This is a genomic window from Streptomyces sp. NPDC048590 (genome assembly GCF_043199535.1).
In the GTDB taxonomy this organism is placed as follows: domain Bacteria; phylum Actinomycetota; class Actinomycetes; order Streptomycetales; family Streptomycetaceae; genus Streptomyces.
This window is the reverse complement of sequence record NZ_JBICWC010000014.1, coordinates 1-57,671: the sequence shown is the minus strand read 5'-3', so window position 1 is coordinate 57,671 and position 57,671 is coordinate 1. Positions and strand designations below refer to the sequence as shown.

At 70.2% G+C, this 57,671-nt stretch carries 47 protein-coding genes and 1 tRNA gene (1 of these 48 running past the window's edge); 18 read left to right on the top strand and 30 right to left on the bottom strand.

Annotated elements, in window-relative coordinates; translation table 11 throughout:
- Positions 1–614: the start of a diaminobutyrate--2-oxoglutarate transaminase family protein gene (locus ACGFNN_RS31940; RefSeq protein ID WP_393561168.1), read on the bottom strand. Its footprint begins 778 nt before the window's first position; only the first 614 of its 1,392 coding nucleotides appear in the window; its start codon is at positions 612–614; its stop codon lies off the left edge, out of view.
- Between the two features lie 338 nt (positions 615–952).
- Here ACGFNN_RS31940 and ACGFNN_RS31935 point away from each other — a divergent pair, with 338 nt between their 5' ends.
- The gene (locus ACGFNN_RS31935; protein WP_393561276.1) at positions 953–2,164 is read left to right on the top strand and encodes a trypsin-like serine peptidase; all 1,212 of its coding nucleotides are present in this window, start codon (positions 953–955) and stop codon (positions 2,162–2,164) included.
- Between the two features lie 109 nt (positions 2,165–2,273).
- Here the strand turns inward: ACGFNN_RS31935 and hflX are convergent, their stop codons facing one another.
- The 6 genes from hflX to miaA all read right to left on the bottom strand — a co-directional run bounded on the left by hflX (position 2,274) and on the right by miaA (position 10,186).
- Positions 2,274–3,794: a GTPase HflX gene (hflX, locus tag ACGFNN_RS31930; protein WP_362555394.1), complete on the bottom strand. Its 1,521-nt coding sequence runs from the start codon at positions 3,792–3,794 to the stop codon at positions 2,274–2,276.
- Positions 3,795–3,927: 133 nt separating this feature from the next.
- Entirely contained in the window at positions 3,928–5,412 is a 1,485-nt protein-coding gene (locus ACGFNN_RS31925) for a M1 family metallopeptidase (RefSeq protein WP_393561166.1), read from the bottom strand.
- Positions 5,413–5,491: 79 nt separating this feature from the next.
- On the bottom strand, positions 5,492–7,639 hold the full coding sequence (locus ACGFNN_RS31920) for a RelA/SpoT family protein (protein WP_393561164.1): 2,148 nt from the start codon (positions 7,637–7,639) through the stop codon (positions 5,492–5,494).
- 141 nt (positions 7,640–7,780) lie between these two features.
- Positions 7,781–8,653 (bottom strand): diaminopimelate epimerase, encoded by an 873-nt coding sequence (gene dapF, locus ACGFNN_RS31915; RefSeq protein ID WP_393561162.1) that lies wholly within the window; start codon positions 8,651–8,653, stop codon positions 7,781–7,783.
- Positions 8,654–8,702: 49 nt separating this feature from the next.
- Positions 8,703–9,140, bottom strand: a complete 438-nt coding sequence (locus tag ACGFNN_RS31910) for a hypothetical protein (protein WP_393561274.1) — start codon at positions 9,138–9,140, stop codon at positions 8,703–8,705.
- Between the two features lie 107 nt (positions 9,141–9,247).
- Positions 9,248–10,186, bottom strand: a complete 939-nt coding sequence (miaA, locus tag ACGFNN_RS31905; RefSeq protein ID WP_393561160.1) for a tRNA (adenosine(37)-N6)-dimethylallyltransferase MiaA — start codon at positions 10,184–10,186, stop codon at positions 9,248–9,250.
- A 151-nt stretch (positions 10,187–10,337) separates the two neighbouring features.
- On the opposite strand from miaA, the gene ACGFNN_RS31900 reads away from it, so the two are divergent.
- Positions 10,338–10,586 carry an antitoxin gene (locus tag ACGFNN_RS31900; protein WP_362555384.1) on the top strand — a complete coding sequence of 83 codons (249 nt, stop codon included), beginning with the start codon at positions 10,338–10,340 and terminating at the stop codon, positions 10,584–10,586.
- Positions 10,587–10,658: 72 nt separating this feature from the next.
- Here the strand turns inward: ACGFNN_RS31900 and ACGFNN_RS31895 are convergent, their stop codons facing one another.
- Positions 10,659–11,378 carry a class III extradiol dioxygenase subunit B-like domain-containing protein gene (locus ACGFNN_RS31895; protein WP_393561158.1) on the bottom strand — a complete coding sequence of 240 codons (720 nt, stop codon included), beginning with the start codon at positions 11,376–11,378 and terminating at the stop codon, positions 10,659–10,661.
- A gap of 14 nt (positions 11,379–11,392) precedes the next feature.
- Positions 11,393–12,913 carry a tRNA (N6-isopentenyl adenosine(37)-C2)-methylthiotransferase MiaB gene (gene miaB, locus ACGFNN_RS31890; protein ID WP_393561156.1) on the bottom strand — a complete coding sequence of 507 codons (1,521 nt, stop codon included), beginning with the start codon at positions 12,911–12,913 and terminating at the stop codon, positions 11,393–11,395.
- Positions 12,914–13,073: 160 nt separating this feature from the next.
- Between miaB and ACGFNN_RS31885 the strand changes: the two genes are divergently transcribed.
- Complete coding sequence (locus tag ACGFNN_RS31885) at positions 13,074–13,988, top strand: YceI family protein (RefSeq protein ID WP_393561154.1); 915 nt, start codon at positions 13,074–13,076, stop codon at positions 13,986–13,988.
- 48 nt (positions 13,989–14,036) lie between these two features.
- Entirely contained in the window at positions 14,037–15,035 is a 999-nt protein-coding gene (locus ACGFNN_RS31880) for a TAXI family TRAP transporter solute-binding subunit (RefSeq protein ID WP_393561152.1), read from the top strand.
- 19 nt (positions 15,036–15,054) lie between these two features.
- Here the strand turns inward: ACGFNN_RS31880 and ACGFNN_RS31875 are convergent, their stop codons facing one another.
- A complete protein-coding gene (locus ACGFNN_RS31875) occupies positions 15,055–16,449 on the bottom strand; it encodes an ATP-binding protein (protein WP_393561150.1) in 1,395 nt (464 codons plus the stop codon).
- Positions 16,450–16,464: 15 nt separating this feature from the next.
- Positions 16,465–17,157: a response regulator transcription factor gene (locus ACGFNN_RS31870; RefSeq protein WP_393561149.1), complete on the bottom strand. Its 693-nt coding sequence runs from the start codon at positions 17,155–17,157 to the stop codon at positions 16,465–16,467.
- Between the two features lie 373 nt (positions 17,158–17,530).
- Here ACGFNN_RS31870 and ACGFNN_RS31865 point away from each other — a divergent pair, with 373 nt between their 5' ends.
- From ACGFNN_RS31865 to ACGFNN_RS31825, 9 genes are all read left to right on the top strand, one after another.
- Complete coding sequence (locus ACGFNN_RS31865; protein ID WP_362554880.1) at positions 17,531–18,316, top strand: amino acid ABC transporter ATP-binding protein; 786 nt, start codon at positions 17,531–17,533, stop codon at positions 18,314–18,316.
- Between the two features lie 69 nt (positions 18,317–18,385).
- Complete coding sequence (locus ACGFNN_RS31860; RefSeq protein ID WP_393561146.1) at positions 18,386–19,228, top strand: glutamate ABC transporter substrate-binding protein; 843 nt, start codon at positions 18,386–18,388, stop codon at positions 19,226–19,228.
- 75 nt (positions 19,229–19,303) lie between these two features.
- On the top strand, positions 19,304–19,972 hold the full coding sequence (locus ACGFNN_RS31855; RefSeq protein ID WP_362554876.1) for an amino acid ABC transporter permease: 669 nt from the start codon (positions 19,304–19,306) through the stop codon (positions 19,970–19,972).
- Positions 19,969–20,880, top strand: a complete 912-nt coding sequence (locus ACGFNN_RS31850; protein WP_393561144.1) for an amino acid ABC transporter permease — start codon at positions 19,969–19,971, stop codon at positions 20,878–20,880. Before ACGFNN_RS31855 ends, ACGFNN_RS31850 begins: the two co-directional genes overlap by 4 nt.
- Before the next feature lie 188 nt (positions 20,881–21,068).
- A complete protein-coding gene (locus ACGFNN_RS31845) occupies positions 21,069–22,700 on the top strand; it encodes an FAD-dependent monooxygenase (RefSeq protein WP_393561142.1) in 1,632 nt (543 codons plus the stop codon).
- A gap of 32 nt (positions 22,701–22,732) precedes the next feature.
- Positions 22,733–22,819: a putative leader peptide gene (locus ACGFNN_RS31840; RefSeq protein WP_362674910.1), complete on the top strand. Its 87-nt coding sequence runs from the start codon at positions 22,733–22,735 to the stop codon at positions 22,817–22,819.
- Positions 22,820–22,883: 64 nt separating this feature from the next.
- Complete coding sequence (locus ACGFNN_RS31835; RefSeq protein WP_393561140.1) at positions 22,884–23,552, top strand: cysteine dioxygenase; 669 nt, start codon at positions 22,884–22,886, stop codon at positions 23,550–23,552.
- Positions 23,553–23,629: 77 nt separating this feature from the next.
- Entirely contained in the window at positions 23,630–23,998 is a 369-nt protein-coding gene (locus ACGFNN_RS31830; RefSeq protein WP_393561272.1) for a rhodanese-like domain-containing protein, read from the top strand.
- Between the two features lie 329 nt (positions 23,999–24,327).
- Positions 24,328–25,065 carry a hypothetical protein gene (locus ACGFNN_RS31825; protein WP_393561138.1) on the top strand — a complete coding sequence of 246 codons (738 nt, stop codon included), beginning with the start codon at positions 24,328–24,330 and terminating at the stop codon, positions 25,063–25,065.
- A 197-nt stretch (positions 25,066–25,262) separates the two neighbouring features.
- Here ACGFNN_RS31825 and recX read toward each other — a convergent pair whose 3' ends face one another.
- From recX to ACGFNN_RS31805, 4 genes are all read right to left on the bottom strand, one after another.
- Positions 25,263–25,949: a recombination regulator RecX gene (recX, locus tag ACGFNN_RS31820; protein WP_362554865.1), complete on the bottom strand. Its 687-nt coding sequence runs from the start codon at positions 25,947–25,949 to the stop codon at positions 25,263–25,265.
- Positions 25,950–25,952: 3 nt separating this feature from the next.
- Positions 25,953–27,080: a recombinase RecA gene (gene recA / locus ACGFNN_RS31815; RefSeq protein ID WP_393561136.1), complete on the bottom strand. Its 1,128-nt coding sequence runs from the start codon at positions 27,078–27,080 to the stop codon at positions 25,953–25,955.
- A 380-nt stretch (positions 27,081–27,460) separates the two neighbouring features.
- Positions 27,461–28,582 carry an AI-2E family transporter gene (locus ACGFNN_RS31810; RefSeq protein ID WP_393561270.1) on the bottom strand — a complete coding sequence of 374 codons (1,122 nt, stop codon included), beginning with the start codon at positions 28,580–28,582 and terminating at the stop codon, positions 27,461–27,463.
- A 289-nt stretch (positions 28,583–28,871) separates the two neighbouring features.
- Positions 28,872–29,066, bottom strand: a complete 195-nt coding sequence (locus tag ACGFNN_RS31805) for a DUF3046 domain-containing protein (protein WP_393561134.1) — start codon at positions 29,064–29,066, stop codon at positions 28,872–28,874.
- Positions 29,067–29,145: 79 nt separating this feature from the next.
- Here ACGFNN_RS31805 and ACGFNN_RS31800 point away from each other — a divergent pair, with 79 nt between their 5' ends.
- Positions 29,146–30,060 carry a hypothetical protein gene (locus ACGFNN_RS31800; RefSeq protein WP_393561133.1) on the top strand — a complete coding sequence of 305 codons (915 nt, stop codon included), beginning with the start codon at positions 29,146–29,148 and terminating at the stop codon, positions 30,058–30,060.
- Between the two features lie 35 nt (positions 30,061–30,095).
- Here the strand turns inward: ACGFNN_RS31800 and ACGFNN_RS31795 are convergent, their stop codons facing one another.
- The 3 genes from ACGFNN_RS31795 to ACGFNN_RS31785 are packed head-to-tail and all read right to left on the bottom strand — an operon-like array spanning position 30,096 to position 32,057.
- Positions 30,096–30,401, bottom strand: coding sequence for an AzlD domain-containing protein (locus ACGFNN_RS31795; RefSeq protein WP_393561131.1), 306 nt, complete (start codon positions 30,399–30,401; stop codon positions 30,096–30,098).
- Entirely contained in the window at positions 30,398–31,183 is a 786-nt protein-coding gene (locus tag ACGFNN_RS31790; protein WP_393561129.1) for an AzlC family ABC transporter permease, read from the bottom strand. The genes ACGFNN_RS31795 and ACGFNN_RS31790 overlap by 4 nt, the downstream gene beginning before the upstream one ends.
- 10 nt (positions 31,184–31,193) lie before the next feature.
- Entirely contained in the window at positions 31,194–32,057 is an 864-nt protein-coding gene (locus ACGFNN_RS31785) for an AraC family transcriptional regulator (RefSeq protein ID WP_393561127.1), read from the bottom strand.
- Positions 32,058–32,182: 125 nt separating this feature from the next.
- On the opposite strand from ACGFNN_RS31785, the gene ACGFNN_RS31780 reads away from it, so the two are divergent.
- Together ACGFNN_RS31780 and ACGFNN_RS31775 are read left to right on the top strand one after the other, a co-directional pair.
- Positions 32,183–36,889, top strand: coding sequence for a DEAD/DEAH box helicase (locus ACGFNN_RS31780; RefSeq protein ID WP_393561125.1), 4,707 nt, complete (start codon positions 32,183–32,185; stop codon positions 36,887–36,889).
- Positions 36,890–36,976: 87 nt separating this feature from the next.
- Positions 36,977–37,783, top strand: a complete 807-nt coding sequence (locus tag ACGFNN_RS31775) for an Fpg/Nei family DNA glycosylase (RefSeq protein WP_393561123.1) — start codon at positions 36,977–36,979, stop codon at positions 37,781–37,783.
- Positions 37,784–37,848: 65 nt separating this feature from the next.
- On the opposite strand, the gene ACGFNN_RS31770 is transcribed toward ACGFNN_RS31775, so the two are convergent.
- The 11 genes from ACGFNN_RS31770 to ACGFNN_RS31720 form a co-directional block, all read right to left on the bottom strand.
- Positions 37,849–38,061 (bottom strand): hypothetical protein, encoded by a 213-nt coding sequence (locus ACGFNN_RS31770; RefSeq protein ID WP_362554849.1) that lies wholly within the window; start codon positions 38,059–38,061, stop codon positions 37,849–37,851.
- A gap of 371 nt (positions 38,062–38,432) precedes the next feature.
- Positions 38,433–38,627, bottom strand: a complete 195-nt coding sequence (locus ACGFNN_RS31765) for a CsbD family protein (RefSeq protein WP_393561121.1) — start codon at positions 38,625–38,627, stop codon at positions 38,433–38,435.
- 76 nt (positions 38,628–38,703) lie between these two features.
- The gene (locus tag ACGFNN_RS31760) at positions 38,704–39,174 is read right to left on the bottom strand and encodes a DNA starvation/stationary phase protection protein (protein ID WP_362554845.1); all 471 of its coding nucleotides are present in this window, start codon (positions 39,172–39,174) and stop codon (positions 38,704–38,706) included.
- 222 nt (positions 39,175–39,396) lie between these two features.
- The gene (locus tag ACGFNN_RS31755) at positions 39,397–39,780 is read right to left on the bottom strand and encodes a helix-turn-helix domain-containing protein (protein WP_014153702.1); all 384 of its coding nucleotides are present in this window, start codon (positions 39,778–39,780) and stop codon (positions 39,397–39,399) included.
- A 109-nt stretch (positions 39,781–39,889) separates the two neighbouring features.
- Positions 39,890–40,402 (bottom strand): CinA family protein, encoded by a 513-nt coding sequence (locus tag ACGFNN_RS31750; RefSeq protein ID WP_393561119.1) that lies wholly within the window; start codon positions 40,400–40,402, stop codon positions 39,890–39,892.
- Positions 40,399–41,229, bottom strand: a complete 831-nt coding sequence (gene pgsA / locus ACGFNN_RS31745) for a CDP-diacylglycerol--glycerol-3-phosphate 3-phosphatidyltransferase (RefSeq protein ID WP_393561117.1) — start codon at positions 41,227–41,229, stop codon at positions 40,399–40,401. The genes ACGFNN_RS31750 and pgsA overlap by 4 nt, the downstream gene beginning before the upstream one ends.
- Positions 41,226–42,704, bottom strand: a complete 1,479-nt coding sequence (rimO, locus tag ACGFNN_RS31740) for a 30S ribosomal protein S12 methylthiotransferase RimO (protein ID WP_393561115.1) — start codon at positions 42,702–42,704, stop codon at positions 41,226–41,228. The genes pgsA and rimO overlap by 4 nt, the downstream gene beginning before the upstream one ends.
- Before the next feature lie 182 nt (positions 42,705–42,886).
- The gene (locus tag ACGFNN_RS31735; RefSeq protein WP_362554837.1) at positions 42,887–43,687 is read right to left on the bottom strand and encodes a helix-turn-helix domain-containing protein; all 801 of its coding nucleotides are present in this window, start codon (positions 43,685–43,687) and stop codon (positions 42,887–42,889) included.
- Between the two features lie 213 nt (positions 43,688–43,900).
- Positions 43,901–46,660, bottom strand: coding sequence for a DNA translocase FtsK (locus ACGFNN_RS31730; protein ID WP_393561113.1), 2,760 nt, complete (start codon positions 46,658–46,660; stop codon positions 43,901–43,903).
- 109 nt (positions 46,661–46,769) lie between these two features.
- Complete coding sequence (locus ACGFNN_RS31725; RefSeq protein ID WP_362554833.1) at positions 46,770–47,453, bottom strand: response regulator; 684 nt, start codon at positions 47,451–47,453, stop codon at positions 46,770–46,772.
- Positions 47,454–47,697: 244 nt separating this feature from the next.
- The gene (locus tag ACGFNN_RS31720) at positions 47,698–53,136 is read right to left on the bottom strand and encodes a HAMP domain-containing protein (RefSeq protein WP_393561111.1); all 5,439 of its coding nucleotides are present in this window, start codon (positions 53,134–53,136) and stop codon (positions 47,698–47,700) included.
- A gap of 402 nt (positions 53,137–53,538) precedes the next feature.
- On the opposite strand from ACGFNN_RS31720, the gene ACGFNN_RS31715 reads away from it, so the two are divergent.
- Positions 53,539–56,166 carry a SpoIIE family protein phosphatase gene (locus ACGFNN_RS31715; RefSeq protein ID WP_393561109.1) on the top strand — a complete coding sequence of 876 codons (2,628 nt, stop codon included), beginning with the start codon at positions 53,539–53,541 and terminating at the stop codon, positions 56,164–56,166.
- 312 nt (positions 56,167–56,478) lie between these two features.
- Positions 56,479–57,123: a dihydrofolate reductase family protein gene (locus tag ACGFNN_RS31710; protein WP_393561107.1), complete on the top strand. Its 645-nt coding sequence runs from the start codon at positions 56,479–56,481 to the stop codon at positions 57,121–57,123.
- Between the two features lie 98 nt (positions 57,124–57,221).
- On the opposite strand, the gene ACGFNN_RS31705 is transcribed toward ACGFNN_RS31710, so the two are convergent.
- A tRNA-Thr gene (locus ACGFNN_RS31705) sits at positions 57,222–57,294 on the bottom strand.
- Positions 57,295–57,671 lie beyond the last annotated feature (377 nt).

Genomic DNA, 57,671 nt, shown 5'->3' with positions numbered 1-57,671 from the left:
AGGAGGTGTTCGGTCCAGCGCGCGGAGAGATCCGCGCCCCGCTCGCCGCCCACGCCGAACGGGCAGCGGTAGTTCTGCGGGAACGGCAGCCGCGTCACCCGTACCTCCGGCGCGCCGCCCGACGCGCCCAGGGCTCCGGCGGTCATTCCGTGGTAGGCACCCGTGAAGGCGAGCAGTTCGCTGCGTCCGCCGGCCGCCCGGACGAGTTTGAACGCCGCCTCGACGGCGTCCGTGCCGGCAGGGCCGCAGAACTGGATCCGCGCGTCGTCGGCCAGCTCCCGCGGCAGGGTGGCGAACAGCTCGGTGGTGAAGTCGTCCTTGACCGGGGTGGCGAGGTCGAGCACGTGCAGGGGTGCCCCGGAGTCGATGACCTTCCTGATGGCCTCGAGCACCACGGGGTGGTTGTGGCCGAGCGCCAGGGTGCCCGCGCCCGACAGACAGTCCAGGTAGCGCCGGCCGTCGGCGCCCTCGATCGTCATACCGCGAGCGCGTACCGGCACGATCGGCAGGGACCGCGCATAGGTGCGGGCCGCCGATTCGCGTAGCGCCTGACGTCGCAGAATCCCCTCGTGCGCGGGGGGCGCTGCCACCGGAGCTGGTTCGGTCACGGCCACGGCTGTCGGTCCTCCTGCGATAACGGTTGCGTTGCGTCTTGGTGCTTCTTCCGAGGACGTACCGCGCCGATGAACGACGTACGGAGGTCCCCCGCACGTACCAACGACGCGGAAGGCGGGAGATCACGGGTAAATCGGAAGATCCTTGCGCAGGGGAACCGTGGACCTGCCGAGCGCCGTCCCCAAGGGCACCGGCATAGTAGGGGCCGCACGCGGGGTGGGGCCGCCTCTCCCGGAGTGTGCGCCGCGCCCCCGAAGGGCCGTGCAGCGCACGCCTGTTCCGCGGTGCGGCAACGAAGTCAGTGACGAAGTCCCAGGGGGATCACCAGATGCGACCCATGCGCCCGACCGACACCGCGCCTCGCGGGGCGGTTCTTCGCCGAACGCCCCGGGTGTTCGCCGCCACCGCTCTCGCCGCCGTCCTGGCCCTCACCGCCGCCGCGTGCGGGCCGGAGGAGGACGGGGCGGCCGGCGAACCGAGCAGCTCCGCCGAACAGTCCGCGGACGGGAAGGTCGTGATCCCGGACGATCTGAAGGACCGTCTGAAGGAGCACGGGATCGACCTCGACCAGTGGCGGAAGGGCGAGTGGAAGAACTGGGACAAGGACACCTGGCTGCGCGAGGCGAAGGACTTCGTCAACCCGATCATCGAGGACCTCTGGGACCCGGACCGGATGAGGGACGCGGACAAGCCTCCGGAGAACCCCGTCGCCCCCGACATCTCCGGTGACGAGGGCGTGACGGACCCGACGCCGGTACCGGTCAGGGCCGCGAATCTCGCGACGCCGTACCACGACAGCGCGCCCGCCTCGGGGAAGCTGCTGTTCGACGGCCCCGAGGGATCGATGGTCTGCTCCGCGACGGTGGTGCAGGACCCGGCCCACCCGGGCAAGTCCAACATGGTCTGGACGGCGGGCCACTGTGTGCACGCCGGCAAGAACGGCGGCTGGTACCGCAACATCGCCTTCGTCCCCTCGTACAACGACAGCGGCATGTCGACGGCGGAGCTGCAGAACGCCTCCAAGGAGGAGATCGCCCCGTACGGCGTGTGGTGGGGCCAGTGGGCCCAGACGTCCGACGAGTGGATCAACCAGGGTGCCGCGACCGGCGGCCAGGGCGCCCCGTACGACTTCGCCGTGCTCCAGGTCGCGCCGGAGAAGGGTTCGACGGGCAAGTCCCTGGAGGAGACCGTCGGTTCCGCGCTGCCCGTCGAGTTCAACGCTCCGGCGGTCCCCGAGATCGAGAGCATGACGGCGACCGGCTATCCGGCCGCCCCGCCCTACGACGGCCAGAAGGCCCTGCAGTGCGCCGACAAGCCGGGGCGCCTCACCGTGTTCGAGCAGCAGCCGACGATGTACCGCATCGGGTGCACGATGACCGGTGGCTCCTCCGGCGGCGGCTGGGTCGCCGAGGGACAGGACGGCAAGCCGGCCCTGGTGTCCAACACCTCGATCGGCCCGGTGACCGCGGGCTGGCTGGCAGGTCCGCGCCTGGGCAAGGAGGCCGAGGGGGTCTACGAGGCGGTCAGCAAGAAGTACGCGGGCCGGTAGGACCGCGCAGGCCCGCTCCGGGAACGGCGGTCGCCGTCCGGGGCGGGCACGACGGAGGCCGGGCTCCCCACGTGATGCGGGGAGCCCGGCCTCCGTCGTGTGCGGTCCGTCAGTGGGCGGCCGGGACGAAGACGGCGAGTTCCGCCGCGAGTTCTTCGTGGACCCGTGCCTTGAGCAGGGTGCCCTCCGGGGTGTGCTCCTCGGAGATCATCTCGCCCTCGGCGTGCACCCTCGAGACGAGTGCGCCCTGGATGTAGGGCACGAGCGCCTCGATCTCCACGGAAGGCCGCGGGAGCTCGGCGTCGATGAGCGCGAGCAGCTCGTCGATCCCGGCACCGGTCCGCGCTGACACCGCGATAGCGTGCTTCTCGGTGCGCAGCAGCCGCTGCAGCACCAGCGGGTCGGCGGCGTCCGCCTTGTTGATCACGACGACCTCGGGCACGTCGACCGCGCCGACCTCCCGGATCACCTCGCGTACGGCCGCGAGCTGCTCCTCGGGCACCGGGTGCGAGCCGTCGACCACGTGCAGGATGAGGTCGGAGTCGCCGACCTCCTCCATGGTGGAGCGGAACGCCTCGACCAGGTGGTGGGGCAGGTGCCGGACGAATCCGACGGTGTCGGCCAGGGTGTAGAGCCGGCCGCTCGGGGTCTCGGCCCGGCGCACGGTCGGGTCAAGGGTGGCGAACAGGGCGTTCTCCACGAGGACGCCCGCTCCGGTGAGCCGGTTGAGCAGCGAGGACTTGCCGGCGTTGGTGTAACCGGCGATCGCCACGGAGGGCACCTTGTTGCGCTTGCGCTCCTGCCGCTTGATCTCGCGGCCGGTCTTCATCTCCGCGATCTCCCGGCGCATCTTCGCCATCTTCTCGCGGATCCGTCGCCGGTCCGTCTCGATCTTGGTCTCACCGGGTCCACGGGTGGCCATGCCGCCACCGCCGCTGGAGCCACCGCCGCCCATCTGACGGGAGAGCGACTGACCCCAGCCGCGCAGCCGCGGCAGCATGTACTGCATCTGGGCCAGCGACACCTGCGCCTTGCCCTCACGGGACTTGGCGTGCTGGGCGAAGATGTCGAGGATCAGGGCGGTTCTGTCGACCACCTTGACCTTGACGACGTCTTCCAGATGGATGAGCTGGCCGGGGCTGAGCTCACCGTCGCAGACGACGGTGTCGGCCCCGGACTCGAGCACGATGTCACGGAGCTCCATGGCCTTGCCCGAGCCGATGTACGTGGCCGGGTCGGGCTTGTCACGCCGCTGGAACACGGCGTCGAGCACCTGGGCGCCCGCCGTCTCGGCGAGGGCCGCGAGCTCCGCGAGGGAGATCTCCGCGTCGTGGACGGTCCCCGATGTCCAGACACCGACGAGCACCACACGCTCCAGGCGCAGCTGCCGGTACTCGACCTCGGTGACGTCCTCGAGCTCGGTGGAGAGGCCCGCGACACGACGCAGTGCCGCACGCTCGGAGCGGTCGAACTGGTCGCCGTCCCGCTCTCCGTCGATCTCGTGGCTCCAGGCGACGTCCTCTTCCATCAGGGCGTCGGCCCGAAGGCTCTCGGTGCGGCTCACGGATTCGTTCTCCGGGGCGCTCTGCGCGTCCTGCGCGTCCTGGGGAAGGGAGGAAGAGGAGGTCATTGGATCCTTACGTCGATAGAAGTCCGATACGCCAGTCACAACGCGTGACCCCGCCGGAAGATTCCCCTGTACCGGGACGACCGGCCGGCCGCCGTGCCGACGGGTCGATAGTGGCATGTCCCCGCTCAGCGCGTCACTCGGGTTTCGGTGCCCGCGGCGTGTCCGGGCCCGCGGTGCGGGGTGTCTCGCTGCGCCAGTCCGGGTGCCCCGGCATCGGCGGGGTCTTCGTGGCGTACAGCCAGCCGTCGAAGAAGTCCGTCAGATCGCGTCCGGCGATCCGCGAGGCCAGCGCCGTGAAGTCCTCGGTGGTGGCCGAGGCGTCACGGTGGGTACGCACCCAGGTCCGCTCCAGGCGGTCGAAGGCCGCCTGGCCGATCTCGGCGCGCAGCGCGTACAGGATGAGCGCGCTGCCGTCGTACACCACCGGCCTGAAGAGGCTGATCTTGTGGTCGGGGGTGGGTACGTCGGGTCGTGCGGGCGGGCCTCCGGCGGCACGCCACGCGTCCGAGCGGGCATACGCCTCACGCATCCTGAGTTCGAGCGGCTTCTTCGCGTGCTCCTCGGCGTAGCGGGCCTCGTACCAGGTGGCGTGGCCCTCGTTGAGCCAGAGGTCGGACCAGGAGCGGGGGGAGACGCTGTTGCCGAACCACTGGTGGGCGAGCTCGTGCACCATGACGGAGTCGACGTACCACTCGGGATGTCCGGTCCCGAGGAACAGGGAGCGTTCGAAGAGCGACAGGGTCTGGGTCTCCAGCTCGAAGCCCGTCTCGGTGTCGGCGACGAGGAGTCCGTACGTCTCGAAGGGGTACGGCCCGACCTGCTTCTCCATCCAGGCCAGCTGCGCCGGGGTCTTCCTGAGCCAGGGCTCCAGCTTCGCGCGGTCCGCCGCGGGGACCACGTCGCGGACCGGCAGTCCGCGCGGCCCGGTCCGGTGCGGGACGGCGGAGCGGCCGATGGAGACCTGGGCCAGTTCGGTGGCCATCGGGTGCTCGGTCCGGTAGGTCCAGGTGGTCGCGGTCCCGTGCTCGCGCTTCCCGGCGGGGAGGCCGCCGGCGACGACGGTGTACGCCTTGGGCGCGGTCACCCGGAAGGTGAACCATGCCTTGTCGGACGGGTGGTCGTTGCCGGGGAAGACGCGGTGCGCGGCGTCGGCCTGGTTCGCCATGACGAGCCCGTCGGAGGTGGGCACCCAGCCCCCGTTGTCCTTGTTCCCGGAGGGATCGCTCGTGTGCCGGACGGTGATCCGCAGGGGCGCGCCGGCGGGGAGCGGGGCGGGCGGTTCGACGACGAGGTCCTCACCGGCGGTGGCGAACTCGGAGTTCAGCCCGTTGATCTTCACGGAGCTGACGGTTCCGCGGGCGAAGTCGAGGTTGATCCGGTCCAGGTGCGCGGTGGTGCGCGCGTCGATGCTGGTGACCGCGGACAGGGGCTTGGTGTTGGTGCCCTGGTAGGTGAGCGAGATGTCGTAGGCGAGGACGTCGTAGCCCGGGTTGCCGAGGTGCGGGAAGAGGCGGTCGCCGAGGCCGAGGGGTTCGGGTGCGGGCAGTGTGGCGGCGACGAGGCCGACCGACGCGGTGGCGAGCAGGGCGGCGCGCAGTCGGCGCGAGGTGAGCGGCATGGACTACGGCTACCAGCGCCCACCGGCCGCGCGGAGGTGGCGCGCGCCGCGCCACCCGAACGGGTCGCCTCGTCGGCGGTCAGCCCGCCGAGGCGGCCTGCTGGGCGCGGCTCACGTCGTACACCCCGGGTACGTCGCGCATGGCCCGCATGAGGCCGGGCAGCCCGGCGGCGTCCGGCAGCTGCAGCGTGTACGTGTGCCGGACGCGCTGTTCGCTCGGGGGCTCGACATTCGCCGAGACGATGGCCGCGTCGGCGGTCGCGATGGCCTCGGTCAGGTCCGCGAGGAGCCTGGGCCGGCCGAAGGACTCGGCGACGAGGGTGACCCGGTAGTCGGCGCTGCCGCTCAGGTCGCCCGGGTCGTTCCAGCGTGCCGCGACGGCGGTCCGGCCGGCCCCGCGCATCCGGGCCACGGCCGGGCACTCCTCGCGGTGCACGGTCACGGTGCCGCCGCGCACGGTGAACCCGAGGATGCGGTCGGGCGGGACGGGCGTGCAGCACCTGGCGAGCCTGACCGGTGCACCCGGCGTCTCGACGGCCACGCTCAGGAGCCTTCCCCCGGTCCGGCCCCGGCCGCCGGGCGGCTCCTCGGAGGGCTGGGCCTGGAGCCTCGGTGCGTCAGGTCCGCTCCTGTGGGGTCCCTGGGCACCGACGGGGTGGGCGTCGAGCCATGCCGAGATCGCGATCCGGGCCGCCGGGGTACGGGCGTGGTCGAGCCACTCGGGCGAGGGCCCGGAGGAGGCGTCCTGGGCCAGCAGCAGTTGCACCGTGTCGCCGTCGTTCAGTGGGGTGCTCAGCGTGGCGAGGCGGCCGTTGACGCGTGCGCCGATACAGCCGTGGGCCTCGTCGCCGTGCTGCGCGTAGGCGGCGTCGACGCAGCTGGCGCCCGCCGGAAGTCCGAGTGTCCCGCCGTCGGTGCGGAAGACGGTGATCTCCCGGTCCTGGGCCAGGTCGGCACGGAGTGTGGCCCAGAAGGTGTCGGAGTCCGTCGCGGACTCCTGCCAGTCCAGCAGGCGGGAGAGCCAGCCCGGCCTTGTCGGGTCCGCGCGCTCGCCGTCCGCGGGTTCGGCCTGGTTCGCGGCGGCGCTGCCGTCCTGTGCGTACGGATTGCCGAGCGCGACGACGCCGGCCTCCGCGACCTTGTGCATCCGGTGCGTCCGGATGAGGACCTCGGCGACCGCGCCTTCGTCACCGACGACGGCGGTGTGGAGGGACTGGTAGAGGTTGAACTTGGGTGCGGCGATGAAGTCCTTGAACTCGGAGATCACCGGGGTGAAACAGGTGTGGAGTTCGCCCAGGACGGCGTAGCAGTCGGCGTCCTCCCCGACCAGGACCAGGAGGCGCCCGAAGTCGGTGCCCCGCATCTCGCCGCGTTTGATCCTCACCCGGTGCACGGAGACGAAGTGCCGCGGCCGGATGAGGACCTCGGCGCTGATGCCCGCCTCCCGCAGGGTCGCCCTGACCCTGTCCGCGATGTCGGTGAGCGCGTCCTGTGCGTCATCCCAGGCGGAGATCAGCGCGCGGGTGCTCTCGTACTCCTCCGGGTGGAGGATCGCGAAGACGAGGTCCTCGAGCTCCGTCTTGAGTGCCTGCACTCCGAGGCGCTCGGCCAGCGGGATCAGGACGTCGCGGGTGACCTTGGCGATCCTGGCCTGCTTCTCGGGACGCATGACGCCGAGGGTCCGCATGTTGTGGAGCCGGTCCGCGAGCTTGATCGACATGACCCGGACGTCGTTGCCGGTGGCGACCAGCATCTTGCGGAAGGTCTCCGGCTCGGCGGCCGCGCCGTAGTCGACCTTCTCGAGCTTGGTGACGCCGTCCACGAGGTAGCAGACCTCGTCCCCGAACTCCTCGCGTACCTGATCGAGCGTCACATCGGTGTCCTCGACCGTGTCGTGGAGGAGCGAGGCCGTCAGGGTCGTGGTCTCCGCGCCGAGTTCGGCGAGGATCAGGGTCACCGCCAGCGGATGGGTGATGTAGGGCTCGCCGCTCTTGCGCATCTGGCCCCGGTGCGAGGACTCGGCGAGGACGTACGCCTTGCTGAGCACCGACAGGTCGGCGTCCGGATGGTGCGCGCGATGGGCCTCCGCGACGTGCCCGATGGCGTCGGGCAGCCGGTCACGGGAGACCGGCCCGAGCAGGGCGACACGGCCCAGCCTGCGCAGATCGATCCGTGGACGACCGCGCTTGCGAAGGGGAACACCTGGATTGGTGGCCTCTGCGCTCATGGGGGCACCTCCGGCAGCGTCGACCGGCGGTGGAGGGGTGCGGTTACACCCCCGGGCCGGTGCTTGATGCTATCGACCCCACCACGTGGCGCAGTCCGCCTCTCGCCCAGCGTGAAACGGATCACCCATTCGAGCGAAGCTCTAACCGATCATCGTTTCGAGCCAGGCCGGGTCGATGACGCCTTCGGCGACGATCACGGCAGGGCCCGTCATGTCGATCCCGCCGTCCGGGTGCTCGGTGATCACCAGCGTGCCACCGGGCAGATCCACCGTGTACGTCGCGGGGGCCCCGGTCAGCGCGGGGTCGACACCGTCCCTGCGGGCGGCGGCGACCGCCACGGCGCAGGCGCCGGTGCCGCACGAACGGGTCTCGCCGGAGCCCCGCTCGTGGACGCGCATCGCGACGTGCCCCGGTCCCCGGTCCACGACGAACTCGATGTTGACCCCGTCCGGATAGACCGACTCAGGGCTGAACGGCGGTACGGAGCGCAGCTCACCGGCGTGTGCGAGGTCCTCGACGAAGGCGACGGCGTGCGGATTGCCCATGTTCACGTTCCGGGCCGGCCAGGAGCGTCCGTCGACGGTGACCGTGACGCCGTCGCCGGGGAGCTCGGCCCGGCCCATGGAGACGGTTACTGCACCGTCCTTGGCGAGGTGCACCCGCTTGACCCCGCCCCGGGTGGCCACCGCCAGGTCCCCTTCGGAGACGTGGCCGGCACTCTGCAGGTAGCGGGCGAAGACACGCACCCCGTTGCCGCACATCTCGGCGACCGAACCGTCGGCGTTGCGGTAGTCCATGAACCACTCGGCCTCCGCGGCCATGGCCCGGGCCTCGGGGTGCGCCTCGGACCGCACCACGTGCAGCATTCCGTCACCGCCGATGCCCGCACGGCGGTCGCAGAGCCGCGCGACGACGGATGCCGGCAGGTCGAGGGCGTTGTCCGGGTCGGGAACGATCACGAAGTCGTTCTCCGTGCCGTGGCCCTTGAGGAAGCTGATCTGCGGAGTGCTCACCCAGCAACTGTACGAGGCCACGTGGGCTGCTCGTATCCCCGGGCCCCCGTCAGCGGAGCCGGGCCACCCGCCAGACGGCAAGGGCGACGAGCACGGCGCAGACGATCACGTACAGCGCGATCATCCGCCAGTCGGGGCGCTCGTCCTCACCACGGCCGGGGAGGCCGGGCCAGGTGTGGCCCACGCGGCGGGCCGCCATCATGCCCCAGCCGGCGGCGCAGCAGCTGATCAGGAGCCCCAGCATGGCGACGACGGCGCCGCCGCCGCCGAACTCGAAGGCGAGCGGGAAGGCGAACATCAGGGATCCGACGGCCGCCAGGGCCACGATCGGCGCCAGCTGCCAGATCCTCATCCGGCGTGCGGGGCGCAGCTCGACCTCGACCTCGGGAGCCACCTGCGGCTCGTCCGGCCCGTCAGGGCTCAGGCGCACCTCGTCGTGGTGCGTGATCGCTGCTTCCCGGTCTGTGTCGCGAGGGCCGGCCTCCATCGCCACGCGCCCTCCCAACTCGGACTCCACTGGTGGATCGATGCTCGATGATGGCACGCTCCCGGCTGCCGAAATGACGGCCGGAGCGTCCCGATGCCATCACGTGATCAGGCTGTAACCGCTCGTTCGACCAACGCCAGCGCCCGCTGCGGGAGTTCCTGCCGCTCCGTTTCGGCGCCGCTCAGCCATCGCACGCGCGGGTCGCGCCGGAACCACGAGTCCTGACGGCGCGCGAAGCGTTTGGTGGCGCGTACGGTCTCGGCGCGCGCCTCGTCCTCGGTGCACTCCCCCGCGAGCGCCGCGAGGACCTGCTGGTAGCCCAGCGCGCGGGAGGCCGTACGCCCCTCGCGCAGCCCCACGGCCTCCAGGGCGCGCACCTCCTCGACGAGGCCGGCCTCCCACATCCGGTCCACCCGGGTGCTGATCCGTTCGTCCAGTTCGGGCCGGCCGACGTCCACACCGATCTGGAGTGCGTCGTAGACCGCCTCGTCGCCCGGGAGGTTCGCCGTGAACGGCTTTCCCGTGATCTCGATGACCTCGAGGGCGCGGACGATACGGCGCCCGTTGCTGGGCAGGATGGCGCCGGCGGCCCCGGGATCCGCGGCGGCGAGCCGGGCGTGCAGGGCACCGGAGCCGAGCTCCGCCAGCTCCTGTTCCAGCCTGGCCCGGACCTCCGGGTCCGTCCCGGGGAATTCGAGGGCGTCGATCGCGCCCTTCACGTAGAGACCCGATCCGCCCACCAGCACAGGCGTGCGCCCCTCGGACAGCAGTCGGTCGATCTCGGCGCGCGCGAGCCGCTGGTACTCGGCCACGCTCGCGGCCTCGGTGACGTCCCAGATGTCCAGGAGGCGGTGCGGGACCCCGTCGCGTTCGGCGAGGGTCAGCTTCGCGGTTCCGATGTCCATGCCCCGGTAGAGCTGCATGGAGTCGGCGTTGATCACCTCACCGCCGAGCTGCTGGGCGAGGAACACTCCCAGATCCGATTTACCGGCGGCGGTGGGACCGACGACGGTGATGACATGGGGGGCGGGAGGTGGTCTTCTCACCGGGACAGTCTCCCAAACTCCAGGACACCCGCGGACCGGGTGAGGAGGCGCACGGTGGTTCCGCGGTGACGGACGGATACGACGAGTCACGCATGATTGACCACAGACGGGTAAAATGTGACCCACAGTCCCCCAGCACGGAAGGTGACCCATGGGTTTCCTGGACAACCTGAAGGCCAAGCTGGCCCCGGCCAAGGAGAAGGTCGGCGACCTCGCCCAGCAGCACGGGGGCAAGATCGACCAAGGACTCGACAAGGCCGCCCGCACCGTCGATCAGAAGACCAAGGGCAAGTACAGCGACAAGATCGTGTCCGGTACGCAGAAGGCCAAGGACGCGGTGGACCGTCTGGGCAACAAGGACACGGGCGGCACCCGGCCGCCGACGCCCCCCGCGTCCTGAACACGGAGGACCCGTACGTCTGAGGGTCGGAGAGCGATCCGCTCTCCGACCCTCAGACGTACGGGCGGGGGTTCACGACCACGTGGCGACGGTGTAGCCGACGCCGTACGGGGCGTCCTCGTACAGCAGCCGCCCATCCAGTCCCGCGGTACGGGCCGCACCGGCGAGCACCTGCCAGGGGGCCCGTCCCGCCGCCTTGAGTTCGTGTGCCAGGGACGCGTCCAGGGCGCCGAGCGCGGCCACGTCCGCCCCGCCGAGCGCACGGGCGGCCGCGGCGTCGAAGCCGGTGGCACGCTCGTCGAGGTAGCCGGGCGCCTTGACCGTGCGGCAGGCGCTGCCGTCCCCCATGACGAGCATGGCGACCCGCTCGGCCCGGGACGAAAGTCCGGCCCCGCCGGCGATGCAGTCCTCCGTGGGGAGCGTCTCCTCCACACCGAGCCCTTCGACCGGTGCCCCCTGCCACCGGACGCGCTCCAGCAGCCACGCGGCGACAGCGAGGGACGGCGGGAGCGGGCGCGCCGGTGCGTCCGCATCGGCGGCGGGCTCCCCCAGCCGCACCGTCGTCCCCACTCCGAAGCCGGCGAATGAGCCGACGGATCCCGGGGCGTACACCCCCGCCTCACCGGGCCCGGTGGGTCCGGTCACGACGAGCAGCTCCGGCTGTGCGGCAGCGAGTACGGCGAGGGCGTCGAGGCAGGCGTTCCTGGCGGCGTCCAGTTCGGGACCGGCTCCTGCGGCCACCTCGGGGACCAGCAGCGGCGGGCAGGGGCAGACGGCGGCGGCGACAAGCATGCCGGTCAGCGTACTCAGTCGCAGCCGCACCCCGGGGTGGCGGCCACGGGCAGGGGCGCGGGCGCGCCGATGCCGGGCAGGCCGAGCATGACGCCCGCGGGCCGGTCGGCGGGGGCGGCGTTGCGCTTCTCCCAGGCGTCGCCCGACCGGGTACGGCGGACGCCGAGCGGTGCGCCCTCGGCGAGCAGGTGGTGCGGCGCGGCGTAGCTGATCTCCACGGTGACCACGTCTCCGGGACGTACGTCCTCGGACGGCTTGGTGAAGTGGACCAGCCGGTTGTCGGGGGCGCGGCCGGAGAGCCGGTGGGTGGCGCCGTCCTTGCGTCCCTCGCCCTCGGCGACCATCACGTCGAGGGTGCGGCCGACCTGCTTCTTGTTCTCCTCCCAGGAGATCTCCTCCTGGAGGGCCGACAGGCGCATGTAGCGCTCCTGCACGACCTCCTTGGGGATCTGGCCCTCCATGTCCGCGGCGGGGGTGCCGGGCCGCTTGGAGTACTGGAAGGTGAAGGCGTTCGCGAAGCGGGCCTCGCGCACGGCGTGCATGGTCTGCTCGAAGTCCTCCTCGGTCTCCCCCGGGAAGCCGACGATGATGTCGGTCGAGATCGCGGCGTCCGGCATGGCGGCGCGCACCTTCTCGATGATTCCGAGGAAGCGCTCCTGGCGGTAGGAGCGGCGCATGGCCTTCAGGATGGTGTCGGATCCCGACTGCATCGGCATGTGGAGCTGTGGCATCACGTTGGGGGTCTCGGCCATGGCGGCGATCACGTCGTCGGTGAAGTCGCGCGGGTGCGGCGAGGTGAAGCGGACGCGCTCCAGGCCCTCGATCGTGCCGCAGGCGCGCAGCAGCTTGGAGAAGGCCTCGCGGTCGCCGATGTCGGAGCCGTAGGCGTTCACGTTCTGGCCGAGCAGGGTGATCTCGCTGACGCCCTCGGCGACGAGGGCCTCGATCTCGGCGAGGATGTCGCCGGTCCGGCGGTCCTTCTCCTTGCCGCGCAGTGCGGGCACGATGCAGAAGGTGCAGGTGTTGTTGCAGCCCACGGAGATCGACACCCACGCGGCGTAGGCGGACTCCCGGCGGGTCGGCAGGGTCGAGGGGAAGGCCTCCAGGGACTCGGCGATCTCGACCTGCGCCTCCTCCTGGACCCGGGCGCGCTCCAGGAGGACCGGCAGCTTGCCGATGTTGTGCGTCCCGAAGACGACGTCGACCCAGGGAGCGCGCTTCACGATGGTGTCGCGGTCCTTCTGCGCGAGGCAGCCGCCGACGGCGATCTGCATGCCGGGGCGCTTCGTCTTCATGGGAGCGAGGCGGCCGAGGTTGCCGTAGAGCTTGTTGTCGGCGTTCTCGCGGACGGCGCAGGTGTTGAAGACGACGACGTCGGCGTCACCGTCGGAGCCCTCGGGTGCCCTCACGTATCCGGCGCCTTCCAGCAGACCCGACAGGCGCTCGGAGTCGTGGACGTTCATCTGGCACCCGTAGGTGCGTACTTCGTAGCTCTTCTGGACGTCCACTGCATCGCTCCGGTTGCCGCTGGTCATGGAACAAGGGTAGGCGGTGGCCGGGGTGCGGCCGTACGGCGGAGCGGCCGGGGGGCGTGCGGGGAGGCGACGGGGGCCGGGGACAGGGTCCCGGGCCCGGTGAACACGGCGTTCCGGCCGGTTTCTATGCTGATCGTTCCACGCTCGAAAGGTGCATGTGATGGTCCTCTCTCTCCTCCGCGGCAGGCGATCCAGGACGGCCTCCGACGGCGGCGCGAGATTCGCCCTCCCCGTCCCCGACGGTGCCGGAACGGTCACCTGCGAGGTCGTCGACCCCATGGGCCAGCCGCTCGGCGGCGCGGAGATCAAGGTCACCGCACAGGAGTCGGCGCGGACGGTGGCCAGGGGGACCACGGACCTCTTCGGGCTGTTCGTCGCGGCGCTGCCTCCGGGTGACTACCGACTGCTGATGACGGCGGAAGGCATGCAGCCGGCCAGCTGGACCTTCGAGATCGCGGCGGGCGAGACGCTGTCGATGGGCCGGGTGCAGCTGGACGTCGCGCGACAGCTGGAGCCTCCGACGCCCGGCACCTGGCTCTTCGACCCGCCGCACACCGCGATCCGGTTCATCGCCAAGCACGTCGGCATGGCCAACGTCCACGGGCGCTTCACCTCGTTCGAGGGCGGGGTCCGGGTGGCTCCGTCGGTCGAGGACTCCCAGGTCGAGATACGCATCGACGCGTCGAGCATCGACACCGGGAACAAGACCAGGGACAACCATCTGCGCTCGGCGGACTTCCTCGACGTGGAGAACTTCCCGTACCTGCACTTCGCCAGCAGGCGCTTCATCAACCGGGGCGGGAACAACTGGACCGTCCAGGGAGGGCTGACGATGCACGGCGTCAGCCGCTCCGTCTCGCTGGACACGCACTACCTGGGCGCGGTCAACGGCGGTTACGGCGAGGAACTGCGGTGCGCGGCGCGGGCCACCGCCGAGCTGCACCGCGAGGACTACACGCTGAACTGGCGCAACATGCTGGCCCGGGGCATCGCCATCGTCGGGCCCACGATCCAGCTGGAGCTCGACATCCAGACGATGTTCCAGGGCCCCGACACCCCCACACCGCCGGAGTAGCGGCCACCGCCCTGGCCTCCGGGGGCACGGAAATGGCAGTATCGCGCCATGCTGCACGCACTGTCCGGATTCGGCCGACGACGCACCCTGCAGGGGGGCGCCGCCGCCGCCGTCGTGCTCGGACTGCTGCTGTGGTGGGTCCTCCCCATCGGCGAGGAGGAGCCGAGCGGCTCGCTCACCTTCTCCACCGGTGTGCGCAGCGGTGTCTACCAGCGTTACGGGCAGCGGCTCGAGGGAGCGCTGGCCAAGGACATGCCCCAGGTGTCGATACAGCTGCGGAACAGCGAGGGTTCGCAGCAGAACATCGAGCGGGTGGCGACGGGGAAGGCCGACTTCACGATCGCCACGGCCGACGCGGTCGCCACCTACCTGCAGGGCGAGAAGCCGGGCTTCGAGCGCCTGCGGGGCTGCGTCCGGCTTTACGACGACTACGTGCAGCTGATCGTGCCCCGGGACTCCCGTATCAGGACGGTCGCCGATCTGCGCGGGGCACGGGTCGGCGTCGGGCAGTCGGGTTCGGGGGTCCTCCTGGTCGCGGACCGGCTGATGCGGGCGGCGGGCCTCGACCCGGCGTCGGACATCACCCCGGTGCACGCCGGGATCGACACGATGCCGCAGCGGCTGACCGATGGCGGTCTGGACGCCTTCTTCTGGTCCGGCGGGCTGCCGACCGCGGCCGTGGAGAACCTCTCGGAGAAGTTCGCGATCCGCCTGGTGCCGCTGGAGGACCCGCTGATCACCGAGCTCCAGGCGGTCGGCGGATCGACCCGCTACTACCGCTCGGCGGTGATGCCGGCGGACGCCTACCCCGGCGCCCAGCAAGGCATCTCCGTGCAGACGGTCGCGGTCTCCAACATGCTGATCACCACGGACCGGATGGACCCGCTGACGACCGAGGCGTTCACCCGGACCGTCATCGACAGCCGGGACCGGATCGGCCGGGAGGTGCACTCGGCCCAGCTGGTGGACCTGCGCACGGCGATCTACACAGATCCGCTGCCTCTGCACGAAGGGGCCAAGCGCTACTACCGCTCGGCCAAGCCCTGACGTTCCGGCCTCGTCGCCCTCAGTTCTGCGGGGCGTTGCGCGGCACGGTGACGGTGACCTTCAGCCCGTGCGGCTCATGGGCGGCGTAGCCGATCGATCCGCCGCCCGCCGAGAGCAGTGCCCGGGATATGGAGAGGCCGAGTCCGGATCCCTTGACGTTCTGGTGCCGGCCGCTGCGCCAGAACCGGTCGCCGACGCGTTCCATCTCCTGCTCCGTGAGGCCCGGCCCCCGGTCCGCGACCACGACCATGGCCCCCGTACCGTCGGCCCCGGCCGCGACCCGGACCTCCTCGCCCTCCGGGGTGAACTTGAGGGCGTTGTCGATCACCGCGTCCAGGGCGCTGGACAGGGCGATGGGGTCCGCCCAGCCGGTCACCGCGGGCGATCCGTCCAGGGTGAGCCGTACGCCCTTCTCCTCGGCCAGCGGGCGCCAGGAGGCGACCCGTTCCGCCGTGAGCGCGGCGATGTCCGTGAGCCGGAGATCGGCTGCCGTGTGCTCGGCGAGCGCGAGGTCGAGGAGGTCGTCGAGCACCTGGGCGAGCCGCTTGCCCTCGGTCCGTACCGAGGCGATCTCCTCGTTGCCCTCGGGGAGTTCGAGCGCGAGGAGCTCGATCCGGAGCAGCAGCGCGGCCAGCGGGTTGCGCAGTTGGTGCGAGGCGTCGGCGACGAACGCCCGCTGCTGCTCCAGCACGTCCTCGACGTTGTCCGCCATCTCGTTGAAGGACCGGGCCAGGCGCCGGAGTTCCGGTGGGCCGCCGGAGGCGACGACCCGCGACCTCATACGGCCGCTCGCTATGTCGTGGGTGGCCGCGTCCAGTACGCGTACGGGCCTGAGCACCCACCCGGTGAGACGGAACGCCGCGCCCACCGCCACCAGCATGGCCACGGCCTCTCCCAGCGCAATGAGCAGCCAGCCGCGCAGGGTCCGGGAGCGCATGGCACCGGTGGGCGAGTCGGTCACGACGACGGCGACCACGTCCCCGTCCCGTACGACCGGGGAGGCGACCACGATCCGGCCGTCCTGCCAGGGCCAGACCTGGGGCGGGTCGTGGGACCGGCGGCCGAGGAGCGCCTCCTGGAAGGCGGCCCGGCCCTCCCCGTCGACGGGCAGGGCCCAGGACGCGGGAGCCTTGGCCAGAGCCACGTCGTCCCGGTAGAAGACTCCGGCCTTGATCCCGTACACGGAGTCGTAGGCCTCGAGCTCGGTCTGCAGGGTCCGCTGGCGCTCGTCGGTGCTGATGGCGGTCTCGCTGACGAACTGCGCCAGCGCGCCGAAGCGGGCGGTGTCGTCGATCCGGTCGACGACGACCTTCTGCTGTTCGGCGGCGGCCACCCGCACGGCGAGCGGGAAGCCGAGGGCGAGCAGGACGGCCGCCATCAGGACGATGAGCAGGGGGAGCAGGCGGGTGCGCACGGGTGATGTACGTCCTCAGCCCGCCGGGGACACGAGCCGGTACCCGACGCCCCGGACGGTTTCGATCAGGGCGGGAAGAGCCAGCTTGGAGCGGAGCGAGGCGACGTGGACCTCCAGCGTGCGGCCGGTCCCCTCCCAACTGGTCCGCCAGACCTCGCTGATGATCTGCTCCCGGCGGAAGACGACTCCGGGGCGCTGCGCGAGGAGGGCCAGCAGGTCGAACTCCTTGCGGGTGAGCTGGACCTCCTGACCTTCCACGCTGACCCGGCGGGTGGGGAGCTCGATGCGTACGGGACCGAGCAGCAGCGCCGCGAGCGGGGTCTGGCCGGTGTCCTCGCCTGCGGTCCTACGCCGGGCCACGGCGTGGATGCGGGCCAGGAGTTCGCCGGTGTCGTACGGCTTCACGACGTAGTCGTCGGCGCCGAGGTTCAGACCGTGGATGCGCGAGCGGACGTCGGACCGGGCAGTCACCATGATCACCGGGATCGCGGAACGCTTCCGGATCTTGCCGCACACCTCGTAGCCGTCCTGGTCGGGGAGCCCGAGGTCCAGGAGGACGACCCCGAAGGGCTCCTTCTCGGCCGGCAGCAGCGCCTGGAGGGCCTCCTCGCCGTTGCGGGCGTGCACGACCTGGAAACCGTGCCGGGAGAGCACGGCGGAGAGCGCGGCGGCGACGTGATCGTCGTCCTCCACCAGCAACAGCCGCATGTCCCCTCCTGTTCTCCGCTCGACGTGTCCAAGACCCGGGATTCTCCGGAGCCGGCCTCCGGGGCAGCCGGAACTTTCCGTGACGACGGACAGACGCCCCACCCCGTGAACCTTCGCGTAGGCGACGATTCACGCCATCCTGCACCAGAGCATCCACCCCGATGACAGGTGTGCCAGTCAAGGCCCTCCCCGTTACCAGAGGATTTCCGTTACCCACCCGGTACGGCGATCCACCCGTCGTGACGTCCAGTTCACGCGGTGTGTCCGGTTGAAGCCGGATCGTTATGCTCAATTTCCGCTCAGATGTAATGACGTTGGTAGCACTGCGTCACTAGGGTCCTTCCCTAACCGAGGAGGACGGAGCAAGAAGCCGATGAGCGGAGTTTCAGTGACCAAGGCCGCCGAGGATGCCGCGCCCGCGGGCGACGACCTTGTCGTACTGAGCAACGTCAACAAGCACTTCGGCGCGCTGCATGTGCTCCAGGACATCGACCTGACCATCGCCCGTGGCGAGGTCGTCGTAGTCATCGGGCCCTCCGGGTCCGGGAAGTCCACGCTGTGCCGCACGATCAACCGCTTGGAGACGATCGACTCGGGCGCGATCTCGATCGACGGCAAGCCGCTGCCCGAGGAGGGCAAGGAGCTGGCCAGACTGCGCGCCGATGTCGGCATGGTCTTCCAGTCGTTCAATCTCTTCGCACACAAGACGGTGCTCGAGAACGTGATGCTGGGCCAGCTCAAGGTCCGCAGGACGGAGAAGAAGCTCGCCGAGGAGAAGGCGCGGGCGCTGCTCGACCGGGTGGGCGTCGCGACGCAGGCCGACAAGTACCCCGCCCAGCTCTCCGGCGGCCAGCAGCAGCGTGTGGCGATCGCCCGGGCGCTGGCCATGGACCCCAAGGTCATGCTCTTCGACGAGCCGACCTCGGCGCTCGACCCGGAGATGATCAACGAGGTGCTGGAGGTCATGCAGCAGCTCGCCCGGGAGGGCATGACGATGGTCGTCGTCACCCACGAGATGGGCTTCGCGCGCTCGGCGGCCAACCGCGTCGTCTTCATGGCCGACGGCAAGATCGTCGAAGAGGCCACGCCGGACCAGTTCTTCAGCAACCCGCGCAGTGACCGGGCCAAGGACTTCCTGTCGAAGATCCTTCACCACTGATGGAGCCCTCAGCACCCGGCTTCCGTACACGCTGATCACTCACATCGCGTCAAACTAGGGAATTTCACCATGCAGCTTCGTAAGGTCACCGCCGCCTCGGCCGCCGTGCTCGCGCTCGCCCTCACCGCCACCGCCTGTGGTTCCGACGACAAGGACGACGCGTCCGGTTCGGGCGGCGGCAAGAAGATCACCATCGGGATCAAGATCGACCAGCCGGGTATCGGTCTGAAGACCCCGGACGGCAAGTTCACCGGCTTCGACGTCGATGTCGCCACGTACATCGCCAAGGAGCTGGGCTACGACGCCAAGGACATCGAGTTCAAGGAGACGAAGAGCGCCGACCGCGAGACCGCGATCTCCCGCGGTGACGTCAAGTTCATCGCCGCCTCCTACTCGATCAACGACGAGCGTCTGCAGAAGGTCGACTTCGCCGGTCCGTACCTCCTCGCCCACCAGGACATCCTGGTCCGCGCGAACGACGAAACGATCAAGTCGCCCGAGGACCTGAACAACAAGAACCTCTGCTCGGTCACCGGCTCGACCTCCGCGCAGAACGTCCACGACAAGCTCGCCCCGAAGGCCCAGCTCCAGGAGTACGGCGGCTACTCCGAGTGCCTGACCGGCCTCGAGAACAAGGCCGTGGACGCGCTGACCACGGACGACAGCATCCTGGCCGGCTACGCCTCGCAGGACGCCAACAAGGGGAAGTTCAAGCTGGCCGGCTTCAAGATGACCAACGAGAACTACGGCATCGGTCTGAAGAAGGGCGACGCCGACCTCAAGAAGAAGATCAACGACGCGCTGACCAAGATGGTCTCGGACGGTTCGTGGCAGAAGGCGGTCGACGCCAACTTCGGCCCCGCCGGCTACAAGAACGAGCCCGCCCCGAAGATCGGCAACGTCGTCAAGTGAAGCAGGGCTGACCGGGCGCGCCGCCACTGAACGGCGGCGCGCCGTGCCCTCCTACACGCGGAAGCACGGGAGATCGTGTTCGACTTTCTTGATGGTTACGACCTGCTGGGGGCCTTCTGGGTCACGGTGAAGCTCACCGTGTTCTCCGCCCTCGGCTCCCTCATATGGGGAACGCTGCTGGCCGGCATGAGGGTCAGCCCGGTCCCCCTGATGCGCGGTTTCGCGACCGCCTACGTGAACGTGGTCCGCAACATTCCGCTGACCGTGATCATCGTCTTCGCCTCGCTGGGCCTCTTCCAGACCCTCCAGATCACGCTCGGGGGCGGAGGCGACTTCAAGGTCATCAACTTCCGGCTCGCGGTGCTCGCCTTCGTCGTCTACACCGCGTCGTTCGTGTGCGAGGCCCTGCGTTCAGGCATCAACACGGTGCCGGTCGGCCAGGCCGAGGCGGCCCGGGCACTCGGGCTCAGCTTCACCCAGGTCCTGCGACTGATCGTGCTCCCTCAGGCGTTCCGGTCCGTGGTCAACCCGCTGTCCAACGTGCTCATCGCGCTGACGAAGAACACCACGGTCGCAGCGGCGATCGGGGTCGCGGAAGCCTCGTACCTGATGAAGGAAATGATCGAGAACGAGGCCCAGCTGCTGCTGATCGCGGGTGTGTTCATCCTCGGCTTCATCATCCTGACCCTGCCGACCGGCCTCATCCTCGGCTGGGTCGCCAAGAAGGTGGCGGTGAAGCGATGAGTTCCGTCCTCTACGACGCGCAGGGGCCCCGAGCCAAGCGGCGCAACATCCTGTACACCGTGCTGTTCGTGCTGGCCGCCGCGGCGGTGCTGTGGTGGGTGTACGACGGCCTCGCGGAGAAGAACCAGCTCGACTGGGTCAAGTGGGAGCCCTTCTTCACCGGCACCCAGGCCTATGAGACGTACATCTGGCCGGGCTTCCAGAACACGATCAAGGCGGCGTTCTTCGCCCTGATCATCGCTCTGCCGCTGGGTGCACTGTTCGGTATCGGGCGGCTCTCGGACCACCGCTGGATGCGCGTACCGAGCGGCGTGGTCGTGGAGTTCTTCCGCGCCATCCCCGTACTGCTCCTGATGGTCATCGCCAATCAGGCGTACTCCGAGTACGCCGATTTCGACCCGGACACCCGTGTGCTGTACGCCGTGGTGACGGGCCTGGTGCTCTACAACGCCTCGGTCCTCGCCGAGATCGTGCGGGCCGGCATCGCTTCGCTGCCGAACGGGCAGACGGACGCGGCCAAGGCCATCGGCATGCGCAAGGGTCAGACGATGGTCCACGTGCTGCTGCCGCAGGCGGTCACCGCCATGCTTCCGGCCATCGTCAGCCAACTCGTGGTGATCGTGAAGGACACCGCCCTCGGCGGCGCGGTGCTCAGCTTCCCCGAGCTGCTCGCCTCGGTCCGACCCATGTCCGCGAACTACGGCTCGAACACCATCGCGTGTTTCACGATCGTCGCGGTGATCTACCTCGCCCTGAACTTCGCCCTGACCTCTCTCGCAAGCTGGCTCGAGGGCCGACTGCGGCGCGGCAAGAAGAGCACCGGCGCGGTGGTCGGCGCCGCACCCGGTGGCGGCCACGAGATCATCGAGGCGCCTGTGACGAAAACCGGTGGCACTGACCAGACCTGACGCCTGGTAGGCACTGTCTCCGAACGGGGGCGCGGCGAGCACGCCGCGCCCCCCGCCACGTTCCCGGGTCACTTGACGCACGCACCCACAGTGGGTTGCATACGTTCTGTGATCCCGCCCCGAACGACCCCTGCCGCTGCCTCCCTCTTCCCCTGGACATCGACGACCGGCGCCGGAGGGATCACCCCGTGGACCCGGTGATCGTCGTCGGGTCGGGTCCGGTCGGGCTGGCCCTGTCCCTCGCCCTGGCGGCCCAGGACGTTCCCTCCGTGCTCCTCGACGAGGGCCCGGGCAAGGACGAGCCCCGCCCTGCGCGGACCGTCGTGCTGCGCGAGGACACCGCGGAACTCGTGGCACGGCTCGGTTTCCCGTCGGTTCACGAGGTGGGCCTGCGCTGGACCGGCTGGCGGTCGGTGCGGCGCAAGCAGTTGGTGCGGGCCGTCCCGCTGGGCGAGCGGGAGGGAGCCGTACAGCTCCCCGCCCCCGTCCATCTGCCCCAGCACACACTGGCGGGAGGGCTGAGGGCCGCTGCCGCCGCTCACGATCTCGTCACCATGGTGCCGTTCAGCAGGATCGACACCCTCGAGCAGGATCCGCACGGGGTCACCGTGCACACCAGGGGCCCCGGATCGACCTGGTGGCGCGGGAGTTACCTGGTGGGCTGCGACGGCGCACGGTCCACCGTGCGCAAGCTCCTGGACATCCGGTTCCCCGGCCGTACGGCGGTGGAACGCCATGCCGTCGCCGCCCTCCGTGCCGAACTGCCCTGGCCGGGGGAGGCCGTACTGCACCGCTCCCCGCCCTGGCGCTCCGGAGGAGCCGAAGTCACCGCACGCCCGCTGCCCGACGGGGTCTGGCGGCTGGACTGGCTCCTTCCGCCGCGCGGTGAACTCGTCACCCCCGACGCCCTGATCACCCGGATCCGGGACACCCTGGAGGGCTGGTGCGGCGAGACCCCGGCCTACGACCTCCTGGACACGGGCGTGTACACCCTGCACCACCGCCTGGCCCGGCGCTGGCGCTCCGAGCGGGCCTTCCTGGCGGGGGACGCCGCCCATCTGCTGGGCGCACTCGGCACCCAAGGGCTGGACGAAGGACTGAGGGACGCGGAGAACCTGGCCTGGAAACTGGCCCATGCCTGGCACCAAGGTGGCTCCGAGCAGCTGCTGGACAGTTACCAGGCCGAGCGCAGGGCGGCGGTGGCGTCCCGTCTGCGCGCAGCGGACCAGTCTCTGCCGATACTGCGGGGCGGAGCCGGCCTCCGGGCTCTCGTTCCCGGCAGCGCACGCGGTCACGACACCCTGCTCGCCGACGGGCACCTGGGCTGCGGTCCGCTGGGCGCACCGCCGTCCTACGCGCACTCCCCCCTTTCACCCCCTTCCACCGAGGCGCACACCGCCGTGGGCACGCTCCCCGGCGCGCCGGTCGCCGACGTACGGGTGACCGCGACCGACGGGGAGACCTCACGGCTGCGCGACCGGCTGGACCGGGGGCACCTGCTCGTGGTCCTCGTCGCGCCGGGGACCGGGGTGTGGGACCGGCGGCACTGGCTGACCGCAGGGGTCATGCCGCGCCTCGTCGACGCGGTCGACGCCCTCCCCGCCCAGGCCGAACTGCTGGTGACCGAGAGCTACCCCGGGGCAACGGCCCACACGGTGCTGCTGGTCAGGCCGGACGGTCATCTGGTTGCAGCCTTCAGCGGGGTACGTCCCACGGAGCTCTACGCGGCGGCCGACGCGGCGCGCGGGGGCGCGGACACGGCACAGAACGACGGCGCACGCGCCACCGAGAGCTCCGACAGAACCGCGGACGTCAATTGACCCTCACAGGAGTGCGTGGTGTACTCCAGATCATGACCGACACCGATGTGCGCCTGTGGCGGAGGGTCCATATGGACCTCGTCCGTTACGCGGGCTGCGTGTGTCGCCCGTCCAGCTGAATCGCCTCCCCCGGCACGCCGTGCTCTTCCGCGCGCGGTCGTGCCTCCACGCGAACTTCTCTGGATGGTCCCGGTGTCTTCTGTCTCCTCTCCCGCCACACCCACGTCTGCGTCCGCCGTGACGGCTACGGCTCCCGCTCCCCCGCCCGGTGGTTCCGCCGCCGCGGACGAGTTCCTGCCGGCGTCGGACACGCCCGCTTCCGTGTCCGCTGCCGATGGGATCACCGACGGCGGAGCCCCCACCCCCACCACCGCCGAACTGCTGGACTTCGTCCGCAGGACTGCGCAGGACAGCGCCTTGGTCGCCTCGCTCCCCCTCGATCCCGAAGGCCGTACCTGGATCCGGCTCGAAGGCCCGGGCGGCAGTGAGGCATGGCTGATCGGCTGGCCGCCCGGTACCGGCACCGGCTGGCACGACCATGCCGAGTCGACGGGGGCGTTCACCGTCGCAGCGGGGACGCTGCGGGAACACTCGCTCGCCGCCCGGCTTCCGACGGACGGCTGGAAGACACTCGAACTCAGCGAGGGCATCGACCGGACCCGGCATCTGGAAACCGGCCAGGGCAGGGCCTTCGGGCGTCATCACGTGCACGAGGTGCTGAACGAGTCGGCCGAGGAGCACGCCGTCTCGGTGCACGCCTACTACCCGCCCCTGCCTCAGATCCGGCGCTACAGCCGCAACGGGGCCGTGCTCCGCCTGGAGCAGACCGAGCGACCGGAGGACTGGCAGTGAGCGACGGCACCGGATTCAGCGCTCGGCCCACGGTCCGGCCGACGGATCCTGATCCCACGGACCACGAGCCCACTGGCATCGACGAACTCCTCGAACGGGTACGGGCCGGCTACGAGCGGATCGGCCCCCAGGATGCCTCCGCAGCCGCGGCCGCGGGCGCGTTGCTGGTCGACATCCGCTACGCGGCGCTGCGGGAGGCTGACGGCCTGATCCCGGGTGCCCTGGTCATCGAACGCAACGAGCTGGAGTGGCGGCTCGATCCTCGGGGCAGCCACCGCGCTCCACAGGCGACGGGGCACGATCTGCGCATCGTGGTGATCTGCAACGAGGGATACGCCTCCAGCCTCGCCGTCGCCTCGCTGCGCCAGCTGGGGCTGCACCGGGCCACGGACCTGACCGGCGGATTCCAGGCTTGGCGCGAGGCAGGGCTCCCGGTCATCACCTGATCCGGGACCGATCCCGGGGGCATGCCGACGGTCCGGCCCGGGGTGCCGCCCCGGGGCCCAGGGTCCGCACGCTCGGTCCGAGGTGCGGCCTGGGGCCCCGGGGACCTGCCTGTGTTCAGCGCGCTCAGCCCGGCCCGGCCAGGTGTCCGGCCTGTGGAGGCTGTCCTTCACCGGCCGGACCGGGGCGCCCCCACACCGGACAGCGGCGCCCCGCAGCCCCGAATGGCACACACGCACACCCGAACGCTGCTCCCAGGTGGAGCGATCCCCATGCGCGACGGACATTCGCCTCATCACCGAGGACCGGAATGTACGGAGATGCCGCGCCGATGGAAACAGCCCCGCTCACCCCGGACCAGCTCGACTCACAGGCCGCCCGGCTACACGACTCGGACGCCTGGCAGCACATCGTCGCGGGCTGGCCCCGCACCGCGCAGAAGCCCGCGGCGCAGGCGTCGACACCGTTGGCCCACGTGCCCGTGGAGACCCCACCGGAGGAGGGACAACCGGACGGAAACCGCCCGCACAGCAAGGAGCGGGGCCGCCGGCACCAGGACGGCGAGCAGCTGGACTTGGCACCGGCCGCCCACCCGTCCGACTGGCGTGAGCTGCTGTCCGTACCCGTGGAGCAGCTGATCTCGGAGTCCCTCGAAGCCACGCCCGCACGGCTTCCTCGCGAGCGCCCCTTGCCCGGTCGCTTCGGCGCCGTACTCCCGGAGCGCCTGCACATGTGGCGGCGGATCGGGCAGCCCGACGTGCGGCCCTCGGTTCATCTCGGCTACGCGCGACTGATCCTGACCGAGTGGGGCTGGCAGAACACCCCGTACCGCCTGCGTAACACCCGGGGTGCGCGTTGCGTCTGCGGGGCCATGCTGACCGCCCACCGGCTGGGTTACGGCTCGCTGGAGACCGTGGACCGCGCCGGTGCCTGGATCATGACCGAACTGCGCTCCCAGGGCTGGCCCGACCTCATCGGCCCGTGGAACCGGCATCCCGGACGCACCGCCGAGGACGCCCTGGGCCTGCTCGACGCCACGATCCGGCGGGCCTCGATGGCAGGGCACTGATCCCGAACCAACGATCCCGAAGGCTGCTCGGGCCTTCGCGGCCTGCGGCAGTTTCCCCCTCCGTCACTGCCCCGGACCTGACCCGCGCGAGACCGCTCCCCTCCCCCGCTCGACTGCCGCGGCTACCTACCGCAGCCCACATCGGCCGGAGGGCGTGAGGAAACACCGATGTACCGACCGGGTTCGGCGGCAAGCGGTCAGAAGGGCTCGTCCAGCCCGTCCAGGTCCTCCCCCTCGGCCTCGATCGCCTGGCGCACCACACGCAGGGCCATCCCCTCCCCGTAGCCCTTGCGCGCGAGCATGCCCGCCAGGCGGCGCAGACGCTTGTCGCGGTCCAGCCCACGGGTGGAGCGGAGCTTTCGCGCGACGAGCTCCCTGGCTGTCTCCTCCTCCTGCTCCGGGTCGAGCTGCCCGACCGCCTCGTCGATCAGCGCCGAATCGACGCCCTTGGTACGCAGCTCCCGCACGAGGGCTCGACGAGCCAGCCCTCTGCCGTGGTGACGGGACTCGACCCAGGCATCGGCGAACGCCGCGTCGTTGATCAGCCCCACGTCCTCGAAGCGAGACAGCACTTCTTCCGCCGCCTCATCCGGGATCTCCCGCTTGCGCAGCGCATCAGCCAGCTGCTTCCGGGTACGCGGAGTGCCCGTCAGCAGCCTCAGGCAGATGTTGCGCGCCTGTTCGACCGGATCTCGCGGTTCCCCCTTCTCGGCCCTCGACGAGGAGGGGGAACCGCTGCTTCTGGAGCGGGAGCGCCGACCAGCTCCCTCGCCGAACCCGGCCCCCCGACCGGGCTCCGTGAGGCCGCCGAACGACTCCGCCGCTGATTCAGAGCCGGGATCCGCACCGGTGTCGGCGCCCGGCCACTCCGTGCGACGCGTCACGGCCTAGCTCTTCGCCGCCGCTGCCTTGGTCGCCTTCGCCTTGGTGGCCGGGGCGGGTACGGACTTCGCCGCCCCTTCCGCCGGAGCGGCACCGGCTGCCTCATCGGCGGCGGGTTCGGCGGCGGCGTCCTCCGGACGGACCCCCACACCGAGCTTGGTGAGGATCTTCTTCTCGATCTCGTTGGCGAGATCGGGGTTGTCCTTGAGGAAGTTGCGGGCGTTCTCCTTGCCCTGGCCCAGCTGATCGCCCTCGTACGTGTACCAGGCGCCGGCCTTGCGGACGAAGCCGTGCTCCACGCCCATGTCGATCAGACCGCCCTCGCGGCTGATGCCCTGGCCGTAGAGGATGTCGAACTCCGCCTGCTTGAACGGCGGGGCGACCTTGTTCTTGACGACCTTGACGCGGGTGCGGTTACCGACCGCGTCCGTGCCGTCCTTGAGGGTCTCGATACGGCGGATGTCGAGGCGCACCGAGGCGTAGAACTTCAGCGCCCGGCCACCGGTCGTGGTCTCCGGCGAGCCGAACATGACGCCGATCTTCTCGCGGAGCTGGTTGATGAAGATCGCGGTGGTCTTCGACTGGTTGAGCGCGCTGGTGATCTTACGGAGCGCCTGGCTCATCAGGCGGGCCTGCAGACCCACGTGCGAGTCACCCATCTCGCCCTCGATCTCCGCACGGGGCACCAGGGCCGCCACGGAGTCGATGACGATCAGGTCCAGCGCGCCGGAGCGGACGAGCATGTCCACGATCTCCAGTGCCTGCTCACCGTTGTCCGGCTGCGAGAGGATCAGGTTGTCGATGTCGACGCCGAGCTTCTTCGCGTACTCCGGGTCGAGGGCGTGCTCCGCGTCGATGAACGCGACCGAGCCGCCGAGCCGCTGCGCGTTCGCCACCGCGTGCAGGGTCAGCGTCGTCTTACCGGAGGACTCCGGGCCGTACACCTCCACCACACGGCCGCGGGGCAGACCGCCGACGCCGAGCGCGACGTCGAGCGCCGTGGACCCGGTCGGGATCACCTCCACGGGTTCGTTCGGCCGCTCGCCGAGGCGCATCACCGCACCCTTGCCGAATTGCCGTTCAATCTGTGCGAGCGCGGCGTCGAGCGCCTTCTCGCGGTCGGTTCCTGCCATGGGTTCCACCCGATTTGCTTGAGTCGATCGCTTCACGTCACAGACGCTAACCCCTGCCACTGACAATGGGCCTCGACGTCCTCCCGGCCTGTGGACAACTCCACGGCCGGCACCGGAAAACCCGGCCGGAATTCCATGAGAATGGATGTTCGATTTTGGTGTCAAGCGAACCACGCCGGGTCGACACCATCGAGCCTAAGGGCTGTCCCACCATGCCGGCGGGACAGCTCTCAGCCCCGGGAGAGCGGTCCCCGGCTCGCGAGCGGCGAGCCCCGCCGGACCCGCGCCCCGTCACCTGCCACGTGTGGCGGGACGGCGAAGTACGCCCGAGCCGCCCGACGGGCCCGTACCGCCTCGGCCTTCCCCGAGAGGCCCTCACGTCACCCGCGGCGGCGCCTCCGGACGGTACGGAGGATCCTCGGCAGCACCGGTTCACCGCGGTGCCACCGGTGGCCGCCGTGCACCCTGGGGTCGTCGGTCACGTCGTAGCGCTTGACGTACGCGCCGAGGAACGCCTGGAGCGTCGCCACCGCCGGGATCGCGATCAACGCACCGACGGCGCCCATCAGCGCCGTGCCGGCGACGACCGAACCGAAGGCGACCGCGGGGTGGATGTCCACCGTCTTGGACGTCAGCTTGGGCTGCAGGACGTAGTTCTCGAACTGCTGGTAGACCACGACGAAACCGAGTACCCACAACGCGTACCAGGGGTCGACGGTGAAGGCGATCAGCATCGGCAGCGCACCGGCGAGATACGTGCCGATCGTGGGGATGAACTGCGAGACGAGGCCCACCCAGACGGCGAGGGCCGGGGCGTAGGGCACCCCGAGGACCACCAGCAGGACGTAGTGCGCGGCCCCGGAGATCAGCGCCATGAGCCCGCGCGAGTAGATGTATCCGCCGGTCTTGTCCACCGCGATCTCCCAGGCGCGCAGCACCTCGGTCTGCCGCGAGGGCGGCAGCACGGAGCACAGCGCCCTGCGCAGGCGGGGGCCGTCGGCCGCGAAGTAGAAGGAGAACAGGAAGATCGTCAGCAGCCGGAAGAGTCCGCCGAGGACGGTCGTGGACACATCGAGCACACCTGTCGCACTGTTCTGCACGTACCTCTGGAGCCAGTCGGAGTGGAGCAGGCTGTCCTGCACCTCCACACGGGAGAGTTCCGTGTGGAAGGTGTCGTTGACCCAGCTGATCACCGAATCGAGGTACTTGGGAAATTCCTCGACCATGTCGACGATCTGGCCGGCGAGCATCGAGCCGAGCAGTACGACGAATCCGGCCCCGAAGACCAGCACGGCGAGGAAGACGAGGAAGGTGGCGAGTCCCCGGCGCATCCCGCGGCCGGCCATGCGGCTCACGGCGGGCTCGATGGCCAGCGCCAGGAAGAAGGCGATGAGGACGTTGGTCAGCAGCCCGACGAGCTGGTCGAAGGCCCAGCTGCCCAGCTGGAAGCACCCGTAGAGGGCCAGCGCCAGGACCATCGCCCGCGGCAGCCACCCGGGCATGCGGACAGGTCCGGTGCCGGGCGGCGGATTCGGCGGTGCGGCCGGCGGGACGGGCGGCGAGGAGGGCGGCTGCGTCTGGGCGGTCTCGTCTGTCGGTGCCACGGGACAAGTCTCGCTCACGCGATGGCGGCCGGTCTCCAGGCCCTGCTGCCGGCGGCGAGGACGAAGGTGTCTCCGGTGGGTGCGGGACCGGTCTCAGCTCGTCCCGGCAGGTAGAGGACCGGTCTCAGCCCTTAACCGTCGGTACGGGACCGGCCTCGGCGCTTCTCCGCCGGGTACGGGACCATGCTCAGCGCTTCTCCGGGGGGATGCCGACCGCCGCGCAGACTCCGCGCCACACGTCCTTGGTCTCCCAGCCCGCGGCCAGGGCCTCGTTCACCGTACGCCCGCCGAGCTCGGACATCACATGATCGCGCGCGAAGGAGTCGGCGTACGCCACGCCGAAGTGCTCGGCCATCCGTTCCCAGAAAATCGTCAACCGCATGCCCTCAGTATCCCGCTCCTGAGAGTGCAGCCGGGCCCGGAGAGCCCTGCCGAGGGGTGTTCCCCTCTACGGTCGGTCCATGGCTGGAACCGGAGCACATCCCCTCGCCCGCGCTGAGCAGTTCATCTGGCTCACCGCACGCGTCCTCGAGCAACGGCGGTTCGCCCATCTCTTCCTGGGCGGAGATGCGGAGAGCGTCGAGACCGCCCTGAGCGCCTACCGCAACGAGGACGGGGGTTACGGTCACGCACTCGAACCGGATCTCCGCGGTCCGGTGAGCCAGCCGCTGCACACCGCGCACGCGCTGAGCGTTCTCGATTCGATCGGCCGCTGCGGTGGCCTGCGGGTGGAGCGGATCTGCCGCTATCTGACGGACGTGTCGACGAAGGAAGGCGCCCTGCCGGCGCTCCATCCCTCGCAGCGGGGCTATCCGGCGGCCCCGTTCATCCCCGTCGTCGACGACCCGCCCGCCGATCTGCTGGCGACGGGCCCCGTGGTGGGGACGCTGCACCGCAACCAGGTGTGGCATGCCTGGCTCTTCCGCGCCACCGACTTCTGCTGGGCGGTCGTCGAAGGACTGGAGCAGTCACATCCCTACGAGATCGAGGCGGCGGTCGCCTTCCTGGACGGCGTCCCGGACCGCGCACGTGCGGAATCGGCCGCCGAGCGGCTGGGCCTGCTGGTGCGTGAGCAACGGCTGGTGGTGCTGGATCCGGCCCGCCGGGACGACTTCCCGGTGGCACCCGGCTACGCACCGGGTGAACACCATTTCCCTTACGACTACGCCCGCACCCCTGGTTCTCTCGCCCGGCGCTGGTTCAGCGACGGGGAAGTGCGGGACTCCCTCGATCATCTGGCGGCCGAGCAGCAGGAGGACGGCGGCTGGCCGGTCAACTGGCGGCAGTGGGCTCCCGGAACCGCGCTGGAAGGACGGCCCATCGTGACCCTACGGGCGTTGCGGACCCTCAGGGCCTACGGACGTCCACTGCACTGACCCGCCCGGAAGGTGCACGGCCACGCGCGGCTCGCTCAGAACAGGGCCCGCGTGAGTGCGGTGACGACGACGGCCGCGCCGACGACCACCAGGAACGGGGCCCGCAGGACGAGCGCGATAGCCGCCGCGCCGAGACCCGCCGCTCGGGCGTCGAGCACCAGGTGCTGTGCGTCGCCGAAGGTCTGCTGCGCGGTGAGTGCCGCCAGCAGCGCCACGGGCAGGAGCGCCGCCATCCGCTGCACGAGGGGACGTTCCAGGGCTCCCGCGGGAACCAGCAGGCCGAGGAGTTTGGCGAGATAGCAGCCGACAGTGGTGAGCCCGATCGCGATCCAGATGTTCATCGGCCCTCCCCGGGCTCGTTCTCGGTGACGGTGCTGTTCGTGGTGCCCGTGCCGTGGCCGCTCTTCCCGGAACGGCCACGCAGGAAGAGGACCACCGGGGCGGCCAGCGCGGAGACCAGTACGGGCGCTCCCGCCGGGAGGACCGGCAGAAGGCCCAGGACCAGCAGGACGGCGAGTCCCGCGGTGACACGTTCGGTGGTGGTCCTCAGCATCGGCGCGAGCAGCGCGAGGAACACCGCGGGGCTGGCCGCGTCCAGTCCCCAGGCGTCGGTGTCGCCCAGGGCCTCGGCCCCCAGCGCTCCGACCAACGTCGTCAGGTTCCAGAGGGTGTAGAGGGTGAGACCGGTGACGGTGAACCCGATGCGCGCGGCCCTGCGGGTCGGCTGCGGCAGGGTGACGGCGGTCGTCTCGTCGATGACCCACTGGGCGGCGAGGGGGCGCAGCGCACGCGGCAGCGCGAGGAGCTGGGAGAGCCGCAGTCCGTAGAAGGCGTTACGGATCCCGAGGAAGAAGGCACCTGCCGCCGCGGTGTACGGGTTTCCGCCGGCGGCGAGGGCTCCCACGAGCGCGAACTGCGACGCGCCGGTGAAGACGAGGAGGCTCAGGGCGCAGGTCTGGAGGAGGGTGAGTCCGGCGCCGGCGCTGGTCACGCCGAACGCGAAGCCGGAGAGCCCCACGGCTATGCCCACGCCGAGTGCGTCCCGGACGACCGCGGCGTCCGGCTTCTCCGTGGCCGCGTCCGGGGCGGCCGTGCTCTGAGGGGGTGCTGTCTGTTCTGCCACGCCCGGAAGGTTACGGGGAGGCATTCCCGCTGGTCTTGTACGTTCCTGCGCGCTCACGCCGGTACGCGCCGGGAGGCACCCCGACGATCCGGGTGAAGTGGCGGTTGAGGTGAGGCTGGTCGGTGAAGCCCACCGCGATCGCGGCCTCGGCCGGTGTGGTGCCGGCGTCGAGCAGGCGGCGCGCACGCCGTACCCGGGCATCGGTCAGCCAGGTGTGCGGGGGCATCCCGTACTGGTTCCGGAAGGCGCGCAGCAGGGCGAAGGGGCTGGTGCCGAGCTCGGAAGCGAGCGCTTCGAGGGTCGGCGGACGTTCCATCCGCTCCTCCAGAACAGCTCGGGCGCGTGCGGCGTCCCGGGCTCCGGCGGACCGTGGTGCCCTCGCCGGCATGGTCCCGCCGTGGCGGTCGAGCAGCTGGGCGACCATGACGCGCAGGACACTGTCCGCGGCCAGGGGGTTGCCCTCCTCCGCCGCCCGGTGGACCTCGGTGATGAGCCGTGCGGCGCGGGGGTCGCTGACCCCGGTCTCGGTGAAGGCGGCCGTTCCCCGCGCACTCGACATCTCCGCCGCTACGTCGTTGACGACCTGCGCCGAGGGGTAGAGCGTGTTGTAGACCCATCCCTCGGGTGTTCCGGCGCGCGCGGTGTGCGGGACCTCCGGGTTGATCATGAGGACGGTGCCGGGCCCCGCGCGCACGGTGCCGTCGGGGACGCCCACCTCCTCGACGCCGCTGGTGATCGCGGCGAGGACATAGCCCTCGTGGCTGTGCCGGGGGAAGGTGTGGCGGACGTACCGGGCGCTGAGCAGATCGACACCGGGCAGCTCGGCGTGCTGCCAGTGCCGCGCCCACTCCGTGTCCCTGCCCTTCTCCGCCATATGCGCATTCTCGCAGGTCCGGGCCGTGGACGACTGCGGGGACGAGCGGCCGCGCCGTGAGCGGAGGGGCCGACGGCGGTCACGTCCAGCGGCTGTTGTCAGTGGCGGGGTGCACGATGGGGGGCATGGCCGGTTCCGCACTCGATTCGTTCTCGCCCGCGACCCGCGGCTGGTTCACCTCCGCCTTCGACGCGCCCACCGCGGCGCAGGAGGGTGCCTGGCGGGCCATCGGTGAGGGATCGGACGTGCTGGTCGTCGCGCCGACGGGGTCGGGCAAGACCCTCGCCGCGTTCCTGGCCTCCCTGGACCGGCTGGCGGCCGCCCCGCCGCCCGCCGAGGCGAAGAAGCGCTGCCGGGTGCTGTACGTGTCCCCGATGAAGGCACTCGCCGTGGACGTCGAGCGGAACCTGCGTTCTCCGCTCACGGGAATCCGTCAGGAGTCGGTGCGTCTCGGCCTTCCCGAGCCGGAGGTGCGGGTGGCCATCCGTTCCGGTGACACCCCCGCGGCCGAGCGCCGTTCGATGGCGACCAGGCCGCCGGACATCCTGATCACCACCCCTGAATCCCTGTTCCTGATGCTCACGTCCTCGGCCAGGGACGCGCTGGCCGGGATCGAGACGGTGATCGTCGACGAGGTGCACGCCGTCGCGGGGACGAAACGCGGCGCGCACATGGCGGTGTCCCTGGAGCGCCTGGACGAGTTGCTCCCGCGGCCGGCGCGCCGGATCGGTCTGTCGGCGACGGTCCGCCCGGTCGACGAGGTCGCCCGGTTCCTGTCGCCGCAGCGCAAGGTGGAGATCGTCCAGCCCCCGTCGGCCAAGGAGTTCGATCTCTCGGTCGTGGTCCCGGTCGAGGATCTGGGCGAACTGAGCGGCTCACCGGCTACGGGCGACGAGGGCGGGCAGGCCGAGAAGCCGTCGATCTGGCCCCACGTGGAGGAGCGGATCGCCGATCTCGTCCAGTCGCACCGCTCCACCATCGTCTTCGCCAACTCCAGGCGTCTCGCGGAGCGTCTGTGCAACCGGCTCAACGAGATCGCCCACGAGCGGGCTCTGGAAGCGGCGGCCGGAGAAGGTGGCGAGGCCGGGGAGAGCCTGCCGGAGGCGCACTCCCCCGCCGAGGTCATGGCGCAGTCCGGCGCCGCGAAGGGGGCGCCCGCCGTGCTCGCCCGCGCCCACCACGGCTCGGTGTCCAAGGAGCAGCGTTCGCAGGTCGAGGAGGACCTCAAGGCCGGGAGGCTGCCCGCCGTGGTCGCCACCTCCAGCCTGGAGCTGGGCATCGACATGGGTGCGGTCGACCTGGTGATCCAGGTCGAGTCACCCCCGTCCGTCGCCTCTGGGCTGCAGCGGGTGGGCCGGGCCGGCCACCAGGTCGGCGCCGTGTCCACCGGTGTGGTCTTCCCCAAGTACCGCGGTGATCTGGTGCAGGCGGCGGTGGTGACCGAGCGGATGCGGGACGGCGCCATCGAGGCCCTGCGGATCCCGTCCAATCCGCTCGACGTGCTGGCCCAGCAGATCGTCGCGACGGTCGCGCTCGACAGCCGGCAGGCCGACGACCTGCTCGCCCTGGCCCGCCGGGCGGCCCCGTTCGCCTCGCTGCCCGAGTCCGCGTTCACCTCCGTGCTCGACATGCTCGCCGGACGCTACCCGTCCGACGCCTTCGCCGAGTTGCGCCCCCGAGTGGTGTGGGACCGCGTCACCGGCACGGTCACGGGCCGCCCGGGCGCCCAGCGCCTCGCCGTTACCTCGGGCGGCACCATTCCCGACCGCGGGCTCTTCGGCGTCTTCCTGGCCGGTGCCGACCCGAAGAAGGGCGGCGGACGCGTCGGTGAACTGGACGAGGAGATGGTCTACGAGTCCCGCGTCGGCGATGTGTTCACCCTGGGCACCACCTCCTGGCGGATCGAGGACATCACCAGGGACCGGGTCCTGGTCTCCCCCGCGCCCGGAGTCCCGGGCAGACTGCCGTTCTGGAAGGGCGACCAGCTGGGCCGCCCGCTGGAGCTGGGCCGCGCACTCGGCGCGTTCCTCCGGGAGGTCGGCGCCCTCTCCGACGAGGACGCCAGGCTGCGGTTGCTGGCTGCCGGGCTGGACGGCTGGGCCGCGGACAACGTCCTGTCCTACCTCGACGAACAGCGCCGCGCCTGCGGTCATGTCCCCGACGACCGGACGGTGCTCGTCGAGCGGTTCCGTGACGAGCTCGGCGACTGGCGGATCGTGGTGCACTCGCCCTTCGGCGCCCAGGTGCACGCCCCTTGGGCGCTCGCCCTGTCCGCCCGGATCGGCGAGCGGTACGGCGTGGACGCACAGGTCATGCACGCGGACGACGGCATCGTCCTGCGGCTGCCCGACGCCGATCTGATGGGTCTCGACCTCCTCGACTTCGATCCCGCGCAGACCGATCAGGCCGGCGCGAGCGCCGGTTCCGCGCGCACCGGTCCCGGTTCTCCCGCCTCGGGCCCCGACGGCGACCAGCCGCCGGTGAGTGCCACGGATGTGGTGTTCGACCAGGGGGAGATCAGCGATCTGGTCACCGAACAGGTGGGCGGCTCGGCTCTGTTCGCCTCCCGTTTCCGTGAGTGCGCCGCGCGCGCCCTGCTGTTGCCCCGGCGCAGTCCGGGCAAGCGCACACCGCTGTGGCAGCAGCGTCAGCGCGCGTCCCAGCTGCTGCAGGTGGCCTCCGAGTTCGGCTCTTTCCCGATCGTCCTGGAAGCGGTCCGCGAATGCCTCCAGGACGTGTTCGACGTCCCGGGCCTCACGGAGCTGATGGGCGATCTGGAGTCGCGCCGGGTCCGCCTGGTGGAGGTGACCACGCCCGAGCCCTCACCGTTCGCCCGCTCCCTCCTCTTCGGTTACGTCGCGCAGTTCCTGTACGAAGGTGACTCGCCCCTCGCCGAACGGCGCGCCGCCGCGCTCTCCCTCGACTCCCATCTCCTGGCGGAGCTGCTCGGCAGGGCGGAGCTGCGCGAGCTGCTCGACGCGGATGTCCTGGGTGAGCTTGAGCGTGAGCTGCAGTGGCTGACCGACGACAGGAAGATCAAGGACACCGAGGGGGTCGCCGATCTCCTGCGCGTCCTCGGGCCGCTCACCACCGCCGAACTGGCGGAGCGTGGAGCGGAGTCCGGATGGGCGCAGGAGCTGGAGGCGTCGAGACGCGCCATCCAGGTACGCCTCGGCGGAGCCCCGCACTGGGCGGCGGTCGAGGACTCGGGCAGGCTGCGCGACGCACTCGGCACGGCGCTTCCGGTGGGTGTCCCCGAGGCGTTCACCGAGCCGGTCAAGGATCCGCTCGGAGACCTCCTCGCCCGGTACGCCCGTACACACGGCCCGTTCACCAGCGCGCAGGCGGCGGACCGCTTCGGCCTGGGGACAGCCGTGACCGACGGGGCACTCCAGCGCCTCGCCGCGTCGGGCCGTGTCGTCCAGGGTGAGTTCCACCCTGCGGGCATCGGCCAGGAATGGTGCGACTCGACGGTTCTGCGGCGGCTGCGCCGCCGTTCGCTGGCCGCGCTCCGCGAGGAGCTGGAGCCGGTGGCCCCCTCCGCCCTGGCCGGCTTCCTCCCCCAGTGGCAGCACCTCGGCGACAACAGCCTGCGCGGAATCGACGGACTGGCCCGTGCCGTCGAGCAGTTGCAGGGCGCTCCCGTCCCAGCGTCCGCGCTGGAGAAACTGATCCTGCCGAGCCGCGTCATGGGCTACTCCCCGGCGATGCTCGACGAACTGACGACCACCGGGGAGATCGTCTGGGCCGGAGCCGGGGCCCTGCCGGGCAAGGACGGCTGGCTCTCCGTCTACCCGGCCGACAGCGCGCCCCTGCTCCTTCCGCCTCCCCACCCGCTGGAGACGACCGCACTGCACGACTCGGTGCTGACGATCCTCTCCGGCGGTTACGGCCTCTTCTTCCGGCAGATCGCCGACCAGGTCCGCGCGACCACGCACCCGGACTGCACCGAACCCCAACTGGCGGACGCCATCTGGGACCTCGTGTGGTCCGGACGCCTCACCAACGACACGCTCGCTCCGCTGCGGGCACTCCTCGGATCGGGCCGCACGGCCGGGTCCACCGCTCACCGGGCCAGGCGCTCAGTCCCGCGCGGACGCTACGGCTCGCTGACGGGATCCGCACGGCCCGCCTCCCGTACGGGTCCGCCCACGGTGTCGGGGCGATGGTCGCTGTTGCCTCCGGCCGAGCCCGAGCCGACCCATCGCGCGCACGCCCTGGCGCGCACGCTCCTCGACCGCCACGGGGTGGTGACCCGCGGCGCGGTTCAGGCCGAGGGCGTCGAGGGCGGGTTCTCCGCGATCTACCGTGTACTCGCCGCGTTCGAGGACAGCGGTCAGGCGCGGCGTGGGTATGTGGTGGAAGGCCTGGGGGCGGCCCAGTTCGCCATGGACGGAGCCGTGGACCGTCTCAGGGCCGCCGCCACCGCACGGGACCGCGCCGCCCCGGGCTCCGCTCCCCGCGCCCTCGTCCTCGCCGCCGCCGATCCCGCCAACGCGTACGGCGCGGCCCTCTCGTGGCCCGAGTCGCCGGACGGGGCGGGCCACAAACCGGGCCGGAAGGCGGGCTCCCTGGTCGTCCTCGTGGACGGTGAGCTGACGCTGTACATGGAGCGGGGCGGCAAGTCCCTGCTCTCCTGGTCCACGGATCCCGACGACCCGGCGCTCAGGGCCGCCGCCGAGGCACTCGCTTCGGCAGCCCGCGCGGGGAGGCTCGGCACGGTCACCGTGGAGCGCACCAACGGCGCCTCCGCCCTCGCCTCGCCGCTGGGCCGCACCCTGGAAGCGGCGGGCTTCCTCGCCACGCCCCGCGGTCTGCGGCTGCGTGCCTGAGGCCCGGCTCCCGACAGGTACGCGTTCGGACACGGACCGGGGTGTGGGCGCGGGTCACCGACGGTGCTGTGCGCGCATCATGGAGGCATGCCCGAAGGCGACACGGTCCTGCAGACGGCGCGGCGTCTCGACACCGCGCTGTCGGGTCGGGTCCTGACCGCCTTCGACCTGCGGGTTCCGCGCTTCGCCACCGCCGATCTGACGGGCAGCCTCGTCCTGGACGTCACGGCGCGCGGCAAGCATCTGCTCACGCGGTTCGAGGGCGGACTCACCCTTCACAGTCATCTGCGCATGGAGGGGGCCTGGCGCGTGTACGGCCCTGGTGAGCGCCCCCGGGGAGGGCCGGCCCATCAGATCCGTGCCGTGCTCGGAAACTCGGAGCGGACCGCCGTCGGCTACCGCCTGCCCGTGGTCGAGCTTCTCCGCACCGAGGACGAGGACCAAGCGGTAGGTCATCTCGGCCCCGATCTCCTGGGGGCTGACTGGGATCCGGACACCGCTCTGCGCAACCTTCTGGCCGATCCGGGACGCCGGATCGCAGATGCCCTTCTGGACCAGCGGAATCTCGCCGGTATCGGCAACGTCTACATGTGCGAACTCTGCTTCATGGCCCGTGCGACACCTTGGCTGCCGTTGGGCGAGCTGGCGCCGCCGGTCCCCGCACTCCTGGTCAGCACGGCCAAGCAACTTCTCGAGGCCAACCGCGACCGTCCGATGCGGACGACCACCGGGGCGACGCCCGCTCTGGCAAGGAGCCGGTCGAGGGAGCGTCTCTTCGTCTACGGACGTGCGGGCCGCCCGTGCATGCGTTGCGGGACCCTCATCCGTGTGGCGGAGCGGGACGATCGGCCCACCTACTGGTGCCCTGGGTGCCAGTCCGGCCCCACAGGCTGAGGGCGACGGGGCAGGTACCGCCGTCCGGATCCCGGCACGACGCCACTTCCCCTCCGGAGGTGGAGCTACGGGGATATGTCCCTGCGGTCCGGCTCCTCGGCCGGCCTCTCCGGCTTCGCGACCGCGGCCACGTGGACCGGAAGGAGGCTCAACCCCCACCCCCCGGCCACGACCGCGCCTTCTATCAGCCCGGCGCGCTCCGGCTCGACGAGGAGCCTGAGCACCGCCCACCACCACACACCGCCGAGGGCGAACGCCGGCACCCATCGCCGCACCATGGCTGCCTCCTCCGGCCGACGCTAGTACGGCACGATCGCCCGACGGGAGGGCGTACCGATGCGTGACCGGCGTGCGTCACGCTGATGGAACGACTGTGCGCGCCCTCTCCTGGGCCGTTGTCGAGAAGGGTGGTTCCCGGCCCTCTCCCGCAGTTTCCCCCGGGTCGGCGCCCACTGCATCCGGGGCCGTGCCTCCCCCGCCCCGGGACAGACCCCCTGGCCCAGGGCAGGATCGGGAGACCGATGGCCTGAGCACACGTGTGTCCCCGGGCGTTCGCCCGGGGACACACGTGGCTGGATCGAGGCGGCTGAGGCACGTTTCGAAGTGGCGTCGTCCGCCTGTGGGGCGGACGGGACCTCCGAAACACGCCTCAGTGCTTGTCCTTGTCCGTCAGGGAGTCCTTGATGCCCTTGGCGCGCTCACCGGCCCCGCCCAGAGCCTCCTCGGCCTTGGCCTTGGTCTGGTCGGTCTTGCCCTCGGACTCCTTGCGGCGGTCGCCCGTGAGCTTGCCGGTGGCCTCCTTGGCCTTGCCCTTGAGCTTGTCCATGGCCTTGTCGTCGCTCATGCCGCACTCCTCACTCTCCGACCGGCACCGCCGGTCGCCGTTTCACGGTCCTCGTCGCAGGTCAGGCGCTCGAAGGTCAGGCGCTCTCGGCCTGGAACATCCACGCGTGCTTCTCGAGATCGGCCGTCAGCGCGATCAGGATGTCCTGGCTGACGGGGTCCGGGTCCGCGGTCGCCTCGATCCGCTCCCGCATTCGGTCGATGACCACCCGCAGGGCGTCGACCAGTACCCGTACCGCGTCCACGTCCTTGATCCAGCCGTCGGGCACCAGGTCGATGGCCGTGGTCTTCGCGAGGGTCTTGGACCGTCCGTCGGGGTTGACTCCGACCGCCGAAGCCCGTTCCGCGACCGTGTCCGAGTGCTGCCGCGCCGTGTCGACGACCTCGTCGAGCTGCAGATGCACGGACCGGAAGCGGGGACCGACGACGTTCCAGTGGACCTGCTTGGCGACCAGGGAAAGGTCCACCAGATCCACCAGGGCGCCCTGCAGTGCGTCACCCACGACCTTCCGGTCGCCCTCGGTCAGCGCACTCTTGACGACAGACATGCAATTCTCCGTTCGGATAGCTGCTGGCTATGGGGCCTACCACCCGTCCACGATTGCACAAAAGATGCAAAACGGTCATTCGGATGGGCTCCCTCCAGGAGAGCCTTCAACCGGCCTCACGATGCGCCTGCCCTGCAACGCGCTCCGCACACTCCAGGCACACAAAAGTCCCGGCCGGCCCACGAGGGCCGACCGGGACTCCGTACAGCACGAACCATGCGGTCAGGCAGCGACCACATCCACAGCTTCCGCGGGCGCCTTGATGGTCACCCGTCCTGTCGGCACGCCGGCGACCGACGCGACGGAGACGGAGTTCAGCATCGGACGTACTGGTACAGGCACCGCATCACTGGCTGCCGCCGACTCGGCCAGCTCAGCCAGGGACAGTTCATCGCTCACTTCACGCATGAGCTCGGACATCCGTACGTCCAGCGCGTCGCAAATGGCGGAGAGCAGCTCGGAGGATGCCTCCTTCTGCCCCCGCTCCACCTCGGAGAGATAGCCGAGCGAGACTCGGGCGGACGAGGAGACTTCGCGCAGAGTACGGCCTTGGCGCTGGCGCTGCCGACGCAGCACGTCACCAAGCAGGCGACGGAGCAGAATCATCGGTGGCTCCCTCCTCGGACCGCGTAGCCGCATCCTTCACGCCCCACCGTACCGCCTCGCGCTGCGGCCGTGCGGGGAGCGATGTCGTGTTCACTCAGGGCTGTAAACATCAATTCCCCCCGTTGTGTTCCGTATCCTGTGCCCTCGCATTTTCGCCGAGTTCGCCGGAGAGCAGCTCGAGCAGGCCCCGCACACTCTCCTTACGGATGTCCGCCCGACCGCCGTTCAACCTCAGCTCGGCGACTTTCTCCGTACCGCCCGGTCCGGCCACGGCGATGAAGACCGTGCCCACAGGCTTTCCGTCCTGGGCTCCGGGACCCGCCACCCCTGTCGTCGCGATCCCCCAGTCCGCGGAGAGGACGCGGCGCACGCCGGTGGCCATGGCCTGTGCGACCTCGGGATCCACGGCTCCGCGCTCGGCCAGGAGCGTGCCGTCCACGCCCAGGACATCGCGCTTGAGCGGCGTGGCATAGGCCGTGACGGACCCACGGAACACCTGTGAGGCCCCGGGCACGGAGGTGAGCTCCGCGGCGACCAGACCTCCGGTGAGGGACTCGGCGACGGCGAGCGTCTCCCCGCGCCCCTGAAGCCGCAGCAGCACCTGGGCCGCCCCGGACGTCACCGTTCGGCCTCCGCCGTCCCCCGGCCCCCGGCGACGCCCCCGCCGATCTGTCCGCCCAGCGGCTCCACGACCGGCTCCACGCGGTCCGCGCGCTCACCGTCCACGGACTCCGCGACGCATGCGCCCCCGGTGGCTCCCTCGGTGTCCGCTGCCGCCGCCACCGCCTCCAGCGCGGCGGCCCGCTCGGCGGCCAGCCCACGCCGGCGCAGGACGACAGCCTGGCGCACGTAGTCGAGGCCTGTGACGACCGTCAGCACGACGGCGGCCATCATCACCCAGAAGCGCATCGTGGCCAGCGGGCCGGTCAGCGCGAGGACGTACATGCCCACGGCGATGCCCTGGGCGAGTGTCTTCAGCTTGCCGCCTCGGCTGGCCGGGATCACCGAGTGCCGGATGACCCAGAAGCGCATCAGCGTGATGCCGAGCTCCCGGAAGAGGATCACACCGGTGATCCACCACGGCAGGTCACCGAGCGCGGACAGGCAGATCAGTGCCGCACCCATGATCGCCTTGTCCGCTATCGGATCGGCGATCTTCCCGAAGTCGGTGACGAGGTTGTAGGTGCGCGCGAGATGTCCGTCGAAGACGTCCGTGATCATCGCGACGGCGAACGCGGCCCAGGCGAACGACCGCCAGACCGGGTCGTAGCCGCCGCCGTGCAGCAGCAGCAGGACGAAGACCGGCACCAGGACCAGCCGCACCATGGTGAGGATGTTCGCGATGTTCCAGAGGCCGGCCTGGTTGACGGCGGCCGCACCCAGCTTGCCGCCGCGGGGCGCCGGCGTCGCGCCGGTGCCGCCTGCCGCGGATGCCGGGGCTCCCGTCATCTGGCTGCCTCCGCGAGCTCGTGGTGTTCGGCCACGAGGTCCACTCCCTCGGTGCCCACTGCCTTCGCTTCGACCATACGGCCCGGAACGAGCCCTTCGCGTGTGGTGAAGACGACCTGGCCGTCCGTTTCCGGTGCCTGGTGCGCCGCTCTGCCCACCGCGACGGGGCCGTCCTCGTCGGACTCGACCGATTCGACGAGGACCTGCAGCGTCTCGCCGACCCGCTCCTCCGCCCGCTGGGAGGTCAGCTCCTCGGCGAGCTGCGAGATGTGGGCGAGACGCTCCGCGATGACGTCGGCGTCCAGCTTGTTCTCGTAGCCCACGGCCTCCGTGCCCTCCTCGTCGGAGTACCCGAAGACGCCGATGGCGTCCAGACGCGCTCCGGTGAGGAAGCGTTCCAGCTCCGCGAGGTCCGCCTCCGTCTCACCGGGGAAGCCCACGATGAAGTTGGAGCGCGCACCGGCCTGCGGCGCCTTGCTCCGGATGGTGTCCAGCAGCTCGAGGAAACGGTCCGTGTCCCCGAACCGCCTCATGGCCCGCAGGACGCCGGGAGCCGAGTGCTGGAAGGAGAGGTCGAAGTACGGCGCGACCTTGGGCGTCGAGGTGAGTACGTCGATCAGCCCCGGCCGCATCTCGGCGGGCTGCAGATAGCTGACGCGGATGCGCTCGATCCCGTCGACGTCGGCGAGCTCGGGGAGCAGGGTCTCCAGGAGCCGGATGTCCCCGAGGTCCTTCCCGTAGGAGGTGTTGTTCTCGGAGACCAGCATGACCTCCTTGACGCCCTGCTCGGCGAGCCAGCGCGTCTCCTGGAGGACGTCGGACGGGCGCCTGGAGATGAAGGAGCCGCGGAAGGACGGAATGGCGCAGAAGGAGCAGCGCCGGTCGCAGCCGGAGGCGAGCTTCACCGAGGCGACCGGGCTGGTCCCGAGCCTGCGGCGCAGTGGCGCCCGGGGCCCCGACAGGGGCGCGATCCCTTCCGGCAGGTCCGCGGGGGCCGGAGCGGCCTCCTGGGCGTGCCCGGGCAGCGAGACCGCGGCGTCCTGCCGCTCGGCCGGGCTGATCGGCAGCAGCTTGCGCCGGTCGCGGGGCGTGTGGGAGGCGTGGACGCCTCCGCTGAGGATGGTCTGCAGACGGTCGGAGATGTCGGCGTAGTCGTCGAATCCAAGGACGCCGTCCGCTTCCGGCAGCGCCTCGGCGAGGTCCTTGCCGTAGCGCTCGGCCATGCAGCCGACGGCCACGACGGCCTGGGTTCTGCCGTGGTCCTTCAGATCATTGGCTTCGAGCAGGGCGTCGACGGAGTCCTTCTTGGCGGCCTCCACGAACCCACAGGTGTTGACGACGGCGACATCCGCGTCCGTGGCGTTCTCGACGAGCTCCCAGCCGTCCGCTGCCAAGCGGCCTGCGAGCTCCTCCGAGTCCACCTCGTTACGGGCGCATCCGAGAGTGACAAGGGCGACGGTACGGCGTTCGGGCATGGACTCAAGACTACTTTGTCCCGGCACCGCCGCTGCCGTGCAGGGTTCACCGCTACGGGGAGTGACCGAACAGCGGGTGAAACGGAGGTGAAGGCGACCCGCACGAAGACGGCGAGTGCCCGGCAGGACTGCCGGGCACTCGCCGTACGAGGAGAGGGGTGGGCGGAACGGGGCCGTCCGGGTCAGCCGACCTCGGGGTCACCCTTGGTGTACGAAAGCCGCTCGACCTGACCGGGCTCGAACTCGTCGTCGACCTTCTTGCCGTTCACGAAGAGGTCGATCGCCCCGGCGTCGCCGAGGACTAGATCGACACGCTCCTTGTCCTGGAAGGTCTTGGAGTCACCTTCGTTCAGCAGCCCGTCGAAGAGCAGCCGTCCGCTGTGGTCCTTGGCCGAGATCCAGCTCTTGCCCTCGGTGGCGCTCAGCCTCACCGTCACCTTGTCCCGGGGAGCCGCGGCGATGGCGCTCTCGGAGGGTGCGGGCTTGGGGTCGGCCGGCTTGGTGGGGGTGGGTGTGGGGGTGGTCTTGTCAGGTGTCGAGCCCTCGGCGACCTGCGCCGAACCCGACCCCTCGTCGTCGCCGCTGAAGAGCGTGAAGCCCACGAACCCGACGACGGCCACGATCGCCGCGACCATGGCCGCGGTCCAGTTGGGCCGACGGGGTTCCGAGCGGATCCGCTCGGCCTCGAACAGCGGCGCCGCGGGGGTGGGCGCCGGACGGCCGCCGTGCTCGGCGTCGAATTCCTCGATCAGTGGATCGGGGTCGAGCCGGACGGCGCGGGCGAGCATACGGATGTGGCCGCGTGCGTAGACGTCGCCGCCGCAGCGGGAGAAGTCGTCCTCCTCGATCGCGTGCACGATGGGGATGCGCACCCGGGTGGAGCTGCTGACTTCCTCGACCGTCAGACCTGCGGCGATACGAGCCTGCTGAAGCGCGCGACCGATCGAAGGCCGGTCGTCTTCGGGGGAGTTGCCGATGGACACGGGGGCGCCTTTCGAGCGTGAGCCACCTGCTGGATGTTCAGTCTAGGGGTGGTACGAAAGGGTGGGGCAACCGGGAGCGACGACTTTGTACGCCATCGGGTTCGCCGGACAGCCCCTCGGGCAGGACGGAGGACGGAGAGCAAGACGGAGCATCCCGCTGCTCCTCCTTTCAACTTGACGTACGGCCGGGCGAAACGGTTGCCCGCAAAACTCCTACGAAGCGGTTTCCCCACGAATGACGGCCAACACACCGTCCAGTTCGTCCGGCTTCACCATGACATCGCGCGCCTTGGATCCCTCGCTGGGACCCACGATGTTGCGGGACTCCATCAGGTCCATCAGCCGTCCGGCCTTGGCGAAGCCCACCCGGAGCTTGCGCTGGAGCATCGAGGTGGACCCGAACTGGGTGGAGACGACGAGCTCGGCCGCCTGGCAGAGCAGGTCGAGGTCGTCGCCGATGTCCTCGTCGATCTCCTTCTTCTGCTTGGTGCCGACCACCACGTCCTCGCGGAAGACGGGGGCCATCTGGTCCTTGCAGTGCTGGACGACGGCCGCGACCTCGTCCTCGGTGACGAAGGCCCCCTGCATCCGGGTCGGCTTGTTCGCCCCCATCGGCAGGAACAGTCCGTCACCCTTACCGATGAGCTTCTCGGCGCCGGGCTGGTCGAGGATCACCCGGCTGTCGGCGAGCGAGGACGTCGCGAAGGCGAGCCGGGAGGGCACGTTGGCCTTGATCAGACCGGTCACCACGTCGACGGAGGGCCGCTGCGTGGCCAGCACCAGGTGGATGCCCGCCGCGCGCGCCAGCTGGGTGATGCGGACGATGGAGTCCTCGACGTCGCGCGGGGCCACCATCATGAGGTCCGCCAGCTCGTCGACGATGACCAGCAGATACGGGTAGGGCGAGAGCTCACGTTCGCTGCCCTCTGGCGCCTTCGCCTTGCCGTTTCGCACCGCGTGGTTGAAGTCGTCGATGTGCCGGTAGCCGTAGGCCGCGAGGTCGTCGTAGCGCAGGTCCATCTCGCGCACGACCCACTGGAGCGCCTCGGCGGCCTTCTTCGGGTTGGTGATGATGGGCGTGATCAGGTGAGGGATGCCCTCGTACGCGGTGAGCTCCACCCGCTTGGGGTCGACGAGCACCATGCGTACGTCCTCGGGGGTCGCCCGCACCATGATCGAGGTGATCAGGCAGTTGATGCAGGAGGACTTGCCGGAGCCGGTCGCACCGGCGACCAGGACGTGCGGCATCTTCGCGAGATTGGCCATCTCGTAGCCGCCCTCGACGTTCTTGCCCAGCGCGACGAGCATGGGGTGGTCGTCCTCGGCCGCGTCCGCGAGGCGCAGGACGTCGCCGAGATTGACCATCTCCCGGTCTGAGTTGGGAATCTCGATGCCGACAGCGGACTTGCCGGGGATCGGCGAGATGATCCGGACGTCCGGGCTCGCCACCGCGTAGGCGATGTTCTTCGTCAGGGCGGTGATCCGCTCGACCTTCACGGCGGGACCGAGTTCGACCTCGTACCGGGTCACCGTCGGACCGCGCGTGAAGCCGGTGACCCGCGCGTCGACCTTGAACTCGGTGAAGACGTTGGTGAGCGAGGCGACCACCGCGTCGTTGGCGGCGCTGCGCGTCTTTCCCGGGCCGCCCCGCTCCAGAAGGTCCAGCGAGGGCAGCGAGTAGGTGATGTCGCCGGAGAGCTGGAGCTGCTCGGCCCGGGCGGGCAGGGACTGCGACGGCTCCGGGGCGGGCTTCGTCAGGTCCGGCACGCCACCGGTCCCGGAGTCCTTGTCCTGACCCGCGCCGCCCGGCCGGGTCTTCTCCGCCGACCTGGCTCCGGGTACCGGTGTGCCGGTCCGCTCGCGCTCGGCGGAGACGCCCTGGGTCAGGTCTGCCACGACCGGCGAAGGAGGCATGCCGTTGAGCACCGCGCCGTCCAGCGCCGCCGCGGCTGCCGCTGCCACGTCGACGGCGTCCATGGTGCGGTTCATGGCCGGCTGGGCGGACGGCCTGCGGGGGCGCCGCCGCTTGGCCAGTGCCTCGCCCTCGGCCTGGTCCGGGTCGTAGGCGTCGTCCGCGTCGGACCGGCGTCCCGGGGTGCGCCGCGCACGCTCGGGCAGCGCTTCGCGCCACTGCTCGTCGTACCGCTCGTCGTCCTCCCCCAGCTCGTCACCCGGTTCGTGGGCGGGGTCGACGATGCCGAGTCTCACCCCGAGCTGGCGCAGCCTGCGGGGGATGGCGTTGACGGGGGTGGCGGTGACGACGAGGAGTCCGAAGACCGTCAGCAGCAGGAGCAGCGGGACGGCGAGCACCTCGCCCATGGCGAACACGAGGGGCTGGGACGCCGCCCAGCCGATGAGCCCTCCGGCGTCCTGCAGCGCGGCGGTTCCGTCGTCCCTGCCGGGTGAACCGCAGGCGATGTGGACCTGTCCGAGCACCCCGACGACGAGGGCGGAGAGCCCGATGACGATCCGGCCGTTGGCCTCGGGCTTCTCCGGATAGAGGATGAGCCGTACGGCAACGGCGCCCAGCAGTATCGGGACAAGGAGGTCGAGCCGGCCGAAGGCCCCGGTCACGAGCATCTCCACGAGGTCCCCGACAGGACCCTTCAGACGCGACCAGGTACCGGCGGCGACGACGAGCGCGAGACCGAGCAGCAGCAGGGCGAGCCCGTCCTTGCGGTGTGCCGGGTCAAGTCCCTTCGCACCGCGCCCTATGGAGCGGAAGACCGCCCCCACCCCGTGGGCGGTGCCCAGCCAGACGGCACGCACCAGCCGGTACACGCCCCCCGTGGGGGACGGTGCGGGCTTCTTCACCGCCGCCTTCTTGGCGGGCGCCTTCTTCACGGGCACGGTCTTCTTCGCCGCCGCCTTCTTGGCGGGCGCGGCTTTCTTGGCAGGTCCCTGGGTACGGCCGGCGCGCTTGGCGGTGCCCGCCGCACCCAGGGAACCCTTGCCGGACGTACGTGAGGCCATGTGACTGAGGTTACCGGTGCCGACGCCGGTGGACACGTGTGCCTACGGCTTCACCCGTCCGTGTCGCCCTTGCAGGGGCGCAGAACTGACGCCCCCTCAGCAGCGGTGGTCAGCCCTGGGAGGGAAGAGCGGCGGCGGAGCCGCCCGCACCGGGCTCCAGTGCGTCGAGTGCGCGACGCAGGCCCGTCAGCTTTCTTTCGAGATGGGCAGCGGTGGCCACGGCCGCCGCGTCCGCCGACTCGTCGTCCAACTGCTTGGAGAGGGCCTCAGCCTGCTCCTCCACGGCGGCGAGCCGCGCCGAGAGCTCGGCGAGCAGCCCGGCAGGTTCCTTCTCCTCGGCACCGTGGTGGACACCGCCGCCTTCGAGCTGGAGCCGCAGGAGCGCCGCCTGTTCGCGGAGCTGGCAGTTCTTCATGTACAGCTCGACGAAGACCGAGACCTTGGCGCGCAGCACCCAGGGGTCGAACGGCTTCGAGATGTAGTCCACGGCGCCGGCCGCATAACCCCGGAAGGTGTGGTGCGGGCCGTGGTTGATCGCGGTCAGGAAGATGATCGGGATGTCCCGTGTCCGCTCCCGCCGCTTGATGTGCGCGGCAGTCTCGAATCCATCCATACCGGGCATCTGTACGTCCAGCAGAATGACCGCGAAATCGTCCGTGAGCAGCGCCTTGAGCGCTTCCTCCCCTGACGATGCCCGGACCAGTGTCTGATCGAGCGCAGAGAGGATGGCCTCCAGCGCCAGCAGATTCTCCGGCCGGTCATCGACCAGGAGGATCTTGGCCTTCTGCACCATGGCCCGTCCTCCTCGCCCCGGAATCGCACCGGGTGCCGCCCCAGGGGACGACTCCCTTACGCCGTCCGTCCTTGTGCCGGTCATGGTAGCCGCACCCCGCCCATCACCACACCCTGTCACCGCGATGTCACTGTGCACAGAGCGAAAACGTGGCCGAAGACCAGAAGGTTCCCCGGAATCCGCTCGGTCACACCCGCACGGTGACAACCGGCGGGCCGATTCCGGAGATCACCTCCGTGGCCGGTCACTCTCCGCTCATCCACTTCTCCATCACGGACAGCAGGTGGTCGGAATCGACCGGCTTGGTCACGTAGTCGGAAGCCCCGCAGTCGATCGCCTTCTCGCGGTCGCCCTTCATCGCCTTGGCCGTCAGCGCGACGATCGGCAGCCCGGCGAACTGCGGCATCCGGCGGATCGCCGTCGTCGTCGCGTAACCGTCCATCTCGGGCATCATGATGTCCATCAGCACGATCGTCACATCGTCGTGCTGTTCGAGTACTTCGATGCCCTCGCGCCCGTTCTCCGCGTACAGCACGGACAGGCCGTGCTGTTCCAGCACGCTGGTGAGGGCGAACACGTTGCGGATGTCGTCGTCGACGATCAGCACCTTCTCCCCCTGGAAGCGGAACGTCCTGCGGGGCTCCGGCTCTTCCTGGGCGCTCTGCACCCACTCCTCCGGCGCCGCGGAGGGAGCAGCCTCGGCCTGGCCGCCGTTGGGCAGCGCAGGACGCCCCGCACCCCCTCCGAGCGCCTTGCGCCGGCGCCTGAACACACCCGCGGAGCCCGCGGGGTCGCCCAGGGGCAGCTGCGCCGCACTGTCCTGCGGGGCCTCCAGGTGGAGGGCTCCCTCACCGGAAGCGCCGTGCGCCTCGATGGGGCCGGCCCCCGCCTGCGGATACCCCTGAGGCGGCAACTCACTGGCGTGCAGCGGCAGATACAGCGTGAAGGTCGAGCCACGTCCAGGTTCGCTCGCGGCGTGGATCTCACCGCCCAGCAGCCGTGCGATCTCCCGGCTGATGGAGAGGCCGAGACCCGTCCCGCCGTACTTGCGGCTGGTCGTTCCGTCGGCCTGCTTGAACGCCTCGAAGATCACCAGCATCTTGCTGGAGGCGATGCCGATCCCGGTGTCCGTCACGGAGAACGCGATCAGGTCGCCGTCCGCGTCACGCAGCGAGCCCGCCTCCAGCAGGTGTTCCCTGATGGAGTTCGGCACATCGGCTCCGGCCGGCCTGATCACCAGCTCCACGGCGCCGCTATCGGTGAACTTCACCGCGTTGGACAGGAGGTTGCGCAGTACCTGAAGCAGCCTCTGCTCGTCCGTGTGCAGCGTGGCGGGGAGCTCGGGCGACACCCGTACGGAGAAGTCGAGCCCCTTCTCCGCCGTCAGCGGCCGGAACGTCGCCTCCACGTAGTCGACCAGCTGGACCAGGGCGATCCGGGTGGGGCTGACGTCCATCTTGCCCGCCTCGACCTTGGACAGGTCGAGGATGTCGTTGATCAGCTGGAGCAGGTCGGACCCCGCTCCGTGGATCGTCTCGGCGAACTCCACCTGCTTCGGCGAGAGGTTCCCCTCGGCGTTGTCCGCGAGCAGCTTGGCCAGGATGAGCAGGGAGTTGAGCGGGGTGCGCAACTCGTGCGACATGTTGGCCAGGAACTCGGACTTGTACCGCATGGAGACGGCGAGCTGTTCGGCTCGCTCCTCGAGGACCTGACGCGCCTCCTCGATCTCGGTGTTCTTGACCTCGATGTCGCGGTTCTGCTGAGCCAGCAGCTCGGCCTTCTCCTCCAGTTCGGCGTTGGACGCCTGGAGGGCCTTCTGCCGGTTCTCCAGCTCCTGGGAACGGTCCCGGAGCTGCTCGGTGAGCTCCTGGGACTGTTCGAGGAGCTTCTCCGTCTTCGTGTTCACGCTGATGGTGTTGACGCTCGTGGCGATCATCTCGGCAAGCTGGTTGAGGAAGTCCCGCTGGATGTGCGTGAACGGCTGGAACGAGGCGAGTTCGATGACCCCGAGCACCTGGCCCTCGAAGACCACCGGCAGCACGATCACATGGGCGGGCGGCGCCTCGCCCAGGCCCGAGGAGATCTTCAGGTACCCCGGCGGAACGTTGTCCACCTGGATCGTCCGCTTCTCCTCGGCGGCGGTGCCGATGAGGGTCTCGCCCGGCCTGAAGGACGTCGGCATGGAGCCCGCCGAATAGCCGTAACTGCCGCGCATCCGCAGCTCGTACGAGTTCTCCTTGCCGGTGTCGGACCCGACCTCGTCCCCGTCCCCGGTGGACATGGCGAGGAAGAACGCCCCATGCTGCGCGGAGACGACCGGGGTGAGTTCGCTCATGATCAGCGAGGCGACGTCGTCGAGGTCGCGGCGGCCCTGCATCAGGCCGGAGATCCGGGCGAGGTTCCCCTTGAGCCAGTCCTGTTCCTTGTTGGCGAGTGTGGTGTCGCGCAGGTTGGCGATCATCGTGTTGATGTTGTCCTGGAGGACCTGGATCTCGCCGGCCGCGTCCACGTCGATCTTGAGGTTCAGATCGCCGCGCGTCACCGCGGTGGCCACGGCCGCGATGGCGCGCACCTGCCGGGTCAGGTTGCCGGCCATCTCGTTCACCGACTCGGTGAGGTCGCGCCAGGTGCCGTCGACGTCCCGGACGCGGGCCTGACCGCCCAACTGCCCCTCGGTACCCACCTCGCGGGCGACGCGGGTCACCTGCTCGGCGAAGGAGGAGAGCTGGTCGACCATCGTGTTGATGGTGTTCTTCAGCTCCAGGATCTCACCGCGCGCGTCGATGTCGATCTTCTTCGTGAGATCGCCCTTCGCGATGGCGGTGGTGACCGCGGCGATCTGCCGCACCTGCCCGGTCAGGTTGGACGCCATCGAGTTCACCGACTCGGTGAGGTCCTTCCACGTCCCCGAGACACCCGGCACACGAGCCTGGCCTCCCAGCGCCCCCTCGGTGCCCACCTCACGCGCCACGCGCGTGACCTCGTCGGCGAACGAGGAGAGCGTCGTCACCATCGTGTTGACGGTGTCGGCGAGTTCGGCGACCTCGCCGCGTGCCTCGACTGTGACCTTCTTCGTCAGATCGCCGTTGGCGACGGCGGACGAGACCCGGGAGATGTTCCGCACCTGGCTGGTGAGGTTGTTGGCCATCAGGTTGACGTTCTCGCTGAGGTCCTTCCAGATGCCCGTCGCACCCCGCACCCGGGCCTGGCCGCCGAGGATGCCCTCGGTACCCACCTCGCGGGCGACCCTCGTCACCTCGTCGCCGAAGTTCATCAGCTGGTCGACCATCGTGTTGACGGTCGTGACCAGTTCGAGGATCTCGCCCTTGGCGTCGACGGTGATCTTCTTGGAGAGATCGCCCTTGGCGACCGCGGTGGTGACCTCGGCGATGTTGCGGACCTGGAGGGTCAGGTTGTTCGCCATGCCGTTGACGGACTGGGTCAGGTCCTTCCAGGTGCCGGATACGCCCTGCACCTCGGCCTGGCCGCCGAGGATGCCCTCCGTACCCACCTCACGGGCGACCCTCGTCACCTGCTCGGCGAAGTTGGACAGCTGGTCGACCATCGTGTTGAGGGTGTTCTTCAGCTCCAGGATCTCGCCCCGGGCGTCCACGTCGATCTTCTGCGACAGGTCACCGCGGGCCACCGCCGTGGCGACCTGCGCGATGTTGCGGACCTGGGCGGTGAGGTTCCCGGCCATGCCGTTCACGGAGTCCGTCAGGTCGCGCCACACGCCCGCGACACCGGGTACCTGGGCCTGACCGCCCAGACGGCCGTCCGTGCCCACCTCTCGGGCGACGCGGGTCACCTGGTCGGCGAAGGCAGAGAGCTGGTCGACCATCGTGTTGATGGTGTTCTTCAGCTCCAGGATCTCGCCCCGGGCGTCCACGTCGATCTTCTGCGACAGGTCACCCCGCGCCACCGCCGTCGTCACCTGGGCGATCTGACGCACCTGGGAGGTGAGGTTCCCGGCCATGAAATTGACGGAGTCGGTGAGCTCCTTCCACGTCCCGGACACACCGTCGACGCGTGCCTGGCCTCCCAGGCGGCCCTCCGTGCCCACGTCTCGCGCCATCCGCGTCACCTGGTCGGCGAAGTTGGACAGCTGGGCCACCATCGTGTTGACGGTGTTCTTCAGCTCCAGCATCTCGCCGGCCACGTCGACGGTGACCTTCTGCGACAGATCGCCGTTGGCGACGGCCGTGGTCACCTGCGCGATGTCGCGCACCTGACCGGTGAGGTTGCGGAAGGCGGTGTTCACCGAGTCGGTGAGGTCCTTCCACGTGCCGGCGGCCCCCGGTACCTCCGCCTGACCGCCGAGACGTCCCTCGACACCGACCTCGCGGGCGACGCGGGTCACCTCGGAACCGAAGGCCTGGAGCTGGTCCACCATCGTGTTGACGGTGTTCTTCAGCTCCAGCATCTCGCCGGCCACGTCGACGGTGACCTTCTGGGTCATGTCACCACTGGCCACGGCCGTGGTCACCTGCGCGATGTCACGCACCTGGGTCGTCAGGTTCCTGAAGACCGTGTTCACCGAGTCGGTGAGGTCCTTCCACGTACCCGCGGCCCCCGGCACCTGGGCCTGCCCGCCCAGCAGGCCCTCTCCACCGACCTCGCTCGCCACACGGGTCACCTCGTCGGCGAACGTACGCAGCGTCTCGGTCATCTGGTTGATCGTCTCGGCGAGCTGGGCGACCTCGCCCCGCGCGCTCACGGTGACCTTCTGGGACAGGTCTCCGTTGGCCACCGCGGTCGTCACCTCGGCGATCCCTCTCACCTGTGAGGTGAGGTTCCCGGCCATCGTGTTGACGGAGTCGGTCAGGTCCTTCCAGACCCCGGCCACCCCGGGAACCGTGGCCTGCCCGCCGAGTTCGCCCTCGGTGCCGACCTCACGGGCGACCCGGGTCACCTCCGACGAGAAGGACGACAGCTGGTCGACCATCGTGTTGACGGTGTTCTTCAGCTGGAGCATCTCGCCGGCCACATGGACGGTGACCTTGCGTGACAGATCGCCCTTGGCCACGGCGGTGGTGACGAGGGCGATGTCCCGTACCTGAGCGGTGAGCCGGTAGGCCATGGTGTTGACGGAGTCGGTCAGGTCCTTCCAGGACCCGGACATCCCGCGCACCTGGGCCTGCCCGCCCAGTTTGCCCTCGGTACCCACCTCGACGGCGACGCGTGTCACCTGCTCGGTGAAGGCCGACAGCTGGTCGACGAGGTTGTTGACCGTGCGCGCCACCTTCAGGAACTCACCGCGCAGCGGGCGTACGGTCTCGTCCGCGGCGTGGGTGCGCAGCTCCATCCGCTGCTCGAGATCACCATCGGCGACCGCGGAGAGTACTCGTCCGACCTCGGACACCGGCCGTGCCAGGTCGTCGACGAGCTCGTTGGAGGCGTCGATCGCCGCCGCCCAGGAGCCCTCACAGGCTCCGGTCTCCAGCCGTTCGGTGAGCTTCCCCTCCCGCCCGACCACGCGGCGCACCCGGGCGAGCTCGCCCGTCAGGTGGAGATTGCGGTCGGCCACCTCGTTGAAGACGGCGGCGATCTCCGTGAGCACGCCGTCACCGGAGACGGTGAGCCGCCTGCGGAAGTTTCCGTCACGCATCGCCACGAGGCCCGAGAGCAGTCTGTTCAGAGCTGCCGCGTCGACCTCGACGGTTCCATTGCGCTGCTTTTTCACGGACTGCCCGCCTTTTGTGCGCGTTCCTGAACCCCGCGCCGCCACGCCAGACTCCACCGTGTCCCTCCCGCCGGGGTTGACCGTATCGCTCGGCCGTTGTCGGAAGCTTGCCCACTTCCACTTTGGCTCACCGCCACAGGACACCGTCTTCGGGTGACTATGCGGTCGTCAAATCGTTGAAACGTACCAGGCCGGAACGGGAGAGCGAGGAAGGTCTCATGGTCAGCCCATTTCCCTCACCGGGAGACCCATAGTTGTGCGCCGGGCGCACAACCGCTGCCCGCGCAACGTACCCAACTCCGCCCTCGTGTACCCGGGACTCCCGGCGAGCGTCTAGCCTGGCAGGGCGAATCGAAGCGGCGAAATACGGGCACAGGACTCGGGGAAGCGACGAGACACCAAATGGGGAGTGCTGTGATCACCGCGCGCGCGGCTGCCACCTTCGATCCGGTCGGACGCTCGGTCGCGACCGCCCGCGCATTCGTCCGCGACACCCTTCAGGGGTGGGGTTACACGGATGTGGTTGACGACGCCGTCGTTCTGACCAGTGAGCTCGTGACCAACGCGGTCGTACACGCCGGTACGGCGGCGGACGTACTGTGCCTGCGCACCGAGGACGGCGTGCGCGTCGAGGTCTCCGACCACTACCCGGAGCGGGAGATCCCGCTGCAGAGTTCCGGTCTGGACTTCGGCAGTCCCGACCGTGAGGGCGGGCGGGGCCTGCTCCTCTGTGCGGCGCTCGCCGCCCGCTGGGGCGTCGAGTACACGCCCACGCACAAGCACGTCTGGTTCCAGCTGGACCTTCCCGAACGCCCGGTGGGTATCCGCTCGGCGAGCCCGGTACTGCCCACGTCCCTCCTGCCGGTGGCGGAGCAGCGGGTCCGGGTGGCCGTGGTGCAGATCGACGGCTCCGGCTCCGTCGCGGCCTGGAACGACGACGCCTCCTTCCTCTTCGGTTACGCCGCGGAGGAGGTCGACGGCAAGCAACTGACCGATTTCGTCGCGTGGCCCCACACTCCGGGCACCAGCACCGGGATCGCCGACGCCCTGCAACTCTCCCGCTGGGAGGGCAGCTACGGCATCCGCGGCGCGGACGGCAGGGTCATCCCGGTGTACGCGTCCCACCTGAGGGTTCGCGACGCGGACGGCGAGCCTTCGACCGTCTGCCTCCTCGTGCGCGACTACGAGCGTGCCGTGCTCCAGACGCCGGTGCGCGCCCCGGTCTCCGACGCCTCGGCCGAGAACCGCAGCTCGGACCCGTTCGAGATCTTCATCGGGTCCCCGGCCCCGGACGACCTTGACGGTCTGCTGCAGCGCACGGTGGAGCGTGCCCGCGACATGCTCGATGCGGACGCGGCTTTCCTGCTCCTGGCCACCGATGACGAGACCGAGCTCGAGGTCCGGGCGACGACCGGCCTGCCCTCCGCCCGCCAGCGGTTCGCACGGGTGCCGGTCGAGGCCGGCACGGGCCGCTACCAGTCAGCCCGCATGCCCGCAGTCCACGAGGACCTCACCGTGGTGCCGGGGGCGGTGCCGCTGCTGGTGGACACCGGGATGCGTTCCGTCGTCACCGTCCCGCTGAAGGTCGAGGGACGCCTCACCGGTTCCCTCGGAGTCGCCGCCGAGTCGGCCGGCCGGTACTCCAACGAGGAGGCCCTGCGTCTCCAGTTCTCGGCCGACCGCATCGCCCTGGCCGTCGAGTCGGCCAGGCTCGGCGAGCTGGAGCGGCTGCGGCGCGGTTCGCTCTCCTTCCTCGTCGAGGCGTCGGACCTGCTGGCCGGCACCCTGGACCGGGACCAGACCCTGGCGCTGATGGCGCAGATGACCGTCCCCACGCTGGCCACCTGGTGCGCCGTCTACACCATCGCGGACCAGTCGTCGGAGCCGTATCTCTCCTACGTCCTCCATGAGGACGAGGAGCGCATCGACGGCCTGAAGGCCCTGCTCTCCTCCATCGACCCCCCGGAACCCGTTCCCGCCCCTGGTGCCCGCATCTGGCCCGCACCCGCGGAGGCCGGTCACCGGGCCGCCCTGAGCATCTCCAAGCGCACGCTCGGCAGCGACGTACCCCTGAGCATGGGGACCGCCGCCCGCACCACTCTGGCCACCGCGGCCGCCGTGGGCGGTGAGACCGTGGTCCTGCCCCTGGTGGCGAGAAACCGTGTGATCGGCATGCTCACACTCGGGAAGCCGTCCGACGAACACTTTCGCCAGGAGATTCTGGAGCTCGCCGAGGACCTGTCCCGGCGGGCGGCCCTCGCCCTCGACAACGCCCGCCTCTACTCGGAGCGCATGGCGATCAGCCAGTCGCTCCAGCGGAGCCTGCTGCCGCCCGGCCTGCCCGACGTACCCAATGTCGAGATCGAGGTCATCTACCGCGCGGCGGGCGAGGGCAACGAGGTCGGTGGCGACTTCTACGACGTCTTCCCGATCCGCGACGGCGCCTACGGCTTCGCCATCGGAGATGTCTGCGGCACGGGCCCGGAGGCGGCGGCCGTCACCGGGCTCGCCCGGCACGCACTGCGGCTTCTCGCCCGCGAGGGCTTCGGAGGCCCGGCGGTGCTGGAACGCCTCAACGCGGCGATCCTGGACGAGGGTGCGCGCAGCCGCTTCCTCACCCTGCTCTACGGGGAGCTCTGGCCCCAGGAGGACGGCAGCGCCCTTCTGAAGGTGGTCTGTGCGGGGCACCCTCTCCCCCTGCGCCTGCGGCAGGACGGTTCGGTGGAGCCGGCGGCCGAACCGCAGCCTCTGCTCGGCGTGATCGAGGACCTGGAGCTGTACGAGCAGGAACTCACACTGGAGCCCGGAGACGTGCTGCTGTGCGTGACCGACGGCGTGACCGAACGCCGCGAGGGTGCCCGCATGCTCGGGGACGACGGTCTGGCCGATGTCCTCGCCGTCTGCACGGGGTTGACGGCCGGAGCGGTCGCGGGGCGCATCCTGCGCGCCGTCGAACGGTTCGCGGCCGAACCGGCGTCCGACGACATGGCCATCCTGGCCATGCGCGTACCGGAGCCGCACAACGTCTGACGGCTGTCCGGCCGCGGTGCTCCGCCGGCCCGAATCCGTCTCGTAACCGGCAGGTGTGACGTGAGATCGGTCGGCGCTCGATGCTGAGCTCGCGCCGACCGACCTCACGTCCGACGCGACTACCGCCCCGTCCCCCGGCCCCTTCCTCCTCCTGACGGGCTGTGCGGGCGTCCTGTGCCCGCGTGCCGATGTCGGGGCGGACTCGGAGCAGGTGGAGGTCGATGATGGTGCGGTCACCCGGCACCGGCCGCAGCGATGAGTTCGTCCGGCCCGGGGAGTCCCATCTGTGTTTGTCGGTACCAGGAGGACCACATGACCCAGCTGTTGAGAGTCCAGAACTTCACCGTCTCGAGCGACGGCGTCGGCGCCGGCGAGGAGCAGACCCTGGAGAGGCCGTTCGGCCACGTCGATCCAGGGGCCCTGTTCTCGTGGGCGACCGCCACCGCCAGCTTCCCCGGGCGCGCGAACCAAGGTGGCAGCCGGGGCCTCGACGACTACCTGACCCGGGACTTCTCGCACAACATCGGCGCCGAGATCATGGGCCGTAACAAGTTCGGTCCTCAGCGCGGGCCCTGGGCCGACGAGGAGTGGCAGGGCTGGTGGGGCGAGGAGCCTCCGTTCCACACCCCGGTCTTCGTGATGACGCACCACGCGCGTCCTTCGTTCACCCTGTCCGACACCACCTTCCACTTCGTGGGCGGTGAACCGGCTGAGATCCTCGCGCAGGCTCGTGAAGCGGCCGACGGCAAGGACGTCCGGCTCGGCGGTGGGGTCGGCACCATCCGCCAGTTCCTGGACGCCGACCTGATCGACACCCTTCATGTCGCCGTCTCACCCATGAAGGTGGGCTCCGGCCTGCGGCTCTGGGAGTCGCCGGAGGAACTTCGCGACCGGTTCCACCTGGATGTCGTGCCCAGTTCCAGCGGGGTGGTCCACCACCTCTTCTGGCGAAAGTGATCCGCTGCAGGGGCGTGAGTCGGTGAACTCGCCCGCATAGCTCAGGAACCCGCACAACAGGAAAGGCCCCCGCCTGTGGCGGGGGCCTTTCTCTACCGAGCCCCAATGCGGAATCGAACCGCAGACCTTCTCCTTACCATGGAGACGCTCTACCGACTGAGCTATTGGGGCCTTGCTGCCCTGCGGCAACGAGCTAAAGCATACCCCGAAAGAAGGGGTACTCAAAACCATCCTGACGAGGCATCGGCCGACGCGCACCCAGGACTCCTCGTGACGCCGTAAGGAGTGTGCCCTCAAGAACGCCTCATGGCCTGCCTGCGGGCTTCGCCGCAGTGGGAGAGGGCCTCGTCGGCCGGCCCTCAGGTCCTCCTGGACCGCGCACAGGCTCCGCCTCTCCCGGCCGTCGAAGGACGCCCGGTCGACCGCGGCTCGTGGGGCGTGCCTCGAAAGGTGCCCGGAACGCAGAAAAGCCCCGTGCCACAAGGGCACGGGGCTTTCCCGGAATAATTGTTCGGCGGCGTCCTACTCTCCCACAGGGTCCCCCCTGC

Excerpts from the sequence above, each read along its gene's own strand:
- ACGFNN_RS31935 (WP_393561276.1), top strand. The coding sequence starts at position 953 with ATGCGCCCGACCGACACCGCGCCTCGCGGGGCGGTTCTTCGCCGAACG.
- hflX (WP_362555394.1), bottom strand. The coding sequence starts at position 3,794 with ATGACCTCCTCTTCCTCCCTTCCCCAGGACGCGCAGGACGCGCAGAGC.
- ACGFNN_RS31925 (WP_393561166.1), bottom strand. The coding sequence starts at position 5,412 with ATGCCGCTCACCTCGCGCCGACTGCGCGCCGCCCTGCTCGCCACCGCG.
- ACGFNN_RS31920 (WP_393561164.1), bottom strand. The coding sequence starts at position 7,639 with ATGAGCGCAGAGGCCACCAATCCAGGTGTTCCCCTTCGCAAGCGCGGT.
- ACGFNN_RS31910 (WP_393561274.1), bottom strand. The coding sequence starts at position 9,140 with ATGGAGGCCGGCCCTCGCGACACAGACCGGGAAGCAGCGATCACGCAC.
- ACGFNN_RS31900 (WP_362555384.1), top strand. The coding sequence starts at position 10,338 with ATGGGTTTCCTGGACAACCTGAAGGCCAAGCTGGCCCCGGCCAAGGAG.
- ACGFNN_RS31895 (WP_393561158.1), bottom strand. The coding sequence starts at position 11,378 with ATGCTTGTCGCCGCCGCCGTCTGCCCCTGCCCGCCGCTGCTGGTCCCC.
- miaB (WP_393561156.1), bottom strand. The coding sequence starts at position 12,913 with ATGACCAGCGGCAACCGGAGCGATGCAGTGGACGTCCAGAAGAGCTAC.
- ACGFNN_RS31885 (WP_393561154.1), top strand. The coding sequence starts at position 13,074 with ATGGTCCTCTCTCTCCTCCGCGGCAGGCGATCCAGGACGGCCTCCGAC.
- ACGFNN_RS31880 (WP_393561152.1), top strand. The coding sequence starts at position 14,037 with ATGCTGCACGCACTGTCCGGATTCGGCCGACGACGCACCCTGCAGGGG.
- ACGFNN_RS31870 (WP_393561149.1), bottom strand. The coding sequence starts at position 17,157 with ATGCGGCTGTTGCTGGTGGAGGACGACGATCACGTCGCCGCCGCGCTC.
- ACGFNN_RS31865 (WP_362554880.1), top strand. The coding sequence starts at position 17,531 with ATGAGCGGAGTTTCAGTGACCAAGGCCGCCGAGGATGCCGCGCCCGCG.
- ACGFNN_RS31860 (WP_393561146.1), top strand. The coding sequence starts at position 18,386 with ATGCAGCTTCGTAAGGTCACCGCCGCCTCGGCCGCCGTGCTCGCGCTC.
- ACGFNN_RS31850 (WP_393561144.1), top strand. The coding sequence starts at position 19,969 with ATGAGTTCCGTCCTCTACGACGCGCAGGGGCCCCGAGCCAAGCGGCGC.
- ACGFNN_RS31840 (WP_362674910.1), top strand. The coding sequence starts at position 22,733 with ATGACCGACACCGATGTGCGCCTGTGGCGGAGGGTCCATATGGACCTC.
- ACGFNN_RS31835 (WP_393561140.1), top strand. The coding sequence starts at position 22,884 with ATGGTCCCGGTGTCTTCTGTCTCCTCTCCCGCCACACCCACGTCTGCG.
- ACGFNN_RS31825 (WP_393561138.1), top strand. The coding sequence starts at position 24,328 with ATGGAAACAGCCCCGCTCACCCCGGACCAGCTCGACTCACAGGCCGCC.
- recA (WP_393561136.1), bottom strand. The coding sequence starts at position 27,080 with ATGGCAGGAACCGACCGCGAGAAGGCGCTCGACGCCGCGCTCGCACAG.
- ACGFNN_RS31810 (WP_393561270.1), bottom strand. The coding sequence starts at position 28,582 with ATGCCCGGGTGGCTGCCGCGGGCGATGGTCCTGGCGCTGGCCCTCTAC.
- ACGFNN_RS31805 (WP_393561134.1), bottom strand. The coding sequence starts at position 29,066 with ATGCGGTTGACGATTTTCTGGGAACGGATGGCCGAGCACTTCGGCGTG.
- ACGFNN_RS31800 (WP_393561133.1), top strand. The coding sequence starts at position 29,146 with ATGGCTGGAACCGGAGCACATCCCCTCGCCCGCGCTGAGCAGTTCATC.
- ACGFNN_RS31795 (WP_393561131.1), bottom strand. The coding sequence starts at position 30,401 with ATGAACATCTGGATCGCGATCGGGCTCACCACTGTCGGCTGCTATCTC.
- ACGFNN_RS31785 (WP_393561127.1), bottom strand. The coding sequence starts at position 32,057 with ATGGCGGAGAAGGGCAGGGACACGGAGTGGGCGCGGCACTGGCAGCAC.
- ACGFNN_RS31780 (WP_393561125.1), top strand. The coding sequence starts at position 32,183 with ATGGCCGGTTCCGCACTCGATTCGTTCTCGCCCGCGACCCGCGGCTGG.
- ACGFNN_RS31775 (WP_393561123.1), top strand. The coding sequence starts at position 36,977 with ATGCCCGAAGGCGACACGGTCCTGCAGACGGCGCGGCGTCTCGACACC.
- ACGFNN_RS31770 (WP_362554849.1), bottom strand. The coding sequence starts at position 38,061 with ATGGTGCGGCGATGGGTGCCGGCGTTCGCCCTCGGCGGTGTGTGGTGG.
- ACGFNN_RS31765 (WP_393561121.1), bottom strand. The coding sequence starts at position 38,627 with ATGAGCGACGACAAGGCCATGGACAAGCTCAAGGGCAAGGCCAAGGAG.
- ACGFNN_RS31760 (WP_362554845.1), bottom strand. The coding sequence starts at position 39,174 with ATGTCTGTCGTCAAGAGTGCGCTGACCGAGGGCGACCGGAAGGTCGTG.
- ACGFNN_RS31755 (WP_014153702.1), bottom strand. The coding sequence starts at position 39,780 with ATGATTCTGCTCCGTCGCCTGCTTGGTGACGTGCTGCGTCGGCAGCGC.
- pgsA (WP_393561117.1), bottom strand. The coding sequence starts at position 41,229 with ATGACGGGAGCCCCGGCATCCGCGGCAGGCGGCACCGGCGCGACGCCG.
- rimO (WP_393561115.1), bottom strand. The coding sequence starts at position 42,704 with ATGCCCGAACGCCGTACCGTCGCCCTTGTCACTCTCGGATGCGCCCGT.
- ACGFNN_RS31730 (WP_393561113.1), bottom strand. The coding sequence starts at position 46,660 with ATGGCCTCACGTACGTCCGGCAAGGGTTCCCTGGGTGCGGCGGGCACC.
- ACGFNN_RS31725 (WP_362554833.1), bottom strand. The coding sequence starts at position 47,453 with ATGGTGCAGAAGGCCAAGATCCTCCTGGTCGATGACCGGCCGGAGAAT.
- ACGFNN_RS31715 (WP_393561109.1), top strand. The coding sequence starts at position 53,539 with ATGGGGAGTGCTGTGATCACCGCGCGCGCGGCTGCCACCTTCGATCCG.
- ACGFNN_RS31710 (WP_393561107.1), top strand. The coding sequence starts at position 56,479 with ATGACCCAGCTGTTGAGAGTCCAGAACTTCACCGTCTCGAGCGACGGC.